Source organism: Fulvivirga imtechensis AK7 (assembly GCF_000331535.1).
GTDB classification, from domain to species: Bacteria; Bacteroidota; Bacteroidia; order Cytophagales; family Cyclobacteriaceae; genus Fulvivirga; species Fulvivirga imtechensis.
This window is the reverse complement of record NZ_AMZN01000092.1, coordinates 1-54,636: the sequence shown is the minus strand read 5'-3', so window position 1 is coordinate 54,636 and position 54,636 is coordinate 1. Positions and strand designations below refer to the sequence as shown.

51 protein-coding genes are annotated in these 54,636 nt (G+C 41.2%); 23 read left to right on the top strand and 28 right to left on the bottom strand.

Annotated elements, in window-relative coordinates; genetic code table 11:
- The first annotated feature begins 245 nt into the window (after positions 1-245).
- From C900_RS23945 to C900_RS23935, 3 genes are all read left to right on the top strand, one after another.
- Positions 246-638, top strand: coding sequence for a hypothetical protein (locus tag C900_RS23945; protein WP_040497430.1), 393 nt, complete (start codon positions 246-248; stop codon positions 636-638).
- Positions 639-646: 8 nt separating this feature from the next.
- Positions 647-1,048 (top strand): GNAT family N-acetyltransferase, encoded by a 402-nt coding sequence (locus C900_RS23940; protein WP_009582907.1) that lies wholly within the window; start codon positions 647-649, stop codon positions 1,046-1,048.
- A 253-nt stretch (positions 1,049-1,301) separates the two neighbouring features.
- Entirely contained in the window at positions 1,302-1,940 is a 639-nt protein-coding gene (locus C900_RS23935) for a hypothetical protein (protein WP_009582905.1), read from the top strand.
- A 237-nt stretch (positions 1,941-2,177) separates the two neighbouring features.
- Here C900_RS23935 and rplT read toward each other — a convergent pair whose 3' ends face one another.
- The 13 genes from rplT to C900_RS23870 form a co-directional block, all read right to left on the bottom strand.
- Complete coding sequence (gene rplT / locus C900_RS23930; RefSeq protein ID WP_009582903.1) at positions 2,178-2,522, bottom strand: 50S ribosomal protein L20; 345 nt, start codon at positions 2,520-2,522, stop codon at positions 2,178-2,180.
- 138 nt (positions 2,523-2,660) lie between these two features.
- A complete protein-coding gene (rpmI, locus tag C900_RS23925; RefSeq protein ID WP_009582902.1) occupies positions 2,661-2,855 on the bottom strand; it encodes a 50S ribosomal protein L35 in 195 nt (64 codons plus the stop codon).
- Between the two features lie 28 nt (positions 2,856-2,883).
- Positions 2,884-3,384, bottom strand: coding sequence for a translation initiation factor IF-3 (gene infC, locus C900_RS23920; protein ID WP_009582901.1), 501 nt, complete (start codon positions 3,382-3,384; stop codon positions 2,884-2,886).
- Positions 3,385-3,550: 166 nt separating this feature from the next.
- Positions 3,551-5,485 (bottom strand): threonine--tRNA ligase, encoded by a 1,935-nt coding sequence (gene thrS / locus C900_RS23915; RefSeq protein ID WP_009582900.1) that lies wholly within the window; start codon positions 5,483-5,485, stop codon positions 3,551-3,553.
- A gap of 9 nt (positions 5,486-5,494) precedes the next feature.
- Positions 5,495-6,601 carry a tetratricopeptide repeat protein gene (locus C900_RS23910; protein ID WP_040497429.1) on the bottom strand — a complete coding sequence of 369 codons (1,107 nt, stop codon included), beginning with the start codon at positions 6,599-6,601 and terminating at the stop codon, positions 5,495-5,497.
- A gap of 92 nt (positions 6,602-6,693) precedes the next feature.
- Positions 6,694-9,222, bottom strand: a complete 2,529-nt coding sequence (locus C900_RS23905; RefSeq protein WP_009582898.1) for a DUF5686 and carboxypeptidase-like regulatory domain-containing protein — start codon at positions 9,220-9,222, stop codon at positions 6,694-6,696.
- A gap of 18 nt (positions 9,223-9,240) precedes the next feature.
- Positions 9,241-9,843: a SanA/YdcF family protein gene (locus C900_RS23900; protein WP_009582897.1), complete on the bottom strand. Its 603-nt coding sequence runs from the start codon at positions 9,841-9,843 to the stop codon at positions 9,241-9,243.
- A 63-nt stretch (positions 9,844-9,906) separates the two neighbouring features.
- Positions 9,907-10,590, bottom strand: a complete 684-nt coding sequence (locus tag C900_RS23895; RefSeq protein ID WP_009582896.1) for a TrmH family RNA methyltransferase — start codon at positions 10,588-10,590, stop codon at positions 9,907-9,909.
- Between the two features lie 9 nt (positions 10,591-10,599).
- On the bottom strand, positions 10,600-13,290 hold the full coding sequence (locus C900_RS23890; RefSeq protein ID WP_009582895.1) for a DNA gyrase/topoisomerase IV subunit A: 2,691 nt from the start codon (positions 13,288-13,290) through the stop codon (positions 10,600-10,602).
- Between the two features lie 45 nt (positions 13,291-13,335).
- Positions 13,336-13,662 carry a hypothetical protein gene (locus C900_RS23885; protein ID WP_157494170.1) on the bottom strand — a complete coding sequence of 109 codons (327 nt, stop codon included), beginning with the start codon at positions 13,660-13,662 and terminating at the stop codon, positions 13,336-13,338.
- The gene (locus C900_RS28885) at positions 13,655-14,278 is read right to left on the bottom strand and encodes a SatD family protein (RefSeq protein WP_051052995.1); all 624 of its coding nucleotides are present in this window, start codon (positions 14,276-14,278) and stop codon (positions 13,655-13,657) included. The genes C900_RS23885 and C900_RS28885 overlap by 8 nt, the downstream gene beginning before the upstream one ends.
- 75 nt (positions 14,279-14,353) lie before the next feature.
- Positions 14,354-16,279: a DNA topoisomerase IV subunit B gene (locus tag C900_RS23875; RefSeq protein ID WP_009582892.1), complete on the bottom strand. Its 1,926-nt coding sequence runs from the start codon at positions 16,277-16,279 to the stop codon at positions 14,354-14,356.
- Between the two features lie 168 nt (positions 16,280-16,447).
- The gene (locus C900_RS23870; protein ID WP_157494168.1) at positions 16,448-16,894 is read right to left on the bottom strand and encodes a hypothetical protein; all 447 of its coding nucleotides are present in this window, start codon (positions 16,892-16,894) and stop codon (positions 16,448-16,450) included.
- A gap of 191 nt (positions 16,895-17,085) precedes the next feature.
- Here C900_RS23870 and C900_RS23865 point away from each other — a divergent pair, with 191 nt between their 5' ends.
- The 3 genes from C900_RS23865 to C900_RS23855 all read left to right on the top strand — a co-directional run bounded on the left by C900_RS23865 (position 17,086) and on the right by C900_RS23855 (position 19,283).
- Complete coding sequence (locus C900_RS23865) at positions 17,086-18,333, top strand: sterol desaturase family protein (protein WP_009582890.1); 1,248 nt, start codon at positions 17,086-17,088, stop codon at positions 18,331-18,333.
- The gene (locus C900_RS23860; protein ID WP_051052993.1) at positions 18,330-18,707 is read left to right on the top strand and encodes a hypothetical protein; all 378 of its coding nucleotides are present in this window, start codon (positions 18,330-18,332) and stop codon (positions 18,705-18,707) included. Before C900_RS23865 ends, C900_RS23860 begins: the two co-directional genes overlap by 4 nt.
- A gap of 147 nt (positions 18,708-18,854) precedes the next feature.
- Positions 18,855-19,283, top strand: coding sequence for an arsenate reductase family protein (locus C900_RS23855; protein WP_245558482.1), 429 nt, complete (start codon positions 18,855-18,857; stop codon positions 19,281-19,283).
- Here C900_RS23855 and C900_RS23850 read toward each other — a convergent pair.
- From C900_RS23850 to mscL, 3 genes are read right to left on the bottom strand one after another with little or no spacing between them, the layout of a single operon-like run.
- Positions 19,273-19,665, bottom strand: coding sequence for a hypothetical protein (locus tag C900_RS23850; protein WP_009582886.1), 393 nt, complete (start codon positions 19,663-19,665; stop codon positions 19,273-19,275). The genes C900_RS23855 and C900_RS23850 overlap by 11 nt on opposite strands.
- Positions 19,662-20,489, bottom strand: a complete 828-nt coding sequence (locus tag C900_RS23845) for a CvfB family protein (RefSeq protein ID WP_009582885.1) — start codon at positions 20,487-20,489, stop codon at positions 19,662-19,664. The genes C900_RS23850 and C900_RS23845 overlap by 4 nt, the downstream gene beginning before the upstream one ends.
- Before the next feature lie 33 nt (positions 20,490-20,522).
- Complete coding sequence (gene mscL, locus C900_RS23840) at positions 20,523-20,942, bottom strand: large-conductance mechanosensitive channel protein MscL (protein WP_009582884.1); 420 nt, start codon at positions 20,940-20,942, stop codon at positions 20,523-20,525.
- A 158-nt stretch (positions 20,943-21,100) separates the two neighbouring features.
- Between mscL and C900_RS23835 the strand changes: the two genes are divergently transcribed.
- Positions 21,101-21,991: a 3-hydroxyacyl-CoA dehydrogenase family protein gene (locus C900_RS23835; RefSeq protein ID WP_009582883.1), complete on the top strand. Its 891-nt coding sequence runs from the start codon at positions 21,101-21,103 to the stop codon at positions 21,989-21,991.
- 98 nt (positions 21,992-22,089) lie between these two features.
- On the opposite strand, the gene C900_RS23830 is transcribed toward C900_RS23835, so the two are convergent.
- The 4 genes from C900_RS23830 to C900_RS23815 all read right to left on the bottom strand — a co-directional run bounded on the left by C900_RS23830 (position 22,090) and on the right by C900_RS23815 (position 25,566).
- On the bottom strand, positions 22,090-22,683 hold the full coding sequence (locus C900_RS23830) for a tetratricopeptide repeat protein (protein WP_185113995.1): 594 nt from the start codon (positions 22,681-22,683) through the stop codon (positions 22,090-22,092).
- Positions 22,684-22,811: 128 nt separating this feature from the next.
- Positions 22,812-23,549, bottom strand: a complete 738-nt coding sequence (locus tag C900_RS23825) for an alpha/beta hydrolase (protein ID WP_051052991.1) — start codon at positions 23,547-23,549, stop codon at positions 22,812-22,814.
- Between the two features lie 285 nt (positions 23,550-23,834).
- Positions 23,835-24,650, bottom strand: coding sequence for a DUF3108 domain-containing protein (locus tag C900_RS23820; protein WP_040497428.1), 816 nt, complete (start codon positions 24,648-24,650; stop codon positions 23,835-23,837).
- Between the two features lie 103 nt (positions 24,651-24,753).
- Positions 24,754-25,566, bottom strand: coding sequence for a 2,3,4,5-tetrahydropyridine-2,6-dicarboxylate N-succinyltransferase (locus tag C900_RS23815; protein WP_009582879.1), 813 nt, complete (start codon positions 25,564-25,566; stop codon positions 24,754-24,756).
- Positions 25,567-25,602: 36 nt separating this feature from the next.
- On the opposite strand from C900_RS23815, the gene C900_RS23810 reads away from it, so the two are divergent.
- The 8 genes from C900_RS23810 (at position 25,603) to C900_RS23775 (ending at position 33,680) form a co-directional block, all read left to right on the top strand.
- Positions 25,603-26,724 (top strand): glycosyltransferase, encoded by a 1,122-nt coding sequence (locus C900_RS23810; protein WP_040497427.1) that lies wholly within the window; start codon positions 25,603-25,605, stop codon positions 26,722-26,724.
- Between the two features lie 294 nt (positions 26,725-27,018).
- On the top strand, positions 27,019-27,675 hold the full coding sequence (locus C900_RS23805; protein ID WP_009582876.1) for a metal-dependent transcriptional regulator: 657 nt from the start codon (positions 27,019-27,021) through the stop codon (positions 27,673-27,675).
- A complete protein-coding gene (locus tag C900_RS23800; protein WP_009582875.1) occupies positions 27,660-28,583 on the top strand; it encodes a metal ABC transporter solute-binding protein, Zn/Mn family in 924 nt (307 codons plus the stop codon). Before C900_RS23805 ends, C900_RS23800 begins: the two co-directional genes overlap by 16 nt.
- 119 nt (positions 28,584-28,702) lie before the next feature.
- Entirely contained in the window at positions 28,703-29,539 is an 837-nt protein-coding gene (locus C900_RS23795) for a metal ABC transporter ATP-binding protein (RefSeq protein ID WP_009582874.1), read from the top strand.
- A 1-nt stretch (position 29,540) separates the two neighbouring features.
- A complete protein-coding gene (locus C900_RS23790; RefSeq protein WP_009582873.1) occupies positions 29,541-30,830 on the top strand; it encodes a metal ABC transporter permease in 1,290 nt (429 codons plus the stop codon).
- 110 nt (positions 30,831-30,940) lie between these two features.
- A complete protein-coding gene (locus tag C900_RS23785; RefSeq protein ID WP_040497439.1) occupies positions 30,941-31,303 on the top strand; it encodes a four helix bundle protein in 363 nt (120 codons plus the stop codon).
- Between the two features lie 49 nt (positions 31,304-31,352).
- On the top strand, positions 31,353-32,216 hold the full coding sequence (locus C900_RS23780) for a metal ABC transporter permease (RefSeq protein WP_040497438.1): 864 nt from the start codon (positions 31,353-31,355) through the stop codon (positions 32,214-32,216).
- Positions 32,217-32,516: 300 nt separating this feature from the next.
- Positions 32,517-33,680 (top strand): carboxylesterase family protein, encoded by a 1,164-nt coding sequence (locus C900_RS23775; protein ID WP_040497426.1) that lies wholly within the window; start codon positions 32,517-32,519, stop codon positions 33,678-33,680.
- Positions 33,681-33,694: 14 nt separating this feature from the next.
- On the opposite strand, the gene C900_RS23770 is transcribed toward C900_RS23775, so the two are convergent.
- Both C900_RS23770 and C900_RS23765 read right to left on the bottom strand, forming a co-directional pair.
- Positions 33,695-35,452, bottom strand: coding sequence for an OmpA family protein (locus C900_RS23770; protein WP_009582869.1), 1,758 nt, complete (start codon positions 35,450-35,452; stop codon positions 33,695-33,697).
- A 126-nt stretch (positions 35,453-35,578) separates the two neighbouring features.
- Positions 35,579-39,151, bottom strand: a complete 3,573-nt coding sequence (locus tag C900_RS23765; RefSeq protein WP_009582868.1) for an SBBP repeat-containing protein — start codon at positions 39,149-39,151, stop codon at positions 35,579-35,581.
- Between the two features lie 45 nt (positions 39,152-39,196).
- Here C900_RS23765 and C900_RS23760 point away from each other — a divergent pair, with 45 nt between their 5' ends.
- From C900_RS23760 to C900_RS23740, 7 genes are all read left to right on the top strand, one after another.
- A complete protein-coding gene (locus C900_RS23760) occupies positions 39,197-39,430 on the top strand; it encodes a hypothetical protein (RefSeq protein ID WP_009582867.1) in 234 nt (77 codons plus the stop codon).
- Between the two features lie 405 nt (positions 39,431-39,835).
- The gene (mnmE, locus tag C900_RS23755; RefSeq protein ID WP_009582866.1) at positions 39,836-41,218 is read left to right on the top strand and encodes a tRNA uridine-5-carboxymethylaminomethyl(34) synthesis GTPase MnmE; all 1,383 of its coding nucleotides are present in this window, start codon (positions 39,836-39,838) and stop codon (positions 41,216-41,218) included.
- Positions 41,219-41,330: 112 nt separating this feature from the next.
- Positions 41,331-42,494, top strand: coding sequence for a M28 family peptidase (locus C900_RS23750; RefSeq protein WP_157494166.1), 1,164 nt, complete (start codon positions 41,331-41,333; stop codon positions 42,492-42,494).
- A 120-nt stretch (positions 42,495-42,614) separates the two neighbouring features.
- A complete protein-coding gene (locus C900_RS30985) occupies positions 42,615-42,803 on the top strand; it encodes an aldo/keto reductase (RefSeq protein WP_009582864.1) in 189 nt (62 codons plus the stop codon).
- Positions 42,778-43,356, top strand: coding sequence for an aldo/keto reductase (locus C900_RS30980; protein ID WP_342662406.1), 579 nt, complete (start codon positions 42,778-42,780; stop codon positions 43,354-43,356). The genes C900_RS30985 and C900_RS30980 overlap by 26 nt, the downstream gene beginning before the upstream one ends.
- Before the next feature lie 29 nt (positions 43,357-43,385).
- Entirely contained in the window at positions 43,386-43,565 is a 180-nt protein-coding gene (locus C900_RS30975) for a hypothetical protein (protein ID WP_342662405.1), read from the top strand.
- A 326-nt stretch (positions 43,566-43,891) separates the two neighbouring features.
- A complete protein-coding gene (locus C900_RS23740) occupies positions 43,892-46,042 on the top strand; it encodes a discoidin domain-containing protein (RefSeq protein ID WP_009582861.1) in 2,151 nt (716 codons plus the stop codon).
- A 581-nt stretch (positions 46,043-46,623) separates the two neighbouring features.
- Here C900_RS23740 and C900_RS23735 read toward each other — a convergent pair.
- Positions 46,624-47,379, bottom strand: coding sequence for a thioesterase II family protein (locus C900_RS23735; protein ID WP_009582860.1), 756 nt, complete (start codon positions 47,377-47,379; stop codon positions 46,624-46,626).
- 135 nt (positions 47,380-47,514) lie between these two features.
- Between C900_RS23735 and C900_RS23730 the strand changes: the two genes are divergently transcribed.
- Entirely contained in the window at positions 47,515-47,898 is a 384-nt protein-coding gene (locus C900_RS23730; protein WP_051052987.1) for a hypothetical protein, read from the top strand.
- Positions 47,899-47,974: 76 nt separating this feature from the next.
- On the opposite strand, the gene C900_RS23725 is transcribed toward C900_RS23730, so the two are convergent.
- The 5 genes from C900_RS23725 to C900_RS23705 form a co-directional block, all read right to left on the bottom strand.
- Complete coding sequence (locus C900_RS23725) at positions 47,975-48,778, bottom strand: aspartate/glutamate racemase family protein (RefSeq protein ID WP_009582859.1); 804 nt, start codon at positions 48,776-48,778, stop codon at positions 47,975-47,977.
- A 107-nt stretch (positions 48,779-48,885) separates the two neighbouring features.
- Complete coding sequence (locus tag C900_RS23720; protein ID WP_009582858.1) at positions 48,886-51,957, bottom strand: cyclic peptide export ABC transporter; 3,072 nt, start codon at positions 51,955-51,957, stop codon at positions 48,886-48,888.
- Between the two features lie 146 nt (positions 51,958-52,103).
- Positions 52,104-53,066, bottom strand: a complete 963-nt coding sequence (locus C900_RS28880; RefSeq protein ID WP_009582857.1) for an alpha/beta fold hydrolase — start codon at positions 53,064-53,066, stop codon at positions 52,104-52,106.
- Between the two features lie 3 nt (positions 53,067-53,069).
- Positions 53,070-53,690, bottom strand: a complete 621-nt coding sequence (locus tag C900_RS28875) for a serine aminopeptidase domain-containing protein (RefSeq protein WP_157494165.1) — start codon at positions 53,688-53,690, stop codon at positions 53,070-53,072.
- A gap of 159 nt (positions 53,691-53,849) precedes the next feature.
- Positions 53,850-54,636, bottom strand: a 787-nt coding sequence (locus C900_RS23705; protein ID WP_040497425.1) for a non-ribosomal peptide synthetase, incomplete at its 5' end; no start/stop codon positions are given.

Sequence of the window (54,636 nt, the reverse complement as noted above, 5' to 3'; positions counted from 1 at the left end):
GCTATGGTAATGATGGTGTATTGTCATTACCCTCAAAATCAACTGAAAGTTGTTGGTTACCTCGGGATGACACCCTTAACTCAATAGCATTGACAAGGCCCCCTGGGAGGGGTATTTTAAACGACTAACAAAAGAGTTGCCTAACCTTATCATTATGCGATCATCCGGTTATTTCACCGTTAAAAATTTAGAAGTTTTGCAAAAGCAGGTTTAGTGCTATCATTTAGTAATAAACATATGTATATATGGTAAATACCAGATTATTAATGGTTTTCAGCGCGGTATTAATGGGGATAGTTGGTATATCCCTGTCTTTCCTGCCTCAAGAACTTGCTGAAGTTATTTTTAACCAATCTGAAGGATGGGCCGTACTCGTATTGCAAATATTGGGTGCGCAATATGTGGCTTTCGGAATGATCAACTGGATGGCAAAGGATAACCTTATTGGCGGCATATACAGCAAACCTGTTGCCATGGGCAATTTTCTACATTTCGCTATCAGCAGCCTAGCGCTTGTAAAAGCGGCTGCGGTGCAACACACTGGGTACTGGATAGTTACAGCGATCTATGTCATACTGGCTTGTATTTTTGGCTATGTCTTTTTTACCCACCCAACAAAAAATGCATCAAAATCGTAACTTGTGTAATGATCAAAGAAATCACTGCAGATGCCACCTGGCCGCTCAGACAAGAAGTAATGTGGCCTGACAAGGATATGGATTATATCCGGTTGCCTGACGACTCCAATGGAAGGCACTATGGATATTATGTAGATCACCAGCTCATTTCAGTCATCTCACTTTTTGAGCAATCCGACAGCATACAATTCCGAAAATTTGCTACAGCTAATCCTCATCAGGGAAAGGGGTACGGAACTCAACTATTGCAACACGTTCTGGATTCGCTGGTTGGCACGGGCCACTGTCGCATATGGTGCAATGCCAGGATCGATAAAGCCTTATTTTATGAAAAATTCGGCTTAAAAAAGACTGCTACCCGGTTTGAAAAAGATGGGGTAAGCTATGTCGTTATGGAAAAGCTCCTGTGATATTTCAGCTATGATATTAAGGATTTCTGTATTTACATGCTGTTAAAAGGCCGCAATAGCAGTCTTTTTTAAGAAAATTTTCACGATTTCCGCTACAAATCTACAAAAAAGACATCCGACTGATATGATCGGTATTTTAATTCAAGAAATTCTTTGATAACTTTATATGAAATGCATGCGCACTTAAAACTGTTATAGGTGGCTTACCGAAACCTTCGTAGAACATGTGCGATCGTTGAAACAAATAATGCTAATGGAACCAACTAATGAAATTATTTCGGCTAATGCCAAAGAATATCTCAGGATGCTGGGATTTAGCCAATCGGGGATTCACCACTATAAGCATGATCCTCCCAATATTATGGTTATTCATAAAAAAACGGTAAAGGGAGCATTTGAAGGTTTATATATTGCTTTGACTCATGATTTCCTGGAAAACACGAAACGAGAAAATGGCGATATTCGTATTCCCAGCTATCTTGAAGAATTTCCCGTATCGATTTCCATAGAATTGCTACCTGAACAATACAAAAGGCATAAGACGCCTGTTGATTTCAAATATGATCTTAATTTTCTTACCCGTGAAGTGCTGCCTACCCGTAGACATTCGAAAAACAACTTCCTTCAATTTCTGCGATTCTCACAAATGAGAGACGATTCACACGAAATGGAAGAATATATTCACTCATCAATGGAGGTCCTTAGTCACCACGGCATGCAACTGTTTGATGAGTTTACCCCGGAGATAAGCTATCATGCGGTGACAAGGTATGAAGCCGAGCATCCCGCTCTTGAACAGTTTAGAAAAGAACTTGAGCGTTATTTCCTGTACAATAGCAAGCCCATCCCAAAGAAAAAAATGGCGTGGTTTAAAAGGTTTTGGGCTAATTAATAGAAGCCTCTGGCTCTAAGCTGTAAGCAAACCTGGTAAAGACGGAAGTCCGAAGACCGAAGTCGGAAGTAATCGACCAACTTTCAAACTACAAACAGGGAAGCAAAACTATAATCCCCAACTTTTCTGCCTGACCCAATGGTATTGGTGATGGCCTCTGGTAGACAATTTAATTTAAAAGCACAAAAGCCCGGACATACTGCCCGGGCTCTCTAATACAGATCGTAGGTTTAAAACTTATTTTACTTTTTTAACGATAGCTTCGAAAGCTTCAGGGTGATTCATAGCCAGGTCCGCTAATACCTTTCTGTTCAGATCGATATTGGCTTTCTTAACACCACCCATAAACTGTGAATAAGACATGCCGTGAAGTCGTGCTCCGGCATTGATCCTTTGGATCCACAATTTTCTAAAGTCTCTCTTTTTGGCCTTTCTATCACGATAAGCATAAGTCCAACCTTTTTCGACAGCGTTTTTAGCTACTGTCCATACATTCTTTCTTCTGCCGAAGTATCCTTTGGCAGCTTTTAGTATTCTCTTTCTGCGTGCTTTTGACGCAACATGATTTACTGATCTTGGCATTTCTTTAATTGTTTTTGGTCAATGGCGCTTCCGATAATTATCGGAATACTTTAAAGCCTATTAACCTGGTTAAAATTTAAAACCTTGAGCTAACGCTCAATAATATTTGGCTACTGTGTAGAGTGTTAATTACTCAAACTAGATATTAAGCATAGCCTTAACGTTAGCTTCATCTGATTTATGAACCAACGTCATTTTTGTGAGATTACGCTTTTGCTTGGTCTCTTTCTTCGTCAGGATGTGGCTTTTGAAAGCGTGCTTTCTTTTTATCTTGCCAGTTCCCGTCAGCTTGAATCTCTTCTTCGCTCCTGATTTAGTTTTTACTTTTGGCATTTTATATTATTTATTGATCTGTATTATTCTACTTTTTTGAGTTTGGCTTAGGCGTTAAAAACATCGTCATCCTTTTTCCTTCCAGCTTCGGCATCTGCTCTACTTTTCCATAATCTTCCAAAGCCTGGGCAAAGCGTAACAAAAGGATCTCTCCTCTTTCTTTAAATACAATGGTCCTTCCCACGAAATGAACATAAGCCTTCACTTTTGCTCCTTCTTTCAGGAACTTTTGTGCATGGTTTAGCTTAAAGTTAAAGTCATGCTCCTCTGTGTTGGGGCCAAACCGAATCTCTTTAATGACCGTTTTTTGAGCTTTGGCCTTAATTTCTTTCTGTTTTTTCTTCTGCTCGTACTTAAACTTCGAGTAATCAATGATCTTACAAACCGGAGGATCAGCCGTAGGCGAGATCTCTACAAGATCTAAATTCTGCTCTCTGGCCATCTTTAAAGCTTGTTCGATGGGATATACATCCACTTTAACGTTTTCGCCAACAACCCGTACCTTACGAGCGTTGATTTTCTCGTTCACTTTATAGGGCTCCTCAACTCTCCCTCGAAAGCCCCTTTTCTGAAATTTTTGTTTACTAATGTTAACCTCCTTGGTTTAGTTGCGAAAAAACAGGTTGCAAATATCGTTATATAATTTCGATTTTTCAAAATGTACATAACAAATTAAAGATAAGTGCAATATATCTTTAATTCAAATTTAAAGCACTTTCTTGCTGAAAATGATCAACAAATTCAGCCCATGGCATACTCCCCAGGTCTCCCTGTCCATGCTTCCTCACAGATACTCTTTCTTCATTTTGTTCCTTCTCTCCCACTATAAGCATAAATGGTACCTTTTTTACCTCCGCATCGCGAATCTTTCTACCGATTTTTTCATCCCGGTTATCTACCGAGCCTCTGATGTCCCTTTCACTTAATATAGTATGCAATTTTTCAGCATACTCCTGATATTTTTCCGAAATAGGAAGTATAGCTATTTGCTCAGGCGCTAACCATAACGGGAAATTCCCTCCACAATGCTCTATCAATACCGCCACAAATCTTTCCATTGATCCAAAAGGTGCGCGATGGATCATTACCGGTCTGTGCTTCTGATTATCAGCACCGGTATACTCCAGTTCAAATCGCTTAGGAAGGTTATAATCCACCTGAATAGTACCCAACTGCCAGCTCCTTCCCAGTGCATCCTTTACCATAAAATCGAGTTTGGGACCATAAAAAGCTGCCTCGCCAAGTTCAGTCACCGTGGTCAGGCCACGTTCATCGGCCGCTTCCTGTATCTCTCTTTCGGCTTTGTCCCAGTGCGCATCCTCTCCTATATACTTGGTTTTATTTTCGGGGTCTCTGAGAGAAACCTGAGCGGTATAATCGTCAAAGCCCAACGCTTTAAACACATAAAGCACCAGATCGATCACTTTGATAAATTCTTCTTTTACCTGATCGGGCCTGCAGAAAATATGGGCATCGTCTTGCGTAAAGCCACGCACCCTGGTGAGGCCGTGGAGCTCGCCACTTTGCTCGTAACGGTACACGGTACCAAATTCTGCCAGTCGCACCGGCAGCTCTTTATAAGAGCGTGGTTTGGCCTTATATATCTCACAATGGTGAGGGCAGTTCATTGGCTTCAGCAGAAATTCTTCGTTCTCATTAGGCGTTTTGATAGGCTGAAATGAGTCCTCCCCATATTTTTCATAGTGACCGGAAGTTACATAAAGTTCTTTGCTACCAATATGCGGAGTTACCACCGGGTCATATCCCGCCTTGATCTGCGCTTTACGCATAAAATTTTCAAGTCTTTCGCGCAGCACAGTACCTTTTGGCAACCACAAAGGGAGGCCTAAGCCTACTTTCTCTGAAAAAGTGAACAGTTCAAGTTCCTTTCCCAACTTTCGGTGATCACGCTTTTTGGCTTCCTCTAATCTTTCGAGATACTCTTTTAACTCTTTTTGCTTGGGAAACGAAACACCATAGATCCTGGTGAGCTGTTTTCTTTTCTCGTCTCCTCTCCAATAAGCTCCTGCTACGTTCATCAGCTTCACGGCTTTGATGAAGCTAGTATTCGGAACATGAGGTCCTTTGCAGAGATCTACGAAATTACCCTGCTGATAGAAAGTGATCTTTCCATCTTCGAGGTCCCTGATCAATTCTATTTTATATTCATCACCCTTCTCTTCAAAATACTTCAGAGCATCGGCTTTACTTACTTCCGTCCTGGTGTATTCGCTCTTGTTTTTAGCAAGCTCCTGCATTTTTTGCTCCACCTTTTCCAGGTCATCCTCGCCAAACTCCTGATCGCCCAGGTCTACATCATAGTAAAAGCCATTGTCAATAGGAGGCCCAATGCCAAACTTCACCCCGGGGTAAAGCTCTTCCAGAGCCTCTGCCAGCAAGTGAGCCGATGAATGCCAGAATGTAGATTTTCCTTCAGTATCATTCCAGGTAAGCAATTGCACGGTAGCATCATCAGTAATAGGGCGTGTTGCGTCCCAAACTTCACCATTTACCTTTGCAGCTAATACGTTGCGAGCCAGCCCTTCGCTAATGCTCATAGCAATATCATAGCCTGTTGCACCTTTCTCATACTCCCTGACCGAACCATCAGGCAATGTAATTTTGATCATTTTAAAAATCTATTTCTGATTATCGATTATTTCCTTTTTCTGTACAGCCGGTGGCGGATTGTTCCTTGTGGAATCCATCTCTTTACGCTCTTGTTCCAAACGCCACAAATATGCAACTTTTCTTTGCAAATTGTCCAATTCAGTGATAGCTAAATTGTAGGTGGAATCCGTAGCCAGAATAGCCTGGTAAACCTCTATTGCCTCCTGGTATCTGCGCTTTTTATCCAGGGACCGGGCTACAAGTATTTGCGCTTCTAAAAAATCCTTGTTAAGCTCAAATGCCTTCTTAGCCATATATTGGGCAGAATCGTACGCCCGCTGAAGGTAATATACATTAGAAAGCTGATAATAGTCAAGGTAGTGCTGTCGCTCATCAGCTATTCTTGAAAAAATAGCCTTTGCGCTGTCCAGCTCACCTGATCTCATTAATAGTTCTCCTTTACGCTCCAGGAAACCCAAATTATCCGGCTCCAATTGTAAAAGCGTATTTACAAATTTATGAGCCTCCTGTTCATTCTTACGGCTAATATGAATATCAGCAAGAGCTATGTGCGCATCAGGGTATGTTTTGTCTAATTTCACGGCTCTTTGGTAATTCTCCATCGCCTGTACGGTATCCCCGAGCGAGATCATAATATTTCCTTTTAGCGTGTAGGCTTCAGCAGAGTTATCCATGTCGGTAAGCTGATCGATAGCCTTTCTTGCCTTTGCGGGTTCTTTTAGCCGCTGGTATTCTTCTGCTATGATGTAATAAAGCTCCTGGTTCTTCTTGCCCAGGTTTTCTGCTAACAACAGGGCTTTCACCGCCTCCTCCGGTTCCTCAAGTTTCTGATATATTTTCCCACTTAAAAAATAGTATTCTGCGTTGTCCTCCTGAAATTCTATGGCTTTGCTGATATTGATCTGCGCTTGCCTGTATTGCTCCTCGTCAAAATGAACATTGGCTAACTGATAGTGAACAACATGATTTCTCGGTTCTTTCTCCGATACCTCCCGCAGGTATTCCAATACACTGGCTGCCTTCACGTTGATGTCTGCATTGTGCAGGGCATCTTTAGAATGCTCAACACAGCCTGAAAAAGCCATCATGACCAAAAATGCTATCAGAATTCGCATGTGCTATAACTTGTTACTCACAAAAATAACGGAATGAATAAAGGATAAAAATTGCTCGTCCTTTATTTTAATATTAAATGCTGTAGCCTTGTCTATAAAATGAACTGGAAGCTTATTTTCACTCCAAATTTATCAACGTCTGGGCGATCGAGATAATTCAGCCTATGGAGGAAATCGACACGCAGCACTTTAAATATATTTTCGACTCCATAACCGACCTCAACATAGGGCTCATTCTTGCGGAATGAACCAATGGGCTCTATTGGTTCACCATCAACCGTTTGTAGTGGAATAATATCTCTGTTTTTCTGGTCTAACTGACCGTAAAGCACATTAGCCGTGGCTAATAACCTCCATTTCAGTTTCTTCATCAATGGTATCCGGTTAAGAATAAACCCCTCGAAGTGATGCCTGTATTTAACAGATGCATAGCTGTTGCTGGCAAATTCCGAGAAGTTCATCAAATTGAAAGCCGCTGAGGTATAGAACAGAGATTCGTTACCTATATGTGCTTTTAGCAACGGGTAAGGCAGTGTTTCAAATATATGCTCTCCGGTGATGGTGAAATTGGAGGTACCAAAAAATCCCATTTTCAGGTTTTTAGTAATATTGATACCCACTTTGTTGTAATCAAAGTCACTGTCCATCACACCTTTCAAACCGCGCACATATCGAAGCGTAACGATAGGCCATTTTACTGTTCCCAGACTGATCCTCTCATTATCATTTTGTACAAACAGCTCATCTCTGGCATATCTTGCTTCGAGAGCAACTTCTGCAGTTTGAAATTCTGTGGCAATGGGAGAATCTGCACGTTCAGGGTCTGTATAGTAACCAAAATTATATAGTGGATCAAAAGTGCGGTATTGAAATGTGGCCTTTTGGGTAAAGCCTTTTACCAGCTCACGCTGCATACTGAACTTGGCCTGATGATACCGGTATGGGCGGATCAGGTTGCCATACTTGGTAGCAGCCAGAAATATATAATTATCCAAAAGGTCATCAGCGGATAGTCCTACCTGGTCGATATCCTTGGTATATTCAGCCCTGATCACCGTCCACCTGTCCCGGTCTAGGATCATTTCTGCGAAGCCCTGGTATTTGAAAGATTCATCTTCGGTGCCATAAGCTATACGCCCTCCTAAAACCCACTTATTACTGAAACTGATATTGGTGCGTGTACCTATCTGAAACCGGTGCCCTTCAACGGTATTATTAGCATAAAGCGACAGGTATGGCCCTACATCGAATTTACCCACCTTTTTATAACCATTAATAGCCACTTTTAATAATTCGGTATAGGTTTTCACCACAGGTATGTTTTTCAGGGTATCTATCATGCGGTACACACTCTGCTCTGTAGCTGACAATGGTTCATGACGGTGCTTATCCCAGAATATATTATCATTTCCGATCTTATAATCTTCCGCTACTTCTATGGGTCGGGCATAGAATTTCAACTCCTGCGGCATATTCACCTGCACATTTTTATTCGAAGTATAAAATTTGGCCAATACACCGGCCATATCCTTTGTTACCTCCCCAATGTCCAGCAACACCCTGTTTTTTACGGGTATCCATGGTCCGGCTGAGGTCGGCTCCAGCTCTTGCTGTATTTTTATCTTCTCTATATAGTTGAGGTTTACTGCGGAGGAAACTGTAGCATCTATCTGCTTTAGAGCATAACCGTCTTTGGTGATCCACATAGTACCCACAAAAGCCAGGTCCTGCTCACTTTTTGGAAAAAAATCAAGCCTGTAACAATAATGATCACCCACATAAGCGCTGTCGGAAAGATCGTATTCGTAATAAAATTTCCATCCATCAGCTATGGGGGAAACGAAATCCTTTTCAACAATATTGAGCCAGTTTTGGTAGAAATTATACTCCTGGAATGATGAGCCGATGAACTGGGATACAACGGAGCCGTCTTCTACTCCAACCCCTGTTATCTTCGTTTTTAGTATCTTTTCGTGCTGTAGCTTCGGACTGCTTCGATAGTAATATTCTGAAAGGGTCTCAGAAATAAAAACAGGTAGGATCGGCTTTCCATCTTCACCTGCAATACGATCAACACTATCCATCACCGATGTAATCTTCTGCATCACCTTTCTCTTCCTGAATTTTTCGGAAATATTATCTACATCGATTTCTATTTTTGTATAGGTGTCGTACTGATAGGCGCTGAGGGAGCGTTTATTATTCTTATCCTTATTTTTCACAACATTTCTCAGCACTTCAAAAGCAGGATTTTCACCGGCAATGAACACCACTTCCTGAAGGCTTAGTACATTTTCCTCAAGCTGATAATTGATCGTCTGGGTAACACCAGGCCTAACAACTTTTGTTTTGGTAACATAACCCACATATGAGGCTATTAGTGAATCTACCCGTTCGGACGTTTCCAGTTTGTAATACCCTTCGAAGTTAGTGGTAGTACCAATGCTGGTTCCTTTAAAAACAATATTTGCAAAGGGCACAGGGTCTCCGGAATTGGCATCGATAATTTTCCCTGAAACTATTGTTTTTTGAGCGAGGCCGATTGTTGAGAAAAGGCATAATACAAGTACTCCACAAAAACGCATCACAAAACTACTTTCAAAAATAAGGTTAATAAGCATGATCTACTTGTACCGAATTTATACATCAAGGGTTTCCTTTTTTCCTAAAAATTTTGGTTCTTTTTTTATCACATAAAGGTCCCACACCGCTAACATCCGTGCAAAATATTCTCTTATTTGTACTTTTATTGATGACTCCACCTTTTCTGTAGTCATAGCAACCGCCTGCATATCATAGTAGTTGCTAATGAATAGTGCCCGGTAGCTGTGAAAAGGCTGGGTGATGATGATGATATTATCCTGCCCAAACACCTTTTTACAACGTATAATAGAATCCAGCGTTCTGAAGCCCGCATAATCCAGGGTGATCTTCTCCGATGGGATACCCAGCTTTATCAAGGCCTGCCGCATTTTATGGGGTTCATTGTAATAAATGGTGGCATTGTCACCACTTACCAGTATATGCTTCACCTTCCCTTGTTTGTAAAGCTCTGCCGCCGTTTTCATCCTTTCATGAAAGAAGGGGTTGGGCGAACCATCGACCAGCCGGTGACTGGTGCCCAGCACCAAAGCTACCTGACTTGAAGGCACTTTATCTAATTCCGTATACACATCAGCGGTTGTACTGAAGTAGATCCACAGGTTGGTGATCACAACAAATCCTACCAGTGCCACTGCCATATACCCTATTATTTTGAAAGCCATTCTCAACGGGCGCATATCAATCTATTGAACGCATAAAGTTCAATCTTCATCTAATGATTTCAAAAATTCTTTTTCTAGTATTTCAGACCTGTGGACTACTTTTCTGTACCACTCCAGTTTCAATTTCAGCTTTTCGTCATTAGACAGTTCCCACTTCACATCAGAGGTAAAAAGTTTTTGTGCTAAAATACTGGTACAGATTGCCGCACTTACCGATATATTATAACTTTCCGTAAATCCATACATGGGTATAGTCACCAATCCGTCAGCGTGTTGTTTGGCATAATCTGTAATACCATATTTTTCAGTTCCAAAAACCAAAGCTATCTTATCTTTCACGTCTACATCATAGATGGAAAGACCATTGCTTTCCGGAGAGGTTGCCAAAATGGTATAGTCTTTTTCCCTGAGGTGGTTGTAGCATGTTGCTGTGTTGTTGGGCCGGCCGGAATATTTGATAATGTCTATCCATTTTGAGGCGCCATGAACCACACGCGGATTAAGCTCGTAATGATGTCTCCCTTCTATCACATGCAGGTCCTGTAATCCGAACCCCTCGCAGGTCCTCACAACTGCGCTGGCATTCTGAGGTTGATAAATATCCTCCAGCACCAGGGTGAGGTGGCGGGTACGTTGCGACAAAACCTTTTCCACCAGTACTTTTTTATGATCTGTAACATACTCCGCAAAGAAGTTGAGCAACCTGACTGAGGTTCTATCCATAGCCAGGCCTTAAAAATCCAGCTCTATAGTATCACCGATACCATATCCACTGTCACCCTTTCCCTTATCTTTTCTTTTTTCTACCTTCTCTTCTGCCTTGGGCTCGTTTTCTCCTTCTACAACCTCGATATCTTCATCTCCATTTTCCTGCTCATCATCATCTATGTCAGCATTTTTATCTTCGAGATCTTCTCCGCCAAGGTATTTTACCTTTTTTACATTTTCAGACGACAGCCTGTTCCCAATGGCTTTCCAGCCCTTCACCTCTATAAGGTCGTCTAATGACAGTTGTTCGGTTTGTTTTTCATTGCCTTTACCCCTGGTATACTCTATTTCCACCAGCGGCTTATCAAAGGTCGACACCACCAGCAGCTTAGAGCCTCCTGCCTCACTGATAAACCCAAACTTCTTCCCTATTGATGTTGTCTCTATCCTGAAGCGTTTGACATAGTAGTTTTTACTTTGTCCATCATAATGCACAGCAGATATCACCTTACCAGGGTCAAATCTTTCGATCAGCATTACCTTTTCGGGCTCATAACGATTGGTGAGTTCATACGAAGTGAGTTCATAAGTACCGTCTTTGTAAACTACCAGTATGTTATCGTCACCGTTAAATTTGCCGATATGCTTCCCGCGCTGATCCTTGTTCAATCGCCCTATTACCTCATCGTACCAAATATCAAGACCACTTAATGTAGATACACCTTCCGACTTCAATTCAATCTTGCGCACGGGATACCTGGTAAGGATATTACCTCCTGCCCCACGACCTTTTATGTCTATCTCGGCAAAGTCAAAGTCAAATACCTTCTTTCTGGCTTTGGCCCCTGAGGTAAGCTTTACATTGATCACCTCTGCTTCACCGTTAGGGTTGGCGCTCAGGTAAAGTACTTTTGAACCCTTATTCCCTTTGGTAAGATCATATTCTTTGTCTCGAGTAACTGCCGTCACATTAAATCGCTTGATCATGGAGCGACCCGATTTGCCATCAACATACACCAGGTTGTAGGTCATCCGGTCATCGCCTTTCTTCCACACCCCGACATGCAGGATGTCTTTACCCATGAACAGCTTTTCGGATATCCTCGAAACCACGCATTTACCATCTCTTCTGATAACTATAATATCGTCAAGGTCAGAACATTCTGTTATGAATTCATCCTTTTTGATGCCATAGCCTACAAAACCATCTTCCCTGTTGACATAAAGCTTCTGGTTATTGGCAGCCACAATGGTGGTGTCTATTGAGTCAAATGACTTGATCTCTGTCTTCCTTTCCCTCCCTTTTCCATACTTTTCAAGCAGGTTGGAATAGTAGCTTATGGCATAGTCAACGATATGCGCCAGGTGATGCTCCGTCTCCTTTAGGTCATGTTCCAGCTTTCTCAATAGCTCATCGGCTTTAAAGGCATCAAATTTCGATATCCTTTTGATCCTGATCTCTGTCAGCCTGACAATATCGTCTTCGGTAATATCACGGTAAAACTGTGGTTTATACGGATCTAAGCCCTTATCGATAGTAGCGATTACTGCCTCCCAGGTCTCACATTCTTCAATGTCGCGGTAGATCCTGTTCTCAATAAATATTTTTTCCAATGAAGAAAAGAGGATCTTCTCCATTAATTCATGTTTTTTGATCTCCAGCTCCTGGGTTAGCAGGTCCACTGTTTGATCCGTGTTGATCTTTAATATTTCATCAACACCCATGAAGTGAGGCTTGTCACCAATGATCACACACGCATTGGGGGATATGGAAACTTCACAATCGGTAAACGCATACAAGGCGTCAATTGTAATATCCGGTGATTGTCCCGGGGCCAATGAAACCAGTATTTCCACATCTTTGGCGGTGTTATCCACTACCTGTTTGATCTTGATCTTACCCTTATCGTTGGCTTTGATGATGGATTCAATCAAGTTGGTAGTTGTTGTTCCGTAAGGAATATCCTTTATGATCAGCGTCTTTTTATCATACTCTTCTATCTTAGCCCGGACCTTGATCCTGCCACCCCTAAGCCCTTGGTTATACTCAGAAAAATCGGCCTGTCCTCCCGTAGGAAAATCAGGGTAGATCTTTACCTTCTTACCTTTCAGAATATCGATAGAAGCCTTAATTAGCTCACAAAAGTTGTGAGGCAATACTTTTGTAGAAAGGCCTACTGCTATACCTTCCACACCCTGTGCAAGCAGAAGTGGGAATTTTACCGGCAGCGTTACCGGCTCCTTTTTTCTACCGTCATAAGAAAGCTGCCACTCTGTAGTTTGAGGATTATAAACTACGTCCAGAGCAAATTTGGAAAGCCTGGCTTCTATATATCTTGGCGCTGCTGCGCTGTCACCTGTCCTGATGTCTCCCCAGTTACCCTGAGTGTCGATGAGCAGGTCCTTCTGACCTATATTTACAATAGCATCACCAATAGAAGCATCTCCGTGAGGATGGTATTGCATGGTGCTACCGATCACATTGGCCACTTTATTGAACCGGCCGTCATCCATTTCCTTCAATGCATGCATGATCCTACGCTGCACAGGCTTAAATCCATCCTGTATTGCAGGCACCGCCCTTTCTAAAATTACGTAGGACGCATAGTCCAGAAACCAGTTTTCATACATTCCGGATACGGGCGTAATATCATGGATGGTATCCTCATCGTCATGTTCGCCTAGTCCGTGGTTGTTTACATTATCCTCTGCCATATCTTTTTATAAAGGTTTCAGGCTCCGGGCCAGCTCCCGGATCTTCTATTCTAATTTTAATATTAACTGACTATAAACAATGGCCAGCGTTATTGAAAGCAAATTGCCTAACAGATAAAAATCATTTGATATTTTATCCTCGTCTTTTATACGTGTAGCTATTTTCAGTGCCGCAAAAACGGTAAGCGAATGCGGTAATGCGTTGACAAGGCTAAAAGTGACGAATGCCCTTTCAGCGATGCCTTTTAAAATGCTAGTCCAGGTAATGGTACGCTTGTTTTTAGGGTTGAGCTTTGATAGTAACCAAAACCAAAGCACCGCCAATGCTTCACTGACCACCATGATCAATATGTAAATAATGAGATTACTCATGCGCCAGCCTCCTGATCAGATCTCTTGACGTTCTGAACTCGTCTATCTTCAAACTCTTTTCCCTGCGCCACATGGTTGATATATCCTTTTTGTAAATCCTGGCTACTTCTTTATAGTCTTCTATTTTCAAAAATGTGGAAGCTACCGGTCTGTCTTTTTCAAGCCAGTCGTTGTAAAATGATCTGTAGAGCTTGAAAGCCATATTTAAAATATCATCCTTATCGTCAATGCCATTGATAAGGATCTCGGTATCTTCTGACTTCATTGCTCCCAGAAGGTGACGCGCACGGGTAAGCCCCTCTCCCAGCATTTCATAAGCAACCTCTTCATTAATGGCCGTATCGATAGCGCCATAATTGACAACAAATCTTAATTTATAAGCAGGATCAGCACTCAACATTAATTCGTCAATCCAAAAGATCACTTCTACGGCTGCATCCAGGTCCTTTACCACTCCCTGGAATTCATCCCCCAGGGTAATAGTCAAAGGGGATCTAATTTTATCTTTTAGCGCTGTATTTACACCGTTGACGACAGACTTAAAATGGGTCATCAGCAGCTTACCCTGTTGTTGGGAACTGCCTATAATATCCGCCATGATGATGCAGTGCTTCATTTTTGCATTAAAAATACAATATTATTAATTTTGTATTAAATTTACAATAATTTAATTTTTGTATTAAAAATACAATCATACAGACAACTCTCCCGGCACCTCTTCTTTCTCAGTCACTTCTTCATCAGGCAATTCTTTTATTGGAAGCTCCTCTACCAGGTCTTTTTCCACCCGCAGATTTTCAACAATAAATTCTTGTCTTTCAGGGCTGTTTTTCCCCATAAAGAAGGTAAGGAGGCTATTGATCTTGGTTTCTTTATTTAAAATAATAGGATCAAGTCTGATATCATCCCCTATAAATTTCCCAAATTCTTCAGGGGATATCTCTCCCAAACCTTTAAATCTGGTAATCTCAGGCTTATTACCTAACTTTTCGATAGCTGCTCTTTTTTCTTCTTCAGAGTAGCAATAAATAGTTTCTTTCTTATTCCGCACCCTGAACAAAGGTGTATCGAGAATATATACATGCCCCTGCTTGATCAGCTCAGGGAAAAACTGCAGAAAAAATGTCAGCAAAAGCAGTCTGATATGCATACCATCCACATCGGCATCGGTAGCAATGATTATCTTTCTATATCTGAGGCCCTCAATGCCGTCTTCAATATTAAGCGCATGCTGTAGCAGGTTGAATTCTTCATTTTCATACACCACTTTCTTGGTGAGGTTGAAGCAGTTCAGTGGCTTACCGCGCAAGCTAAACACCGCTTGTGTCTGTACATCTCTCGATTTAGTGATGGACCCGCTGGCAGAATCCCCCTCAGTGATGAAGATCATTGTCTCATCCGTTCGCTCTCCCTTCTTATCGTTATAGTGGAGTCTGCAGTCCCGGAGTTTCTTATTATGCAGGTTAGCTTTTTTAGCCCTGTCGTTGGCTAATTTTTTTATACCGGCTATTTCTTTTCTCTCCCGCTCCGATTGAAGTATTCTTTTAAGGAGTGCGTCCGCCACTTCAGAGTTTCTGTGCAGGTAGTTGTCAAGTTCTGTTTTCAGGAAATCGTTTATAAATGTTCTCATGGTTGGGCCATCAGGTCCAACGTTCTGAGAGCCGAGCTTTGTCTTGGTTTGAGATTCAAAAACAGGCTCCTGTACCCTTACGGCTATAGCACCTACTATGGAAGCACGTACATCTGTGGCATCAAAATCTTTTTTATAAAAATCCCGCACTGTTCTTACTACAGCCTCCCTAAAGGCAGCCAGATGGGTACCGCCCTGCGTGGTATACTGACCGTTAACGAAGCTGTAATATTCCTCTCCGTATTGATTGCAGTGTGTCAACGCCACCTCAATGTCGTTACCCTTCAGGTGAATGATCGGGTACCGCAGGCTTTCCACATCAGTTTTTCTCTCCAGCAGGTCTTTCAAACCATTCTCAGAGTGGAATCGCTGTCCATTAAAATTAATGGTAAGACCTGCATTCAGAAATACATAGTTCCAGATCAGGTCATTGAGGTATTCGGGGATAAAATGAAAGTTTTTAAAAACGGTCTCATCGGGCTCAAACACGATAAGTGTACCATTTCGACCGCTGGAACTGATGACCTGGTTATCATTAACAATGTTACCTTGTTTAAACTCAGCTACTTTAGTCTGACCCTCACGAAATGATTGCACTTTGAAGTAATTGGACAAAGCGTTCACCGCTTTTGTTCCCACCCCATTCAGACCTACGGACTTTTGAAAAGCCCCGGAATCATATTTACCACCGGTATTGATCTTGGAAACACAGTCTACTACCTTCCCTAAAGGGATACCACGGCCATAATCCCTCACCTCTACCCTATGGTCAGTTATCTTCACATCAATGGTTTTACCATAACCCATCATGTGTTCATCAATACAGTTGTCGATGACCTCTTTTACCAAGACATAAATACCATCATCCTGTGCAGAACCATCCCCCAGCTTACCAATATACATACCGGGCCTGAGCCTGATATGTTCCTTCCAGTCAAGGGATTTAATACTATCTTCTGTATATTCAAAATTATTCTCTACTGCCATTTTTTCAACGTTATGTCTTTATCCCAACAAGCGAATAAACACAATTTTAACATTATTTCAAGGAATTGAAAAGAAATGAATTTCACCAATATCTCTAGTAAAAATTCATATGGAAGCCGTTAAGCATCAGATAATTAACCTTTTAGCAAAGCTAAACTCATCCGCACCTTAGGATGAAATTTGATTCTTCATCAGCAGAATAGGGAGTGCCAACACCCAGACAACGATCAATCCCAGGGAAATGTATATCAGGTAGCCAAAGTTGTCGTAATTGAAAGTCTCACCGCTATTGACGACCATGATAAAATTCCAGACAATGATAAAGAAAAAATTGAGTACCGTTGCCAGACTAAGCTGCCAATTGGTCATCAGATTGTTGATGGATTCACGCTTATAGCGTAACGACCTGGAAACAGTATACAGTGAAAAATTAGCGATCACCAGCACCGCCAATGAAACGTAGAAAAAAGCTTCCTTCCCTACCGTGGCCGTAACATCACCAAAGTTATCCAGCTCATACCCTACCTTTTGTGGTAATCCTGCATAGGTGTAAAGTAAAACGCTAAGACCTGCCAGTAATGACAACCCCCAGGCCGCCTTGATCATTCGTGTCATAAAACTGATTTTTGCGCGAAGTTATATTTTTATTTCAAATCTGACCAAACTTAGGTACTCATTGTAACGACAATCGACCTTTGAAGTTTCACCTCCTAAAACCTGTCCGAAACATCACCCCCTTACTTTTTTAAATCACAGAGAATTAAACTAAATTTATTGGAGATTAGTTTCATAAAATAAAAGGCCCGATGGACATCAACCCCATAGTATTATCCATACCTATTTACTTTTTGCTAATAGGTATTGAATTGATTGTGCAGCAGTTTTCAAAGCGTAAGCTATATCGGCTCAACGATGCAGTGACCAATATCAGTTGTGGCATTACCCAGCAACTAACCGGTGTATTTCTAAAAGTAGTAGGGGTCGGGGTCTATGTGGTTCTATATGAAAATTTCGCTCTGTTGCGGATACCTGCTAACTGGTTGACATTTATTATACTTTTTATGGCCGTTGATTTTTTATACTATTGGGCGCACCGGATGAGTCATGAGATCAACCTCTTCTGGGGCGGGCATGTTGTACATCACCAAAGTGAAGACTATAATCTTTCGGTAGCCCTTAGACAGGGCAGTTTTCAGATCTTATGGACATTTATGTTTAACCTTCCGTTAGCCATCATAGGTTTCGATCCGGTCAACTTTGTTTTTGTGTCTGCATTGGTTACTGTTTACCAGTTCTGGATCCATACCGAAACTATTGGAAAGCTTGGCTTCCTCGAATTGTTCATGAATACACCATCGCATCACCGGGTACACCATGGCCGTGATCCTAAATATATAGACAAGAATCACGCAGGTGTATTCATTATATGGGACAGAATGTTCGGCACGTTCCAGGAAGAGGAAGAAAAACCTACCTATGGCATTACCAAACCTGTTAACAGTTGGAACCCAGTATGGGTGAATCTGGACCATTATATATGGATGTGGGGGTATCTTAGGAAAATATCAGGTTTAAAAAACAAGCTTAAGTTCCTCTTTTATAAACCAGGTTGGTTTCCCAAAGAAATGGGTGGCTATCAGGCGGCTCCGGAGGTAGACAAGGACGCCTACAAAAAATTTGATACCCTGTCTCCCACTCCTCTAAACCTGTATGTCCTATTTCAGTATGCACTGGCGCTGGGTGCAACAGCCTTTTTCCTCTTCCAGCAAGAGGGATTCAGTACCTGGGAAAAAGTAGCCTTCGTAAGCGCATTGATCTTTACGGTATCTAACTGCGGGGCTTTATTTGAAATGAAAAACTGGGTGTGGATTCTGGAAAAGGTACGGATCACCGTCATTTCAGCTTTTATTATTGCCTTTTGTTATTATTTCGGTCTAAACTTCTGGTTTATCATTGGCGCTATCGCTTACTTTGCTACTTCTATGGGTTGGATGATCCTACTCAATCTTTCAGTAAATAAGAGTCAGTCCTTAATAGCGGTAAAAGAATCTTGAGTCGTAAAAATAGCTTTTTCCTGTTACTTGCAGTGCTAGTCACAGCATGCAGCAAAAATATCGATCTTCCCGGTTTTGACGAGTCGCAGTGGCAAAGCGACAGAAACGGATGTGAAGGCAGTCGCATACAGATGCTTGACCAGATGGAACGGGTAAAAGATCAGTTGAAAGGTTTAAATCAGGATGAAATGGTTAAAGTGCTGGGGAAACCGGACAAAAACGAGCTATACAAAAGGAATCAGAAGTTTTTTATCTATGAAATAGCCGGCGCGAAAGCATGTACCCCTCCTGATGAAGCCTCATCATATATTTATCTCAGCATCCGGTTTAACGCTACCGGTCTTGCAAAGGAGGCTATGATCTATCGAGAGTAACGACACATTATAGTATGTTTCGATAGCTTACCTGATATACTGCCTGAGGGAAGATTTATTCTCCGGTTTGTTATGTTGTTAGAGTAGGCGCAGATTTTCATTTCTGCGGTTTTTTTTGTATATTTTAACAAACTTAACCCAAAATCCATGAGAAGCATCCAATTCCACCCTAATGAGCTGTTGCTCATCTATCATGATCCGAGTTCAAGTACAGGCAAACAAACAAGGGCTTATGCCCGATCCGTCTCTAACAATGTTAACGAAGTAAACCTGCACAGTGTACGATTCACCACTACCTTATGGAAAGAGATCATTAACATGCTGGGACTCAAGCCAAAGGATTTGCTGGATAAGTCAAATCCTGAATATCAGGCTAAGGTGAGGGGAAATACTTTTACGATGTCAGGCTGGCTAGAGGTGTTATGCAATAATCCGCATCTGCTAAAAGCCCCTATTGCTGTTTATCATAATAAAGCAGTGCTATGTCAAAAGCCTACTGATATTCTTAAGCTGGATGTGAATAGCAGAAGCTCATTTAAAGTGCCTCCACACCTGCGACCCAGAACTATAGATTAGCATCAGGACCATATATTTTAAGGTTGGTGTAAATCGAGTCTCCCTCCTGCCAAAGGTGGAATGTATAGGTATGGGGTGCTGTCACTGATTGCTTAAATTGTTCGAATTGGGCCACCTGCTGGTTTTGATAATAGAGCAAAAAGATATTAAAACCACCTGCCTCAAATATGGCATCGGTTTGACGCGCGCCAGAAAAAATTGTTAGTGTATCATCAGCAGTCTCCGCAGTCCAGTATATCTTAACTTGTTCGGCATCAACATTCCCTTGTGCCTGGACTATCACCCTATTGGGAAGAATCCATCTGCGGATATTATCTCTGAGCAACCAAACCGATAGAAAAAACAGCAGGCATGTAGAGAATATCAATAAAACAGCTCTCATAACAGCTTTATTCCTTCATCTTCAATTGAGATTTGTTTGTCTTTATACAAACCCCCGATCGCCTTCTTAAAGGCCTTCTTACTCATATTCAATTGATGTAAAATATCTGCAGGATCAGATTTGTCGTGTAACGCCAGAAAACCATCACTGCTTTTCAGTTTATCCAAAATAATATCTCTGTTGATATCAATAGCCTCTGTGCCTGCAGGAGAAAGCGAAAGGTCTATCTTATTATCTTCTCTGATCTTCTTAATATAGCCCTTTTTCGTATCACCGATGGCTATTGGTTCAAAAATCTCGCTTTTATATACCAGACCCCCATACTTCTGATTCACCACAGCCAGAAAGCCCCTGTCAGTTTCATCATAAATGAGCAGCGTTACTTCATCGCCCTCAGACACAGCCTCTATTTTGCTGTTGGAAAGAAAAGCATTGAGCTTACTGACGCCAATAAGGCGATCCGTTTTATAGTCCAGACAGATCCTGACTACATAAGACTGGCCCACTTCAAATTTTGTGTGTTGCTCCCGGTTTGGCACAAACAGGTCTTTCTCCAGGCCCCAATCCATAAATGCACCGTGCGGAGTTACATCTTTAGTGGTCAGGCTTACAAAATCCCCAAGCTTTCCTTTAGGCTCAAGCGTAGTAGCCAGTAGGCGGTCTTCAGAATCTTTATGAAGAAAAACAGTTAACCGATCTCCCACCTGAGTACCCTCCGGAACATACTTTAGTGGCAAAAGTATTTCTCCGAGCTCCGAATTGAGATAAACCCCGAAATCAACCTCCTTGGCCACCTCCAGCTCATAGTATTTTCCTATTTCCATTACGCAAAGCTATCAAAATAATCAGAGCCTGCGTTATACCTTCGAATTCTTCTCTTTTATTGCATCACGGATCTCCATAAGCAGTTGCTCCTGGCTGGTAGGCGCTTTTTCTGCTGTGGGGGGTTCTTCTTTTTTCTTTTTCAGAAAGTTATTATAAGCTTTAACTACCATAAACACAGCCAGCGAAACTATGAGAAAGGTAATGACATGGTTGAGAAAAGCGCCATATTTAATAGTTATGGCTTCCACGGTACCATCCTCTAATGTTTTGGTCCCAATCTGATATTGCAGTTTGTTGAAATCTATACCTGCAATCATCTTTCCAATGGGAGGCATGATGATATCATCCACCAGTGACTTAACAATGGCCCCGAAGTAGGTAGCCATGATCAAACCCACGGCAAGTTCTACCACATTGCCCCGGGAAACAAACTCCTTAAAATCTTTTAGCATCACTTTAGAAGTTAAAAAGGTTTAACACTTGTGTATGACATTAATTTAGTTAGAAATGTTTATTCATACGATTGAAATCTCCATATTCATTCCATCCCTGCCAAAACTTTCTATCTTTGCACACCCTTTTATAAACCTTTAAAAACTTTCAACTACCAATGAAAAATATAGCTGTAATAGGATCTGGCACCATGGGAAATGGCATTGCGCATGTATTCGCCCAGACCGGATACCAGGTTGCTCTTATCGACATTTCAGAAGATGCTTTAAAAAAAGCACTGGGTACTATTGAAAAAAACCTTGACCGGCAGATCAATAAAGAGATAATCACCGAAGAAGGAAAAAAAAATACCCTTAATAATATCACCACTTTCACAAGCACCGAAGAAGGTGTGAAAAATGCTGACCTGGTTGTAGAGGCTGCCACAGAGAATATAGACCTCAAATTGAAGATCTTCCAGGACCTTGATAAGTGGTGCGATGCCAAGACTATTTTGGCTACCAATACCTCCTCTATATCGATCACCAAAATAGCTGCTGTAACGCAACGTTCAGAAAAGGTGATAGGTATGCATTTTATGAATCCTGTGCCCGTAATGAAGCTGGTTGAGGTGATCAGGGGCTACAATACTACTGATGAGGTAACAGCTCAAATAATGGACCTTTCAAAAAATCTTGGTAAGGTGCCTGTTGAGGTAAATGACTATCCGGGCTTTGTGGCTAACAGAATATTGATGCCTATGATCAACGAAGCCATCTATTCTTTATATGAAGGAGTGGCCGGAGTGGAAGAAATTGATACGGTAATGAAGTTGGGCATGGCCCACCCTATGGGACCTCTGCAGTTGGCAGACTTTATTGGCCTGGATGTGTGCCTTTCTATTTTGAATGTACTCTATGATGGATTTGGCAATCCCAAATATGCACCATGCCCTCTGTTGGTGAATATGGTAGAAGCCGGACATAAAGGGGTAAAATCAGGTAGCGGCTTCTATAGCTGGGGGCATGGAACAAAAGACCTGATAGTAGCAGACCGATTTAAGAAGTAGTTTTCAGTTCTCAGTTCTCAGTTCTCAGTTCTTAGTTCTTAGTTTACAGTAGCTCCATGAACGGTGAACTAAGAACTGTGAACCGAGAACTGAAGCAATCAACAATATTTTTTACTGACTGCTTTGGCCTTGTCTGATCCAAGAGAAGCTGCCATTTGAAAATCAGCACATGCCCGGCTGATTTGATTGAGGTGTACTCGTAACAACCCTCTTGACAAGTAAGCATCCGCATATTCCTTATCTACGCTAATAGCGGCATTATATGCAGCCATAGCCTCTTGTAATTTTCCAAGCTTTTGGTATGCCTTTCCTTTTAGTGTATGAGCTATAACACTATTCTCGTTCTGGGCCAACACCTTCTCCGCATAGAATATGGTATTTTCATAATCCTGCTGGCGATAATAGTAGTCGCTGGTAATACTCAAATAGGCATTTGTATTGAGGGGGTCTTCTTTTACTACTTTGTTAAAATCTGCGAGCGCTTTTTCATATTCCCCAAGCTCTTCATAGGCCCTTCCTCTGTTATACAGCGATTTAACATGTGTAGGCTCTAATCGTAAATATTCAGTATAGGCCTTAACTGCCTCTTTATATTCTCCGTTTTTAAAATGTTTGTCGCCAAGATCGGATCGTTCATCCTTACAACCAGTTATAACTGCGAAACACAGCAACGCTATAAAAATATTCTTCATGCTTTTGTTCATGGTTAAAAAATAGTGGCTAACTGTCGGACGCCACTGAGGCTGCAAAGGTAGAACTTTTTTGGAAACAGTTCTCCGTTCTCCGTTCTCAGTTTTTCCGTTCTCAGTTTGTTTTTTATTCAGAATGAACTGAGAAATTGTGTGACTGCTTCCCAGTAACCCTTTGAGTCCGGGTACCTTGACCACAGCGCCCTTGAGCCATGGTTTCCGGCAGTTTCAGGCAGGTAGTACTGCTTCTTGTCGGATGGAATAGTCACATAGATACCCCACCAGTTATTCTTTTCATCTCTGGATGAAGTAATAAAAGCGGGCTGTGATACGTTTATAGCACTCGAAGTGATGTAATCTCTGGACCTGCCTTGTGAGGCAAAGTATTCTCCCGGTGAAAAGGCCAGTACCGCATCCACCTTGTCTGGCATGTCACCGGTCAGCTTCAGCGCCAGGGCAGCAGAATATGAACTCCCCCATACAATAAGTTTTCCCTCCGCAAAATTTTGATCGGCATAGTTAATTGCAGCGGTCATGTCTGGCAAGGCATCCACATATTGAGTCTCCTTCATTGCCTTTAGTGCATTCTGCCTCGTGATGTTCTGTACGTCATTTATTGCGCCACCGGATCGCAAGTCTACTGCGAGACAATTAAAACCCATGCTATTTAGCCGTGGAGCAATCTCGAGGTATTCTCCCCTACTCCAATTTGCCTGATGGAACAATACTATAAAAGGCGCTGTTGTGGGGTGTTTCATGTAAAGATCCCCAACTATTTCGAGGCCATCCTGAGATTTAAAACGGATAGTTTCCTTGCCTGAGGGGATGAAGCCAACACAGATCAAAAAGATCAATAGTGAGTATTTCATGTTTTCAGTATTGAGATATTAGTATTGAGACTGGAGCACCCATTTCCTTTGTCAATTTTCACTCAAGACTCACCACTAAATACTAAAGACTCAAGATTCGGTTGTAGTATGTCCGTGCAAGATATGAAAGTGAATCTACAACTGCAGCGTTTTGTAAGAAATATTGTAATATGGAGATAATAGTATTGAGACCAGAGTGTGAAGTCCCAAAAAGCGGAGCGTACCGGGGTACGTGAGCATTTTTGGCACGAGCATAACGCAGACATTGGCGTTTTCTTACAAACACTATTTAATGATACTCACTTCATTCTTTACGTTGTGATAACCTGAAAGCTCAACTGAAGTGCTGCCGATGAACATTTTTGCCTCTACCTTCAAAGGGATTTTGTTCTTATCATCGGATATCCAGGCTATTATTGAATCTTCTCCGTCAAAAAGTTCATTGTTGGGCATAATGGGGGCAAGCTTGATGGCATGAAACTTACCTGCTTTTGTTTTGATCTTGTCTTTGCCTCTATATTTCACATCCAGTTCATAAAAGGTGTCTTCAAAGAAACCCTTAACCGTGAACACCTCTCCTTTTTTCATTTTGGAAAAGTCAATGGTTCGTAGATACAGGTAACCGGCCAGCATATCCCGGATGTTTTCAGGTGCAGCATAATAATTTGGCTCTTTAAAATCACCGGTCTTCTTGTCTATCACCTTAGCTTCTATAAGATTGGTTCTGTGATCAAACCGGATGATCTCATTCTTTCGGTAATTACCTTCTTTTATATTCCGGTAAGAAATATGTGGTACTAACGCAGCCGAATCAACATATGCTCCCCAATGATCATCCACTTTTGCAATCCAATCCACCATACCGGTGGTTTTGCCATATACATCAATCTTGTAGCAATCACGATGGTTGATCCTGTAAAAATTGTCTCTAATGATCATCTCAGCGCTGCCGATGGCAAATATGCCAAAGCTTACTTTATACTCAAGTCTTTCTCCCCGCACAAAGCTATCGTGCGGCACCACAGGATAAACGTCACTGTCACCTGAGGTGAAGCTACTGAGTAGAATCAAAATAATAAAGAGAGGCAAAAGCTTTTTCATAGGTATAAATAATTTCAAATAGCCCGACAATCTTTTCTTTAATTTCCGCTACACTAAGCTATATTACTATATACACCAAGCCACCACAAAGTAAATGCCAAAATCAGACGGCTACATCATTTTCGCGCAGGGCCTGGTTAAGTGAAGTCTTTTTATCTGTACTTTCCTTACGCTTTCCAATGATCAAAGCGCAGGGAACCTGGTATTCTCCTGCAGGGAATTTTTTAGTATATGAACCCGGAATAACAACAGATCGTTCAGGTACATAGCCTTTTGTTTCTACTGGTTTATCACCAGTTACGTCAATGATCTTCGAGCTGGCAGTAAGCACAACATTGGCTCCCAGCACTGCTTCTTTGCCCACACGTACTCCCTCCACGATGATACACCTTGAGCCGATGAAGGCATTGTCTTCAATAATAACCGGGGCTGCCTGCACAGGCTCCAGCACCCCTCCTATACCAACGCCTCCACTGAGGTGAACGTTCTTTCCTATCTGAGCACAGCTACCCACCGTTGCCCAGGTATCCACCATGGTGCCCTCATCAACATAAGCTCCGATATTCACATATGAAGGCATCATTACCACTCCTCTGTTGACAAAAGAACCATAACGGGCAATGGCGTGGGGCACAACCCTTACACCCAGTTTTTCATAGTTATTTTTGAGCTTGATCTTATCATGAAACTCAAACGGGCCCACCTCGATGGTCTGCATTTTCATCAATGGGAAATAAAGTATCACTGCCTTCTTCACCCACTCATTGACTAACCAATTTTCACCGTTCGGTTCTGCCACGCGCCTTACGCCCTGGTCCAGATCTCCGACTATTGTTTTTACCGCTATTTGAACATCTTTTTCCTTGAGCAGGGCTCGGTTATCCCAGGCATTTTCTACAATTTCTCTTAAATCCATCAGCTATTATTGATTAATCTTTTATTATTACTGTATATGAAGAAACGCAAACTCGTCATCGCCTCTGTGCTCAAGCCTGTTGATGACACCAGGATGTATGAAAAATTTGGTCTTTCGTTGGGCCAAACAAGTAAATATGAAATAAATATCATAGGGTTTTGTGTAAAAAATATTCCGCAAACGGTAAACATCACTTTTCATCCGCTCTTTAATTTCAAAAGACTTAATATTTCCAGACTTGCTGCGCCATTCCAATGCTTAAAAAAATACCATCAACTAAGACCTGAACTGATCATCATCAATACGCATGAATTACTGATAGTTACATTTCTATACAGAATATTATTTGGCTGCAAAGTGGCGTATGACATCCAGGAAAATTACTACCGGAATATACTTTACACCAACACCTTCCCGCTGCTGATCAAACCATTCATAGCGGCCTACATCCGGGGCAAAGAATACCTCAGCCGGCTGTTTGTTGATCATTACTTTCTGGCAGAAAAACAGTATCAAAATGAATTTACTTTTGCCCGTGGAAAATGCACAGTGATTGAAAATAAATACCTACCCTCCGTAACGATTCCGGACGTTCAAAAACAGATAAAAAACAGTGAACAAATCACCCTCCTTTTTTCCGGTACTATAGGTGAAAGCACAGGGGTTTTCGAGTGCATTGCCCTGACAAAAAAACTGCATGAAATAAATCCCGAAATCAGGTTAAATATCATCGGCTATTGTGCCCAGAAAAGCACGTTGATCAAGCTGAAGGAAACAATAAAAAATTCGGACTTTATAACCCTCTTTGGAGGCTCGGAGCTGGTATCCCATCAGGAGGTTTTGGCCGCCATTCAAAAGGCTGATTTCGGAGTGGTTTATTACCCCACCAATAAGAGTACCATGAACACCATGCCCACTAAACTTTTCGAGTACCTGGGCAATGGACTGCCCATGCTTCTTCAGGACCATGAACCCTGGGTAGAACTGGCAGAAAAATATGAAGCCTGCATTCCGATCAACATCCACACCATCAACCCGGGGCAACTACTCAACAAAATGAAAAAACGAAAATTCTACACCACTATACCAAAAGATGAAATTTTATGGAGATCAGAGGAGAAAAAACTCATTGAAATAGTCAATAATTTACTGATATAGAATACTGCAAATCAATTGTTTAACATATTAAATATCAACTATCAATTAAACTCTATTTTATTATCATTTCACCCTCAATTCAGGTTATTTCAGGCATTGGCTCGTATTTTCATGGTTATTTTTACCAGTAACCAGTCCTTACATGTGTTTTAGACAAGCCTAAAAAACACAAGAATGAGTAACATTTCTTCCGTAATCGCATGAAAAACGCTGCTCTTTGTAATTTTTAATTATAATGTAAAAAATTTTTTAGATAAATCTAAAATACTATATTTGCTAAAAATTGGAAGCCCTATGTTAAGTTTTGCAGAGGAAAATTATTTGAAGACTATTTACCATCTAAGTGAAGGTACAAGCAATCCTGTATCCACCAATGCTATCGCTGATACCCTCAATACCCGGGCGGCTTCTGTTACAGATATGATTAAAAAATTGTCTAACAAAGGTGTTGTCACCTATCAAAAATACCGGGGGGTAAGGGTCTCTGAAGAAGGGCAAAAAGCTGCTCTTCAGGTTATCAGAAAGCACCGGCTTTGGGAGGTATTTTTGGTCCAGAAACTGAAGTTCAATTGGGACGAGGTTCATGATGTAGCAGAGCAACTGGAGCACATCAAATCTCCCCTACTCATCAGGCGTCTGGACGAGTTTCTAGGGTACCCAAAATACGACCCCCATGGAGACCCCATTCCAGACGAATCAGGAGAGTTTAAAGCCAAGCCCCAGGTGGCTCTAAGCGACTGCAAAATCGGACATGACGGAGTAGTGGTGGCAGTCAAAGATGCGAGTGCTGCTTTCCTCCAATATGTCGATAAAATTGGGGCTTACATTGGGGCTAAAATCAGGGTGATCGACAGGCTGGAATTTGATGGCTCGCTGGAGATCCTGATCGACAACAAAAAGACAGTTTTTATCTCAAAAGAAGTTTCGGAAAATATATGGATAGAAGAATAATCAAGCTGCTCATATTGTGTGTGGTATTAATCGCTGCATGTGGTAAGCCCCAAGAGCAGGGGTTGGAAAAAAGTCGGCTGAATATCGTTACTACCACAGGAATGATAGAAGATGCAGTGATGAACATTGTTGGCGACTCTGCCGATGTTATTTCATTGATGGGACCGGGCGTAGATCCTCACCTGTACAAAGCTACTCAGGGAGATCTGCAGCGGCTGACTTCGGCTGACGTGATCTTTTACAACGGCTTACACCTGGAAGGTAAAATGGGTGAAGTGTTGGAGAAGCTCTCGAGAATAAAGCCGGTGATTGCCGTGGCGGAAGATATTAACCCTGAGAAGTTGCGGAAGGTACCTGAGTTCAACAACAACTATGACCCTCACATATGGTTTGATGTAGCACTCTGGACTGAAGCTGTACGTAAAACGGGTGAAGCCTTACAGGACCTTGACAGCGCTCGTGCAGACTTTTACAGGACAAATACTCAGGCTTATGTAGGGCAACTGGATTCACTCCACAAATGGGTAAAAGATGAAATATCCACCATTCCTAAAGCGCAGCGGACACTGATTACCGCCCATGATGCTTTTGGCTATTTTGGTGATGCTTATGATATTGAAGTACGGGGATTACAAGGCATCTCTACTCTATCCGAATATGGTCTCAGAGATGTCTCCCACCTGGTGACATTTATCGTAGACCGTAAGATCAAGGCCGTATTTGTTGAAACATCCGTATCAGAAAAAGCTATTAACGCAGTGGTTGAAGGCGCCCGTAAGCGTGGCTTTGATGTAAAGATTGGCGGTAACCTGTACTCCGATGCCATGGGAAAAAAAGGAACAAAAGAAGGAACGTATATAGGAATGGTAACAGCAAACGTAAACACAATTGTTGAGGCGCTGAAATAGTTCTCAGTTCTCAGTTCTCAGTTCTCAGTTCTCAGTTCTCAGTTCTCAGTTTACAGTTTACAGTTTTTTCAGTTTTCAGTTTATACTTTAAGCACTTTAAGCGATTTAACTATTGACTAATGACCAACGATAAGACTATCATCAATCAAGTTCATCATGTTGAGAACCCTGTGCTGGAGGTTCATGACCTGACTGTGTCTTATGATAAGAAGCCTGTGCTATGGGATGTGGACCTAACGCTACCCTATGGTAAGCTGATCGGTATAGTGGGTCCCAACGGTGCCGGCAAATCCACGCTGATAAAATCGGTCATGGGCCTTACACCCAATAGCAGCGGCTATGTAAAACTTTTCGATCAGAGCCTAAGGGAAGCGCGTGGGAAGATCAGCTATGTACCACAACGTGAGTCTGTAGATTGGGATTTCCCGGCTTCCGTACTCGATGTGGTACTCATGGGTAGGTACGGCAAATTGGGGCTCTTCAGGCGCCCCAGAAAGGCCGACAAAGATATAGCAATGGACAGTCTGCGGAAGGTAGGTATGGAAGCATATGAAAAAAGACAGATATCACAGTTATCAGGTGGCCAGCAGCAGCGCGTGTTCCTGGCAAGGGCATTGGCTCAGCAGGCGGATCTGTACTTTATGGACGAGCCGTTTGCCGGTGTAGACGCTGCTACGGAAAAAGCGATCATTAGCCTGCTTCGCGAAATGTCTGCCAAAGGCAAGACGGTGATCGTTGTACATCACGACCTCCAATCTGTTACCCAGTATTTCGATTGGGTGATCCTGCTTAATATGCGACTGGTAGCCTCAGGGCCCGTGGAAAAGGTATTCACTACAGAACTACTACAGGAGACCTATGGAGGTAAGCTCACGCTGTTGAGTGATGTTGGAGACCTGATCCGCCAGCAGCAGTTTCCTAACAGAGAAAAGACCCCTGACTCAAAATCCGGTTGATATGGATAGTTTCTTTGAATTCTTTTCCTTCTCAGACCCTAACATCAGGTACGTGGTGATAGGCTCCCTCCTGCTCACCAGCAGTTCGGCTATCGTAGGTACGTTCACTTTTCTGAAGAAAAAGGCACTTGTAGGTGATGCCGTGGCCCATGCTGTGCTTCCCGGCGTATGTCTGTCATTCATCTTGTCAGGCGAGAAAAGTCCCATAATACTTATTATCGGAGCATTTTTAACAGGTTGGCTGTCGTTAGTATTGATCGATATTATTACTGCCAAATCGAAGCTAAAGGAAGACACAGCCATAGGCCTGATACTGTCTGTATTTTTTGGAATAGGTATTTTTATGTTGACGATAATCCAAAAATCCGGGAATGCCTCTCAAACCGGTCTTGATCAGTTCCTTTTTGGGAAAGCAGCTTCTCTGGTGGGTTTTGACCTTATTGTTTTTGCCGTAATTGCTGTTATCCTTATTGTAAGTGTATGGCTCTTTTTTAAGGAACTCACCCTTCTGGCCTTTGATGAAGAATTTGCAGTTACACTAGGCCTGCCTGTCAGGGCCATCGAACTTTTACTTACCACGCTTACGGTATTGGCGGTTGTGGTGGGCATTCAGGCTGTTGGTGTAGTACTTATGGCTGCTATGCTGATCACCCCGGCTGCCGCAGCTCGCTTCTGGACACACAACATCACTACTATGATATGGCTTGCAGCAATTTTCGGTTCGCTAAGCGGACTGGCAGGCGCCTATATCTCATACATTGCCCCGTCTATGCCAACCGGGCCTTGGATCGTTGTGGTCATTTCAACCATTGCCTTCATTTCATTTTTTCTGGCACCGGGACGAGGCATCCTGTACAGAGTAAAGACACAACGCAGGATCAAAAAACAGATCAATGACGAAAATATCCTGAAAGCACTGTATCATTTGGGAGAAGAAGGAAAGAAATTTTATGAAAAGCGCACTCTACAAGAAATTCTTTCCAAAAGAAAATTTGAGCCTCAGGCTCTAAAAAGCGGGCTAAAAAGATTGAGAAGTGATGGATATCTAAAGAATGAAAACGGTTATTGGTCGTTCACACGGGCAGGCAAGCGCAAAGGACAACGTACGGTGAAGCTTCACCGGCTATGGGAGTTATATCTCACCCAGTACCTCCGCATAGCCCCTGATCACGTGCATGACGATGCAGATACTATTGAGCACATACTAACACCGGAGCTGGAAGCCAGACTTGAAAAATTGTTGAATTACCCAAAAGTAGATCCGCATCAGTCGGAAATACCGTATGGATGACTGGTTGCTGGCTACTGGTCTCTGGTAGCTGGTTCTTCGCACACGTAGCCTGGTTGAATTTTGTGTTAAGTATTGAACAAAAACGAATCAAATTAAAAAACAAAAAGATTATGAGTTATAGAAAACTCGAAGTTTGGCAATTAGCGCGAGAAGTATCTGTTAAAATACATAAGATGACCCTCACCCTTCCAAGTTTTGAGCTTTACGAAACAGGAAGTCAGATTAGAAGATCAAGTAAATCGGTAAGAGCAAATATTGTAGAGGGATATGGAAGAAGAAAATACAAGAATGAGTATTTGAGGTTCCTGATATATAGTTTAGCCTCTAATGATGAAACCAGAGATCATTTAGAGGTGCTCTATGAGACCTGTTCTTTAAAAGATAAAAAAGAGTATGAAGAGTTAGCCTCAGAAATTGAACTACTTGGAAGAAAATTGAACAGATTCATAAGTGCTATTGAAAACACACAATAAAAAACCGGACCAGAGACCAGAAACCAGAAACCAGAAACCAGAAACAAGTATGCATGCACTACAAATCATATTAACCGGTTCGATAGTGGCCATCTCGTGTGGACTGCTGGGGTGTTATCTCATTCTCAGGAGGATGGCTATGGTGGGTGATGCCATTTCACATGCGGTACTTCCCGGGATCGTTATCGCTTTTCTGCTTACAGGTGCCAGAGATTCTGCAACTATGGTAATTGGGGCTGGTATTTTAGGGGTTTTAACAACTTTCCTCATTGAATTTTTTCACAAAAAGGGCAGATTGCAAACGGATGCTTCTATTGGTGTTACTTTCACCTGGCTTTTTGCTATCGGTGTGATCCTGATATCTGCTTTTGCAGGAAAAGTAGACCTGGACCAGGATTGTGTCCTCTATGGAGAGATCGCTTACGTACCGCTAGATCTTTGGATCACCGAATCAGGACTCATTATGGGGCCCAGGGTGCTGTATACTACTGGTGCTGTGCTGGTTGTTATCCTGATCTTTATCCTTTTTGGCTATAAAGAACTTTTCCTAACTACCTTTGACCCTGCTTATGCCTCAGCCATCGGTATTTCAACAGCCTTATGGCACTATCTGCTCATGGGAGCGGTATCCATCACAACCGTAGCTTCCTTTGAAGCTGTCGGAGCCATTTTGGTGGTTGCGCTGCTAATAGCTCCACCTGCAACGGCTTATCTGCTTACCGAAAATTTCAAATTCATGCTGGTCACCACAGTGGCCCTGGGTATTTTAGTTTCTTTTTCCGGGTACTACATTGCCGTGTGGCTGGATGGCTCTATTGCTGGCGCTATGGCTTCTGTGGCCGGCATTTTATTCGGCATGGCATTCTTGTTTGCCCCGGGCAGCGGGATAATAATTAAGGTGATAAGGAGATAAAACTAATCTCCACGACTATCAGGATGGTAATAAAAACTTATCATTGGTACCAGAGGGAGAGATCCATGCATCTTTGGAGCAGTTACTTGTCTCTAGACCCCTCTCCATGAAATACATGAAATCGGGATGGGATGACATCCTTAATGACGCGTTAAAAGCTTGTCTCCCGCACTAAAAGACGCGACTCAACGGCATCATTTTCAGTTAGCAGGAGCAGAAGGCAATTCGACCGAAGCAGCCTAACTAATACTGACTTCATCTGTTAATAGTTTCGATGCGAATTGAAACTATTTTACTGAAATGAAGAAGCTCAGTTATCTCTCTTTTGCAATCATATATATGTCTCTTTTCTTCGCTTGCAGTAGTGATGAAGAACTTCCATTGGAGGAACCTGATAAGGACCCATGCGAGACGGCAGGACCTCCTGAATTCCTGACCGCACCCGAAATCTTCTACGGAAGGAACAGTGCGAACATACACGTGCAAACTAATATGCCCGCTACGGTTTATTATGTGATATCGGACACAGAGATCACAGATAAGACTGCTACTAATGTAAAAGAAGCCGCTTTATCAGATACAGGATTTATCAGTGCAAGCTTTATTACCGTAAGCTGTCAAAATATTGACAGTACGAATATCGTTACCATAGAGGGTCTGCCTGAAGAAACAGAACTGTTTACTTACCTGGTCGCTGAAAGCTATGCTACAGATACTGTTCTTCAAAATGAGGTGACTGCTTTTCAGTTTAAGACAAAAAAGCGATTGGATATAGAAACTTACCAATCGCCTATGAAGGCCCGTGCCGTGCTCTATGTTCGCTATGTACCCGATGAAGTAGGTTTTATACATCCTGAAAAGAAGCTGCTCCCTTTGATCATATTCCTGGGGGGCAATGGGGAGGTTGCACCTCCCGGGGAGATCAAATTAATTCAAAATGGATCTATTCCCAAGTATCTTAACGATGGGCATGACATTCCCTTTATTGTAATTGCTCCCGAACACACCGAGGAAGAGTGGGACGTGGATTTCATACACGAGGTAGTGGAATATTCCCTGGAAACCTATGCTGTGGACCCCAACCGAATTATCATCACCGGAATGAGTGGCGGAGGCATTGGCACGCTCAGTTATGCGATGGCTTACCCGGAGATACCAGCCGCCATAGTGCCTATTTCAGGAGAAGGAGAAACCGAACAGGCATGTAAACTAACCGACTTGGCCGTTTGGGCATTTCACAACCAGGAGGACCCTAAGGTACCATCTGCCGGATCTGTGGAAATGATCAACGCTATAAAAGCATGTGATCCCGGACCATTAAAAGAGGTCAACCTGACGATCTTCCTGGATGAGGGACACAACTGCTGGATAAGGGTATACAACCCTGACAGCAACATGTGGGAATTGGACCCAAGCGTGGAACCAGTTAATATCTATGACTGGATGCTGGGGCAGTCAAAGTGACAGGCTACAAAAAGCTAATCTTTTTTCCCCGCGAATACAACCCGAACGTCAGCCCTCCTTTGCTGCTCGGGTGGGGAATCTTCATCAATAGCACCAAAACCCCTTGCTACAATACGCTCCTCACTGATGCCTTTACCTATAAAATAATTCAGAACTATCAGTGCCCGCTTATGGGAAAGATCCAGGTTATATCGTGGGTTTCCATCAGAGCTGGCAAAACCGGCTATGTCTATATTTAAAACATCATGCTTGTTAACAAGGTGAACAATACTGTCTAATTCTAACCGATGCTCCTCATTTATGGCGCTTTGATCGGTATTGAAAAATATCTTATGACTGTGATTCATGAGTTCCAGCTCATGTTTTTCGAATTGATTGGTTTTGGTTAATTGCTCCACCTCTACTTCCTTCAACATTTCCTCCTGCTCCTGGGTCAGAATAACAATGGGTTTATGCTCCTTATCTCCATGATATTTCACCATGAATATGTCGGTAAATCCGAGCCCCCCGGCTCTTACGGAAGCAAAATATCCTCTACGCCCATCCACTGACATCTGAAAAAATATTTCATCATCAGGAGTATTCACCGGATAGCCCAGGTTTTCCGGCTGCGACCACTCCCCTGAGGCGCTATCATATACGGACCTGAAGATATCATATCCACCATAGCCTTTGTGACCTGAGCTACTGAAGTATAGTGTTTTACCATCTGCCGCCAGGTAAGGGCTATCGTCATCAAACTTTGTGTTGATTACCGGCCCAAGGCTTTTTGATTTATACCAATTGCCCTTTTCATCTTTGGTACAATAATAAATATCGATACCTCCCTCCCCACCCGGGCGATTGCTGGTATACAAGATAACATCGGGCGATGATGTTTCGGAAACTGCATTCTCCGAATACATGGAAGAGTTGATCTTGTCGGTGAGGAATTTTGGTTCAGACCAATTGGTACCATCAAAATCCGAATAATAGATGTCTCCCATACCGGTGTCTTTATATAAGTATAGCCTGGTGCCATCTACGGAAAGCGCAATATTTGAGTCGTGAAATTCAGTATTTATCGGAGGACCTATATTTTTTGCCGGTGTCCACTCCCCATTTACTTTGCGGGAGTAAAAGACATCTTCAAAGTAAAAATTATCCCGGTCCACATCTGGAGTGGTATTATCTTCCTGCCTTCTGGATGTGAATATCAATAAAGTTTCGTCTCTATTGATAACAGGAGCATAGTCCGGCCATACGGAGTTGATGGCCTCGCCCATTGGTATAACAGTATATTGAGCCGGACGACCGATAATATCTTTTGCGTTGGTACATTCCAAGATCCGTCTATTCACCTTATCCAGCGGCACCCTGTCGGTACCCCTATAGCTTTTATTCCCCAGTAGCTTTCTTTTATATCGTTCGTAATAATCGAGCGCCTTATCGAAATCAAGACCATAGTGGTAGGCCCTGCCAATGTAATAAGACAGATCAAACCGATAATTGGGTTTCTGCTGCTCAATTCTCAGCAGGTATTTAACAGCTTCGTCTTTATTGATAGTTTCAAGATATAGACTTCCCGCCATCCAGTTGGCTTTAAGGTTGGCAGGGTCCAGGTCAGCGGCCTGTACATAAAGCTCTTTGGCAATTTCAATAGCCTCCTTTTGCTGACTGTATATCTGATCAGCCTGCTCCAGGTACAATTGAGCTTGTTGTACCGGATCTTCCTGAGAAAATGCTATTCCATAAGCTGCAAAAAATATAAACAGAGTAAATGAAAATCTCATGATCAAAAATAAACCTGAACTCTTAATATATAGAAAATATCGATCTTCTTCTATATAACGTGCCTGCTTTTCACAAAATTTACAGCAAGTCCACTGCCAGTTTTATTTTCGATCATGAGAATGGGCCTATTGAAATACTACTATAGCATGCACAGGCTTTCCTGAGTTTTTACGAAGTATAACATTATACAGGCCAGGAGGAAGCTGCTCCCTTTGCAATACAGCTCCATTTGTGACACTATCTATTTTCCTAACAACCCGTCCATGGGAGTCAACCATCATTAATTCATATTCTTCTCCATCCGGCGTAAATTCCAAATTGATCTTATCTGTTCCCGGATTGGGATAAAAAACCATGTTCAGCGCTCCGTTATTACGTTCCGCAATATTTGACAGTACCTTCACTTTACTTTCACCATTGGCTGATCGCTGGTCGTGCGACACCTCTTTCCGAAGGCATGCGGGTTGGCCTTCAACGGCCAGTCGATAGTGCTTGAGCGCTGGTGCAGGAGCCGGTATGGTATAGGAGGTGACCTGCTCCGAAGCACGATCCAGAAGCCCCATTTTTTCAGGGGAAGTGCCTGCATATATAAGGATGTCCTTGTATTCGAAACCATCATATTTATTCCACTGAAGTGTAATTGCATCTCCCAGTTCCTCTATCACCTCCAAATGCAGTGCACTAAGGCTTCCATCAGGCTCAGATTCAATACCACATTGATCTATTGCACTTACCCTGTACCTTAAATCGCCCTTACCTCCGGCCGGCTGCTCGTCAAAAAATTCATTAACAGTTCCTGCAACAGTACCAATTAATTTGTACTCACCAACATGATCCTCTGATCTGTAGATATTAAACCCATTGGCAGAGGTCCCTGAAACCGTGTTCCACACCACCTGATTGCTACCTTCGGAAGTTGCTGTCACATAACATATTGCAGGCTGCTCTGCCTCGGACTCCGGTGAAAGATCATCGATAGTATAGGTACAATAGTTAGCATCTCTCACTATTATCTCCTGGTCGAGGGCCGGGTCAATCGCAATGGTACTGCTCATGGCCGGTCCACGCTTCACTATAGACAAGCCATAGGTATGGTCAACATAGATCAGGTGATTGTCATAGGTAGCAGCTAGTGGTACAAAGTTTTGACCGTAGGAATAGTCTCCGGTAGCCCGTCTGTTGAGTACAGCTCCGGTATCATCGAATGTGAGCAGGTAACTTCCTATATAAAGATCAAATCCGCCTTCACCCCTCAGCCAGCTCCAGGCCATTTCCCCGGATACATATATTTTTCCATCAATATCAGCAGCTATATCATAGGCCATATCGAACGTGGGCATACCCGTGATCTGTACGTATTCCGTAGCCCACTCAATGGCTCCGTTAACACCATTAAGACGTGCGAGTATCATTACCGCCCCGGCAAACTGCGCATCCCCAAATGAAGATAAATTGCTGCGGAAATGAGCCATTACATATACATTCCCGGCTTTATCCAAGGTTATAGCCCTTCCGTAATCATGGTTCTTTGCTCCGCCTCCCTGATTGGCCCATTGAGCCACTCCCTGAGAATTATATTTGGCTATATAGGCATCTCTGAGTCCTGAGCTTTTCAAATATATTCCACCAAAGGAAATATCTGTAGCAAAGCCACCAGTGAGAAAAATATCCCCATTGGCGGCAACATGCATATCATGGTTTTCCTCGGTGTTCTTTCCCTTTATGGGTTTCACCCATTGAAAAATGCCATTGCTGTTATACTTTGCCAGATAGAGATCTGTAGGCCCAAGGATATTGCCGAATGAAGTACCCTCAAAGGTATTACTGGAGGTTGTGCCTGCAACATAGATATTCTCCTGGGCATCAACACCTACATTGTAGACCCCTTTGACAATTTTATGTATCCAAAGCAAATTCCCTTTTTTATCAAATCGTGCGATATAACCGTTTTCCTTCAACACCAGACTTCCGTCCGGAGTAATTAACTCACCCTGGCCACTTACGTTAAAGGCCAGCACACTATTTCCATTGGCATCCACAGCCAGGTCAGCGAACCTACCCCCAATGAAATTTACTTTCCATTTGAATTCACCATTGGCATAAGCGCTAGCCAGATAAATACCTTCCTTCCCCTCCTCTCCTACACTACCATCTTCAAACCTGATCACCTGATCATATTCTCCGGCAAAATATACATTATCTTCAGCGTCTACCTCCACACCTCCTACAGGCACCACCCAGCCATTGTAATTAGCAAACATTCTCCATACTTCTGCAGACGCAACTCCTAATGTCTGAAAGGGAGCATTATCAATACTGTAACTATACGGAGCAGTACCTCCTTTTACTTGCAATTGCGCCTCCTTATAGTTGCACTCTGTATAATCCAGGGTGGCTGACAATGCCTGCGGTTCGTCCACCAGCACAGTTAAAGAGGCTGTTTTTTGGAACGCATCTTTTATTTCTACAGTGTAAACACCAGCCGAAAGTCCTGCAATATCCTCACTGTTACTGCCATTATTCCATGTAAACGCATACGGAGGGGTTCCCCCTTCTACTATCAGATCAATGCTACCATCACTTCCTCCCTTGCAACTCACATGGGTCACCTGATATCTCGGGCCTTTGGAAATTGAGTAATTTAATGGATCTGAATAATAAGAAGTACCCTCTCTATCAATCAACGAACCTACAATAACACTTTCGCCGGGTGTTAAATTTAGATGGAATGGATGCCAGGGCATAGATATCTGTGAATAGTCAACATTTTGGCCATTCCGTGACACGTCCAATTGAATTGCCTCGGGATGTACTCCAATAGAATTAAAAACCAAGCTGCTTTGTCCGGCTATGTTTTCTTTTCTGGAGTTGTCATACTTTTCAGCGCCAAACCATTGGAAATGTGAATCATCACCCGCAAAGGATATTTCTTTCACTCCAAAATTGACGTGATTAGCATGAGGAAATGAAATAAACTGAACTTGTTCCTTTTCTGCAAAGTCAGCCAGGGGAATACTCACCTCCAGCCAGCCATCCTCAAGTTCTGCGGCATCGTCCAGGTAATTACCAACAATTACACCTGCCTTTCCGTTGAGCCGGAAGTGAACTTTGCTCCAATTGGTGTTACTGAAATCTTTCAGGGTCAACTCAAGAAATTGGTATCCGGATTTGTTCAGTTTTAACGGATTTTGGGTGTAAACAGCATCTTCATCATACCCAAGCTCTATGGATGCAAATTTGCTTGTACTTTCCACTTGCAGGAAATCCATTTGAGGTACACCGGAAATTGTTAAATGTGCCGCCACTTGATCAGGAGCTAATTTATCCATATCGTCCATCTGCAGTTGTACAACCGGTGGCCCCTGGACCATCGTACTGTAGGTAGATTGTTCTGTCTCATTGTAGGCTTTCACCCTGTAGAAATAGCTTTTATTGCCGGAAATGTCTGTATCGGTATACTGAAATACACCCGGACCCAGATCTGCAACTACCTGAAAACCTCCCCCGGAGGATTCGCTGCGTTCTACTACAAAGCCATCCTGACCAACACCTAAATAGTTCCATGAAAAAGAGACATTGGAGGAATTAATATGATCAACAGAAATATCTGACGGTGGAACCAGTCCCTGTGCAACAACTATAGAACATAGCATGATCTTACATGCTGAAAAAGTAAATGCGGAAGCCAACGCTTTCATTTTTTTAAGTATTTATTGGTTCATAAGTAAAAATTAAATTGTCAGATGATAACATTGATAATTGTAAGTAAAACAAGCCCTGAAGTAAAAATGGAGGTAGAAATTGCCTCACTTTTGACACCGAAAATCCACACCCTCAGCGGAGATCAAGAGGAAATAAAAAGCATTTCTGTCCCAAGTGCAGCCTTGTTATGGTTAAAACAACCAAAAGCACTATTTCATCCGTCCTTACGCTTGTTTCGTAGCTTTGAGAAGGCAAAAGATGTGCCTCTTGATTGACTAAGGAGATATTATATTTATAAAAGGTTAGATTCCGCAAATTCGGAGATCTGTACGCAACAAAAAAACCAATGCCGTAGAATACAGATTAGGTAACAAGCATCGAATGCCAGAAGCTGTAGTCGAATTTGATTTCATATCAAGAAAAGTTCGGGTAACTAATAAAGCCTCGATATGACACCCTGTTCCGTGTAAGCTATATAAAATTAGCTAATTGGAATTTAAAATACCAAAACCTATAATTTTTATTAATTTAATATATAATAACAAATATTTAATAAAAACATAAAGAATAATATTCACTCATAAAGTAGTTTAACTATCAAGTTACAAGGTGTTAAATTCCGCTCAAGCATATTCACAATTTATGTACCTTTGTGCCTCAAATTAACAGGAGAAAGAATTTTGAGTACTGTACAATTAGGATCCACAGAAGACACCATAGTAGCACTGGCAACAGCCCCGGGGGTGGGTGCCATTGCGGTAATCAGGGTATCAGGAACTGATGCGATCAAAATTTGTAACAAGGTCTTCAAAGGTAAGGACCTTGAAAAACAGCCTTCCCATACCCTGCACTACGGCACTATAAGAGATAACGACAAAATTGTTGATGAAGTGGTGGTGTCCCTTTTTGTAGCTCCAAAATCTTTCACAAAGGAAAATGTAGTAGAAATTTCCTGCCACGGTTCTCCTTATATAGTAAAGCAAATTATTAAAGTGCTATTGGCTCAGGGTGCGCGTTTGGCCCTGCCGGGAGAGTTTACCAAAAGAGCGTTCATCAACGGCCAGTTTGACCTGGCGCAGGCTGAAGCGGTGGCAGACCTGATCAACTCCGACTCCGCTGCCTCTCATGAAGCGGCGCTCAACCAGATGCGAGGCGGTTTCTCCGAGCAGATCCGTCAACTGAGGGAAGAGCTGATCCATTTTGCTTCAATGATCGAACTTGAATTGGATTTTGGGGAGGAAGATGTGGAGTTTGCTAATCGTGATGACCTCAAGCAGCTCATCAACAACCTGTTGAAAGTGATCAATGCTCTAATTGATAGCTTTGATCTGGGGAATGTCATTAAAAACGGAGTGCCCACGGTAATAGCCGGCAAGCCCAACGCGGGTAAATCTACGCTGCTAAACGCCCTTCTGAATGAAGAAAAAGCCATTGTTTCGGATATTGCCGGAACAACCCGTGATTTTATAGAAGACGAGATCAATCTGGGAGGTATTACCTTTAGGTTTATCGATACTGCAGGTCTTCGTGAAACCACCGATACAATAGAAAAAATCGGTGTAGAGCGCACCCAACAACAGATGAAGAAGGCCTCTTTGATCATTTATATGATCGACATGGCCAATGACAACCTCGTAGACGTAAACCGGGATATCAATAAGCTGGAAAACCTCGGCATACCTTTTATAGTAGTGGGCAATAAAGAAGACAAAGCCCAGCCTGACTTAAAAGCCGCTATTGAGAAAATCAAAGGCTCCGTACTGATATCTGCTGCTACCAAAGAGAACCTGGATGCACTCAAAGACCGCATCCTGGAAGTGGTAAACCTCGACAACTTCAAAACCGGTGATACCATTGTGACCAACATCCGCCATTATGACAACCTGCTCAAAACCCGCAATGCACTAATGGATGTGCTAAACGGCCTTGACAATAACATTACCGGTGACTTTCTCGCGATGGATATCCGTCAGTCCTTGCACTACCTCGGGGAAATTACCGGGGAGATTACTACGGATGATCTACTGGCGAATATATTTTCGAAGTTTTGTATCGGGAAGTAATAGAACTCTCTGTCATTCGTTAGCTGAAAATATATGTGTTATGAGTCTCCCTGGAAGCCTTATAAAAGCTGTATATTCAGCTCATCACTATACCATTGTAAAAGTTTGGCTTATGAAAAATTCAATCTACCTGGTTCTTTTATTGCTTTTCCCATTTTTATTGAATGCACAAAGCAACCCTAAAAAGCTGGATACAGAAAACAAAGTTTCAATCCGGCAAATATTAAATGAATCCATCACCGCAGAAGAATTAAGCGCCCAACTCCATTTTATTGCGTCAGATTTTTTCCAGGGGAGAAAAGCAGGCACCAGCGCAGAGCGCGCAGTAGCACATTACCTGGCTTCATATTACAAAGGCCATGGCATTCCACCTTTAAACGGAAGTGTAACCAGCAATTTAGATGCTTACTTTCAACCTTTTGAAATAAGCATTCCGAACAACAATGGTAAATCACAAAATGTGCTGGCTTTTATTGAAGGAACACAGTTAAAAGATGAAGTTGTTATTCTGGTGGCACATTATGATCATCTGGGAGCGGATGCGAGTCTTGCAGGTGACTCTGTTTTTAACGGAGCGGCCGATGATGCGTCTGGCACAGTTGCTCTCATGGAGTTGGCCGAAGCATTTTTAGATGCAAAAGAGCAAGGTTTAAGTACTAACAGAAGCATTCTGTTTCTGCATGCCGGAGCAGAGGAGATTGGGGTTTTAGGATCAAATTTCTTTGTAAGAAATTCTCCTGTTCCTTTAGAAAAGATTGTAGCAGTTGTAAATCTTGACGGTGTCGGAGGCTCCGACAAACCGGGTGCAGACAATGCTTCAAATTATGTGTACCTGCTGCACAATGATTCTACATCTCAACCATTGGCAGAACTGACAAAGCACCTCAATTCTTCATACGAGATAGGCCTTGACATATTAAATCCACATAACCCGGAGCGATACAATTCGGACCACAAACCTTTCGAATATGAGTTGATCCCTTTCATCTATTTTTCAAGTGGCTTAACTGAGTATTACCACAAAGTATCCGATGAAGCTGAGACCATTGACTACGATCATATGACTAAAATTGTAAAATTAATCTTTGCCTCAAGCTGGCATCTAAGCAACGACCAAATTGAACAAGGACGAATCCTCAGAAGCCAATTTAAGAAAACCGGGGCCTATTATTGCGTACCCTGCGGATGTGCATCTGACAGTAAAGAGTTCACTTCTGACGGATCTTGCCCTGATTGTCATATGGTCCTTCAACCCAAATGGGTAAAATCGGATTAGTGAGATTTCTATCCATTTCACATCAACTCCAAGTGTTTTTTTAACCAAAAGTATTAGTTTAGGTTAAACAATCCAACACAGGATAACATTAACACATCAGACATTATACAAACTGACATTATGAAAACCTACCATTTCCGTAACAATGATCAAATGCCGGCTATCGGCCTCGGCACCTGGAAGTCAGCACCGGGCGAAGTGTACAACGCAGTAAAAGAAGCCATCAGAGTCGGTTACAGACATATTGATTGTGCGCCTATTTATGGCAATAAAAAGGAAGTAGGTGAGGCGCTTATCGGAAGTTCTTAGCACAGGGGTTGTAACACGCGAGGAGTTATGGATCACCTCGAAATTATGGAATGATGCTCACCACCCTGGCGATGTGGAACCTGCTTTGAAAAAGACCCTGAATGACCTGCAAATTGATTATCTGGACTTGTACCTGATCCACTGGCCGGTAGCCCTGAAAAAGGGGACCCAACTGGCCCGTTCGGCTGAAGACTTTATTCCTCTGAATGACATTCCAACGGAAGAGACCTGGAAAGCTATGGAAGATATGTTAAATCGCAAACTGACAAGACATATTGGTGTGTGCAACTTTGGAATTGGACGATTAGACGGCTTAATGAAGTCAGCTACTATAAAGCCTGAGGTCAACCAAATAGAGCTTCACCCCTACCTACAGCAGAATAATATGCTGGAATTTTCCAGAAAAAATAATGTTCATGTCACGGCCTATTCACCTCTCGGCTCTGCCGACCGACCCGACTCATTAAAAGTCAAAGACGAGCCAAGCTTGCTGGATGATCAGACAATTGCCGAAATTGCCACTAAACACAAGGCTACTCTGCGGAGGTGCTGATCGCCTGGGCGGTGAAAAGGGACACCTCTGTGATCCCGAAGTCCGTCAATCCCGCGCGCATCGCACAAAACCTGCAGTCTACTCATGTTGCTCTCAGCGATGATGATATGCAGGCTATTGCCCGACTGGATAAAAAATTCAGATACGTGACCGGTGAATTCTGGACCCTCGAAGGCAACTCTTATACACTTGAAGAATTGTGGGCTTAGTTTTTTTCTTTGCTGCTTATTTCCAGTCTCCTGGCAGGTGACTCTGACTGTGTATAAATAATTTTTTATATAGGAAAGCAGATCAACGGCATGCCAAAAAATCGAATTCTAAGAATGAGGTAATTGATAATCTCTAATATTCTATTTTTTACGTTTGATTTTATACCTTTATACTTAAATATAAAAGCCAACCAAATAAAGCACTGGTTAAGGATAATGCATCTTTGAATTTACTTTAAAGTCAAAAAAGCCATTATTTAAGTACTTTCCCGTTAAAATTAAATTCAAGCCCTCCAACAATAGATTGAAAATTTTATTTGACAATTATGATGAAAAAGGTATTGAGAATTGGTCTATCAGCAGCAATTGTATTTCTATTATTGGAAATTTTACTTCGTATCTCTTATTCAAATAAGCTGCAAACACAAATATTTCCCTTGATCTACAAATCTGATCCCGTACTTGGCTATTCATACATAGCTGATATCTCAGGAGAAATAAGAAGGCCAGGGTTTAATAAAAATTTTAAAATCAACAGACATGGGTTCCCAGGTAGAGACTTTTCCATAAAAAAGCCGATAGATACCTACCGCATTCTCTTCGTAGGTGCTTCTGAGGTAACTGGGCTGTTCACAGATGGTGCTGATGGTTATGTATCTCTTTTACAGAAAAAATTTGATAACTACCCTGAAAAAGTAGAAGTAATTAACTGCGCAGTAGATGGAGCAGCCAGACATTACATGAACCATCAAAATATAAAGCAAAATTTAGTGCATTATGATCCGAATTTAATCTTAATCGAGCGACTTCCATTCCCTTTCATGTCATTTGGACACAGAACCATATACAAAGATTATGTAATAGACTATACTGATGAAGGTGACCTGGAAAAAATAAAGGAACATATAGACAAAGAGTTTTATGGTTTCAATCTTTTCAAACTAACGTACGACTTACTCTACTCATATCGGTACTTTTGTAAACTTTATGTTCAGGCCGATATGCCCCTAATAGAAAAAATAGGGCCATGGCTGGCCCCTGATAAACTCAAGGTAGATCAGTACATTACAAAAAGAATCTTTTACAAAGATAAACGACCCACTACCTCGGTTAATACGTCCATAGATTCTTTAATGTCATTAAAAAATTTTTTAGACGAAAGAAAGATTGAATTTGCGTTTTATAGTACCTATAACTCTAGCAATGACTTGCTGCTCAGCGAACTCTTTAAAGAATTAGATATAAAAAATATCAATTTAGACATTACTAGAAAAGAACAACACCACTGCCAAGAAGATGCTCATTCCAGTGCATACGGACACCAAGCAATAGCCAGTAAGTTTTATCCTATACTATCAGAATTTATCGATTCTGCGCAAAGAAAAAATTGGGTGAAGCTAAAAAGTACCACAAAAAAATCGCCAGGATGGTTTACCACTCTAAAAGACACTCTAACTTTTAACCTATATCAGCAGCCTCGTGCGGATAGACACAAAGTATTGATCCTCTCTGGTAGCATGGATCTTTTTGAAGAAGGAAGGCAATTTGAATTGGATTTTTCTTCGAATCTTAAAAAACTGTCAAGGGAAAGAAATTCTAAACTAGATATTTCCTTTTCTTTTTCTTTAAATAGAAATAATTCATTTGAATATATTAGGCATATTCTTAAACAAATATATCATCATCAACCAAACACAGTGCTTTTCGAGGAACCTGCCAGTGAAATTATAATTGCCGACAGCGGTTTTTATGAAGCAATGCAATTAATAAAGGAGCATTGCCAGTCTTTGAATATCAATTCATATTTTTTTAATTATGAGAGTACCAGGGAGAGCAAAATTATTTACCACCTACTAAAAAATACAACAATAGACCATTTGAGTTCAGGAATAGAAATCAACGCTAAGGAATACTCACAAGTACCTGATGATCCAAACGAAATTTTGAAAGTAACCAGTTCTTTGGTAGCCGAAAGGATTTACACTAGTTTACAAGATAGGATTGTTGATGAGAGCTTTTTTTCACCAATAAAAAATGTAGCTCTACACAAACCTACTTATACTTCAAGTAGTATCGACCAGCCTGGATGGGGTAGTAATAAAGTAGTTGACGGCTTGAGAACGTCTTACTGGCAATCTCGGGGTTATATGAGCAGTGGTCCAGCCAATTTCGAAAACAGCCAATGGCTACTGGTAGATTTACTCGATAAATATGAACTCGAACAACTCATAATTTTTCCTGCAAAAGAAAGATCATTTTTGACTTCACAGCCTAATTTTACAGTAACTACATCTTTAGATAGTTTGACCTTCACGCCAACGAAGCGTGGTTGGCTAGAACAAAATAACGCTCTTTTTATAGATATGGAAAAACGATTAGTAAGATATGTGAAAGTAGAAGCAAATGAACTAGAACCCACTCCATTGGCTTTTTCTGAAATTGAGATTTTGGGTATCGAAGTGCCAATAGCCGATTAATCGATTAATCGGTGGTGTTCATGGATTTTTAGTATGGGTAGTTCCTTCACTTATGATATCTGAGGCTATATCTGGTCAAAAAGGTGAGCATATTTATTGTAATGCGGTTCCCTTATAGCTAAATCTCTAAATCTGAATCGTTTCATTTTGAAATCTTCAAGAAAAGCACTTTCTAAGTAATAATTTTCGTATTATTGGTTTTCACCCGATCAGGAATTTCCCGTATGTTCACAAATTATGAATTACTATATGCTTCAAATCGAGTCCACTATTAAGAATATCATCCATGGATAGGGTACTCTGAAGCCCTTCACATTAGAATGTCCAACTACTGTCAAAACTTCAACTCCTTTCCAGGAAAATAGTCTCGACATGAATTTACCCTATATTATTAATTATAAATTTGCCAGTTTTCGTATATTTTTATCATGCAAGCCCCTGGCTTCTCCAGATACGTGTGTAGGTTATCAGAATCAAAATACGACTCATTAACAGGATTTAAACATAAAACAAATCCACCTGCGAAAAGACAAGAAAAGCAAATAAAGTGACATACATTATTATAGTAAAGTAAGTAGGTTTTAACGCAAGCCATTACCTTTCGTATATAACTTACGAAGGTTTTCTTTCATAATATCTTCTAAAGTTTTATTAACTACCCTGATTATACCTTCCTTTTCATCATGAATAAAGAAATGACCACCATTATAGTAGTGAAGTGTTACATTCTTTTTAGAGTGATTTTTCCATCCATCAGCCTGTCTGGATGTAACATCATCTTCTTTGCCTAATAGCACGGTGATATCACAATCAAATGGCTCATTATTATGAGCTACTATATTGCTTTCTGCCAATTTAAAATCATTTCTTAGTAATGGAAAAAACAGATCCAATAACTCCGGATGTGTGAAAAAATCTGGTGGCGTTCCTCCTAATTCCATTATTTCCTCTTTAAACTCATCGTCCTCCATCATATGAAATGTCTTATCAGTATCCTCCTTTATATCAGGCGAAGATTTACCAGAAAAGAATAAATGTGTGGGCCGTGGCAATTCAAGATTTTGTATCTTCCGTGCCAACTCAAAACTGAGTAAAGCACCCATGCTATGGCCAAATAGCGCATAATTATTGTACAATATTTCCTCTTCAATGATTTCAAGCAAATTATCCACCGCTGCTTCCAGCGAATCATACAGGGGTTCTCCAAAACGACTTCCCCTCCCTGCAAGTTCAATCGGTCTTAGCTCTATAGACTGGTGCAGATAAGGTTTCCATTCATTATAAATTCTAGCTGATCCTCCGGCATACGGAAAGCAAAATAACTTGATTTTTTTCATTTGTATGTGTTTTAATTTCAACTCCATTTGAGATTTACAAACTGTCTCTTTTGGTGGCTGAATAAATTGATGTAACTAATTTTCTATATTTTTTCTATATTTGGTAAAAGATCTTTAACTACAAAACTCCTCACTATGAACAAGAATCAAATGCACCATCATGTAAGAACATTAGGAAACCTTCATATTATTTTAGGCATACTAGGAATAGTAGCCGGCATGATACTATATGGCATTATTAGTGTTGGAGGTATAATATCAGGTGACGCAGAAGCCATATCCATAACCCAGATAGTTGGTATCTCTATTGGAGGCCTTTTATTTTTGCTATCAATACCCAGCATCATTGGTGGATGGGGCATACTAAGATATAAATATTGGGCTAAAGTACTTTTAATCGTCATTGGATGTCTAGATCTTTTAAATTTTCCTCTGGGTACTCTGTTAGGAGCGTATACCATCTGGGTTTTACTAAGCAATGAGACATCAAATTTATTTGAAACAAGCAGTACATCCTAAAAGTTATCAACTTTATCGATAGTTCATTTTGATCTTTTGGTTTATATAATTTTTTAACATCTCTGAAAGATTGTTCTTACCAAGACTCATTCAAATCTTTTACCTTGGTATCCAGCTTTGTCGCCTCACATGGTCGCATTTCTCTAAGCAAACCTTTGGCAAGACAATCGGTGGAATCAATAATGCACATATCATCTACTCCATAATCCTTCAAGAGCAGTGACAACTCTGTACAACCCAAGATAATCGTATCACAGTTTCTTGCTCTAAAAAAACACATGGCTTCGTTCCACAATTGGCCCACCTCTTTAGTAATAGTATTCGGTTTGGCTTTAATACCAAACTGAGCATCATAGATCATTCTATGAATCACTTCATTTTGAAAAATTGGATCAGGAACGATCACTTCATACCCTCCATCATGCAGTATCTCCTGGTATAGTCTGGTTTTATAGGTACCGTTAGTGGCCATAATACCGATGCGAGAAACATTGGAATTAGTAGATATATACTTATAAACTTCCAATGGCATATGAAGCAGCTTCGGTTTAGCGTCCAATTTTTCCATTTCTGATTTTATTACATTAAAGATGGCTGGTGAATGAGACGTATTACACGCAATGCCAATAATCTCAGCTCCTGAAATCGTGAGTTTTTTAATGACCTGAGCGATACTATAGCCTGGGTTTGTAGAAATTTTTCCCTCCAAAAATGAGGTTCTATCTCCTATTTCCCAAGGGAAAGCCATTAATATGACTGATGGATGCTCCTGATCAATGTTTGCTGGAGTAAGGCTAATCAAACGATCATAGAGATTCACACCAGCCCTGGGTCCCATCCCACCCACGATGCCTATTACCTTAGAGTTTTCTAATACCATAGTTTACAACAAATCCGTTTCTATTAATATGATGTCCTACCTATCGCTTCAACGGCACTAGTGTATAAGAGGCCAATTATTCAATCTGATAATTTCATGACTTTAATTTAACTGAGTCCAACTTCTGCAACGTTCTGATCTTCAACGGTATATTTTTCCATTTTGCCTTGATCCATTTTCACTACATGATCTGCTACATCGAAATAATGATCATCGTGTGTAATAGCAATTATAAGTTTACCTTCCTCCTTCATGCGGGGAAGTAAGGTTCTATAGAAAAATTTACGATATTCCGGATCCTGATCCGCAGCCCATTCATCAAATAGGTATATTGGTGAGTCTTCCAGGTAGCATAGCAGCAATGCCAGTCTTTTCCTTTGTCCCCCTGACAAATTGATAGTACTAAATGTGCCATCTTCCCTAACTTTTACCTTCTCACTCAAATCTAATAAATCGAGGTATTTTTGTATTTCATTTCCCTTTTGGCTTACATCAATAGCATATAATTTTTCAAATAGATAAAAAGGATTAAAAACTGTAGAAAATAATTCTCCTAGTTCGGCTGACGATGCCTCCTTTTCATCTATATATATCATTCCTTCATCAGGTTCGTAAAGCCCTGTCAAGAGTTTAGATAAAGTAGTTTTCCCGCTTCCATTACCACCAATAATAAACAATATCTCTCCTTTGGTCACTTCAAGATTTATAGGTCCCACTTCAAACTGGTGCTCACCTTCATTATCATACCTGAACCTGATATTTTTTACTTTAATACTGTTCAATCTAGTGAGGTTGCGAGGTTTTTGTTCATGTGGCAACTCACAATTAGCAGGGATTTCTTTCAACAAATCCTGCACACGATTCCATGCGATTCTCAACCTCATAATAGCTGGAACAGAAGCCAAAATGGCATTTACCGGACCTATAAGATAAAGCAAAACGATAATAAAGCCTGTAATGGTGTATACTTCTATCTCGGGAAAAAATAAAGGGAATGCGAAAGCAGCAGTACCAAGTATAAGGACAAGAACTGTTTCGCCTATAAGTGAGGCATTTACATATCGAATAGAAGCAAGTGTGACCTTTTGTCGGTAAGCATTGGCACTTCCGGCTACATCATCTTTATACAACAGCTTCTTGTTCACATGCAAGCTTATTTCCTTAAATCCATCCACCATGCCGTTTAGAAGGCGCATAAAGACAGTTCGGGTATCTCTTGCCTCCTCAAATAAATGCGCGGTACTTCGACTTACTATATAATAAAGAGAAGTTAGGGATAGTATAAGGAAAACCATGAGTGCTGTAGCCCAAAAAGCCATAGTGGCTAAATAAATAAATGCTGCAATAGCCGTAAATATATTGGTTACTAGCATTACAAACATGTTGACTGAGTCTCCGATTGTACCCAGATCATCATTATAAGCTGTGTAAACCCTCCCACGATCAATTTTTTCAAATCTTTGATACGAAGTTTTAAAAATCTTCTCGGTCAGTTGCACCCTAAGATCATAAATAAGACCACGGGTAAGTTTGATGAGGCTCACCTGAACAAAGCGCCTCCCAACCAGATAAAGGGCTAGTGTGAGCACAAAATAGAAGACTAGAAACTTAAGCTCTATGCTTGAATTAAGTGCCTGGGTAATTAGTAAAATAAGCACCATATTTGCTATACCAGATAATGCACTCAGCAAAAGTACCTTGGGTAGTACTCTCTTATGTTTATTAGTATCCGGAAAAACCAGGGTAATCAGATATACAACATAAGTGATAGCTACAGATGCTAAGATCAAAAGGATAAGTACAAAAAAGCTGAATGGGCTCCATACAAGGGCAGCCTCCCAAGTGAATCCTGCCATTGCATTTGGAAGTTTGTAGAGACCATATAAAAATAACGCTATCAATGTAAGAGAAATCAAAATTTCCTTTCCTTTGGAAGGGTTTAACGGTTCGAATACTCTTTTCCCCTTGAATATCTGGATCAAAGCATAAGCAAGAAAAACTAAAACGGATAGGATGAAGAACCCAAGGAACAAAGATACCAATGAATAGGAGTTGTCATTGTGATCATCTGGCATAATGTCTCTAAAGGCTTCCCTCCCATCAAGTATTCGTAAAATATTATGACCTAAATGACTAGTGAAATTGCTATTGGAATTAGCTAAAAGTACTACACCATATTTTTTTTTCGCGTTAAATCCCACAAATGAAGTAAAATTAGGATTCATTCCTTCATGATATACCACCCCATCTCCGCTAATGGATACCTGCCAACCACCGGCATACCACGACATTCCCATTGGAGCGACTGATTCATCTCTCTGGTGTGTCATCTTAATGAGATCATCATACATTTGTACCTCTCTCATTTGCATCTGCATTTTTAGCCATTCGGACATGTCATTAGCATTGGAGACGATGTATCCAGCAGCATTATTGCCTTTATATATAGGTGCATGATATTCTCTGGGTCTAAAAAAACCTAATTTATATCCTTTTGCCATAAAACTGGAATCCGAAGGAATTCCCACCGATGTCGAATTGAGACCAAGAGGGTTAAAAATTTCTTCCTGCATATAAGTTTCAAACGTTTCGCCTGTGACCTTTTCTATTATGAGCGCCAGGATGTCGTAGTTGATGGTAGCATATTCATACTGTTTTCCAGGGTATCTATGCAGCTTAATTCCAATTAAGGTTTTAACGGTTCTTTCCAGAGCATCCTGTGCATTTGATTCCGGTATTTTAGCAATGGTATTCCAGGGAATCCCACTAGTGTGATGCAGCAATTGAGAGATAGTAATATCTACTTTTTTTCCTTTGTAATATACCACAAACCACGGGAGGAATTCAGATACTTTAGATTCCGGATTCAAGTATCCATCTTTTTGCAGTTTAGCTACGGCAAGTGCTGTAAAGGCTTTGCTACAAGAAGCCAACTGAAACAATGTCTCCTCTGTTAACTTCTTGCGTGATTCCAGATCAGCATATCCATAACTTTTTATGACTACCTCCCCTCCATATATCACCACTAGAGACATTCCAGGGATCTCGCCTTCCTTCAGGATAAACTGTACTTCCTTTTCTATATCTCCCTTCCATTGCTCTGTGGAGCCAAGCAATAGCCCTTGGTGAAGAAGGAATATCACCATAAAGAAAATCTCAATTGCAATTTTTTTCATCATTTTAAAAGTTTAATTCAACGGTTCTGCTATATCAGCTCAATCCACCTTTCTATAGAAAAGGATTAAAAATTAATTATATTAAGACACATGAAATATTCGTGGTGATCTGAAAATGGCCAACGGAGCAAATGTAATAACATGAGCTCTTAAGCAACAGCACCAGCTTTTTTTTCTATTAAATCTTCTTCTTTAAATTCTTCCTTCAACCAGATTGATATCAAATGAATAAGGCGATGTTGCGACCATACGGGTGTAAAAGTATGATCTACATCTTTCACAAAGATTCTATGTAGCATGGTATTTGCCTCATACCTTTTCAAATGGTCAGCTAGGGTCAACTTATATACATCAATTGCGTTACCTCCCTCACAAAAAATAAGTTGAACTTTTACTCCTCTGTTGAATATATGGTTCCATAGGTTGATATCAGAAGCCATATTGTCATTAATCACAACCTCTTCGTTTAACTCAGAGTTATGCTGTTTGTCTCGTCTTGATAACACTATCTTCCTAACTGCACGAGAAAAGAATTGCCAAACCATAACAAGATTTCGTATATTGAACAAACCACTCTTTCCGGAAAGTAGCTTTGTCCATCTTGTCAAGCTAAACATGTGTTTTTTATAGTATCTTATTTTTAAATTACGGTTAGCAATCGCCCAAATATTGTTCAAAATTACATCATTCGAATAAATACCATCTATCAGACAAAGACCCCTCACACGCTCATCTTCCAATGATGTTCTCCATGCAATATCAGCACCTGAACATATGCCAGATAATATGAATTGATTAAGGCCTTTGTTTTCCTGTAGCCAGTTCATCGCCATCACCACTTCGCATATTTGCCTGGATGTACTGCCAATTTCACTGTTAGAGAAACCACTATCACCAATACCTGAAAAATCAAAGCGAAAACATGAGTAACCCATCTTTGAAAGGGCCTCTGCCTGTTTTTTGTATATTCTGTTGGGTCCAATTTTATGGATCATTCCAGCATTTAGCAAAATAATGCACTGCCTTTGACAGGAAGCATTTTTTTCCATCGGTGTAAATACTCCTGCCAGTATTCCACCTTCACCAAAGTTTACTATTTCTTCCTGAATCATTTCTTAAGACGTTAAATTTGTTATCCAGGCCAATGTTTTATTTGTCTCATATACCGGCACCATCACCTTATTAAATTCATTTTCTCTTTTTATCCAATATTCCGCGCTTACAGGTTTCTCATATGTAAAAAGGTGTCTTTGATCAATACCTAAATCCTGTTCTGTAAAGATCAATGATGGTATACTACCATCCAGTTCTTTTCCTATATTTCGTACTCCTCGAATTTCGTTTAAAAAAGTTTCGGAAAACTGAAAACCAAAATTTTCCATATAGTTTATATTCCGGCCTTTGCTTTGTTTGGTGAAAGATCCATTTAACCATCTTCTGTAGCTTTCATTAATTTCTTTTATATAAGAGCTCCCGTCCAAAATAGGATTCCATAAAATTAACGCATCGACAGGGGCTAATTTAGAGTACATTATTGCCAGAGTTGCTCCAAATCGTACTCCAAATAAGACGATTCGGGAAATATCAAATGATTGCCGAAACTGCTCAATAACTAAATGAATATCTTCAAGGCTTTGATTAATTGTAAGTTCGCAGAAATCACCTGAAGAGTCACCTGTACCTTTGTAGTCAAACCTCAATGCATGAAATCCTCTTTTAGCTAACTGATTAGCCATATTTAGATATAGTTTGTGACACCGGATGTATTCCTGACCACACGGGTAACAAAATACCACCCCTGTATCACAGTGGTCCATCACTTCAGGTTCATGGTACACGCTAAACAGGCTTTTTCTTTTATCTCTAATGAATTGTTGAAACATTTTGTTGGATTTTCATCGTTCTACTTCCAATTGATACTGATCTTCCTTCTTCGATTTGACCTGTGTTTTTTCAATTAGCTGTGCTATTTGATGTAAAGTATGATTGAAGTACAAATTAAAGGGTAGCTCTACAGAATATTTTTCCTTTATTATAGCATTAACTTTTAGGAGGATTAAAGAATGTCCTCCCAATTCAAAGAAGTTATTGTCAATACTTATATTTTTATTCATCAGCAGTTCACTCCAAATATTGGCCAATTCTATCTCGATTTCAGTCTTTGGTTGTCGCCCTGCAGATGCTTCTATAGAAGTTTGGGCAACTGATTTTAACAAAGTCTTTCTATCGACCTTTCCGGTAGGCGTCAATGGAATATGATCTGTTTTCCTGATCAAAGGTGGTGTCATGTAGTCTGGAAGCCTCGTCCGAAGGAAAGTTTTGAACTCGAATAAATTGAATGTAGCATTATCTCTTAGCACTAAAAAAGCAACTAGCTTTTTATCTATAGGTTCCTCTAAACATGCTACCACTGCCTCCCTGACCGCCTCATGTGAAGTGAGATGGCTCTCTATCTCTCCTAACTCTATCCTAAAACCACGAATCTTTACCTGGTGGTCTATCCTGCCAAGGTATTCGATATTACCATCCGGTAGCCAACGTGCCAGGTCACCAGTCTTATATACCTTTTCCCCAGGCTTGAATGGGTTCGGTATGAACTTCTCTGAGGTTAGCTCCTCATTATGCAGATAGCCTCTGCCCAGCCCGGCTCCGGATATCCACAACTCACCGGCTACACCTCCC

Bases quoted from the DNA above. Each gene is read 5' to 3' on its own strand.
- C900_RS23945 (WP_040497430.1), top strand. From the start codon at position 246: ATGGTAAATACCAGATTATTAATGGTTTTCAGCGCGGTATTAATGGGG.
- C900_RS23940 (WP_009582907.1), top strand. From the start codon at position 647: ATGATCAAAGAAATCACTGCAGATGCCACCTGGCCGCTCAGACAAGAA.
- C900_RS23935 (WP_009582905.1), top strand. From the start codon at position 1,302: ATGGAACCAACTAATGAAATTATTTCGGCTAATGCCAAAGAATATCTC.
- rplT (WP_009582903.1), bottom strand. From the start codon at position 2,522: ATGCCAAGATCAGTAAATCATGTTGCGTCAAAAGCACGCAGAAAGAGA.
- rpmI (WP_009582902.1), bottom strand. From the start codon at position 2,855: ATGCCAAAAGTAAAAACTAAATCAGGAGCGAAGAAGAGATTCAAGCTG.
- thrS (WP_009582900.1), bottom strand. From the start codon at position 5,485: ATGATCAAAATTACATTGCCTGATGGTTCGGTCAGGGAGTATGAGAAA.
- C900_RS23910 (WP_040497429.1), bottom strand. From the start codon at position 6,601: ATGCGAATTCTGATAGCATTTTTGGTCATGATGGCTTTTTCAGGCTGT.
- C900_RS23905 (WP_009582898.1), bottom strand. From the start codon at position 9,222: ATGCTTATTAACCTTATTTTTGAAAGTAGTTTTGTGATGCGTTTTTGT.
- C900_RS23900 (WP_009582897.1), bottom strand. From the start codon at position 9,843: ATGGCAGTGGCACTGGTAGGATTTGTTGTGATCACCAACCTGTGGATC.
- C900_RS23895 (WP_009582896.1), bottom strand. From the start codon at position 10,590: ATGGATAGAACCTCAGTCAGGTTGCTCAACTTCTTTGCGGAGTATGTT.
- C900_RS23890 (WP_009582895.1), bottom strand. From the start codon at position 13,290: ATGGCAGAGGATAATGTAAACAACCACGGACTAGGCGAACATGACGAT.
- C900_RS23885 (WP_157494170.1), bottom strand. From the start codon at position 13,662: ATGAGTAATCTCATTATTTACATATTGATCATGGTGGTCAGTGAAGCA.
- C900_RS28885 (WP_051052995.1), bottom strand. From the start codon at position 14,278: ATGAAGCACTGCATCATCATGGCGGATATTATAGGCAGTTCCCAACAA.
- C900_RS23875 (WP_009582892.1), bottom strand. From the start codon at position 16,279: ATGGCAGTAGAGAATAATTTTGAATATACAGAAGATAGTATTAAATCC.
- C900_RS23870 (WP_157494168.1), bottom strand. From the start codon at position 16,894: ATGACACGAATGATCAAGGCGGCCTGGGGGTTGTCATTACTGGCAGGT.
- C900_RS23865 (WP_009582890.1), top strand. From the start codon at position 17,086: ATGGACATCAACCCCATAGTATTATCCATACCTATTTACTTTTTGCTA.
- C900_RS23855 (WP_245558482.1), top strand. From the start codon at position 18,855: ATGAGAAGCATCCAATTCCACCCTAATGAGCTGTTGCTCATCTATCAT.
- C900_RS23850 (WP_009582886.1), bottom strand. From the start codon at position 19,665: ATGAGAGCTGTTTTATTGATATTCTCTACATGCCTGCTGTTTTTTCTA.
- C900_RS23845 (WP_009582885.1), bottom strand. From the start codon at position 20,489: ATGGAAATAGGAAAATACTATGAGCTGGAGGTGGCCAAGGAGGTTGAT.
- mscL (WP_009582884.1), bottom strand. From the start codon at position 20,942: ATGCTAAAAGATTTTAAGGAGTTTGTTTCCCGGGGCAATGTGGTAGAA.
- C900_RS23835 (WP_009582883.1), top strand. From the start codon at position 21,101: ATGAAAAATATAGCTGTAATAGGATCTGGCACCATGGGAAATGGCATT.
- C900_RS23830 (WP_185113995.1), bottom strand. From the start codon at position 22,683: ATGAAGAATATTTTTATAGCGTTGCTGTGTTTCGCAGTTATAACTGGT.
- C900_RS23825 (WP_051052991.1), bottom strand. From the start codon at position 23,549: ATGAAATACTCACTATTGATCTTTTTGATCTGTGTTGGCTTCATCCCC.
- C900_RS23820 (WP_040497428.1), bottom strand. From the start codon at position 24,650: ATGAAAAAGCTTTTGCCTCTCTTTATTATTTTGATTCTACTCAGTAGC.
- C900_RS23815 (WP_009582879.1), bottom strand. From the start codon at position 25,566: ATGGATTTAAGAGAAATTGTAGAAAATGCCTGGGATAACCGAGCCCTG.
- C900_RS23810 (WP_040497427.1), top strand. From the start codon at position 25,603: ATGAAGAAACGCAAACTCGTCATCGCCTCTGTGCTCAAGCCTGTTGAT.
- C900_RS23805 (WP_009582876.1), top strand. From the start codon at position 27,019: ATGTTAAGTTTTGCAGAGGAAAATTATTTGAAGACTATTTACCATCTA.
- C900_RS23800 (WP_009582875.1), top strand. From the start codon at position 27,660: ATGGATAGAAGAATAATCAAGCTGCTCATATTGTGTGTGGTATTAATC.
- C900_RS23795 (WP_009582874.1), top strand. From the start codon at position 28,703: ATGACCAACGATAAGACTATCATCAATCAAGTTCATCATGTTGAGAAC.
- C900_RS23790 (WP_009582873.1), top strand. From the start codon at position 29,541: ATGGATAGTTTCTTTGAATTCTTTTCCTTCTCAGACCCTAACATCAGG.
- C900_RS23785 (WP_040497439.1), top strand. From the start codon at position 30,941: ATGAGTTATAGAAAACTCGAAGTTTGGCAATTAGCGCGAGAAGTATCT.
- C900_RS23780 (WP_040497438.1), top strand. From the start codon at position 31,353: ATGCATGCACTACAAATCATATTAACCGGTTCGATAGTGGCCATCTCG.
- C900_RS23775 (WP_040497426.1), top strand. From the start codon at position 32,517: ATGAAGAAGCTCAGTTATCTCTCTTTTGCAATCATATATATGTCTCTT.
- C900_RS23770 (WP_009582869.1), bottom strand. From the start codon at position 35,452: ATGAGATTTTCATTTACTCTGTTTATATTTTTTGCAGCTTATGGAATA.
- C900_RS23765 (WP_009582868.1), bottom strand. From the start codon at position 39,151: ATGAAAGCGTTGGCTTCCGCATTTACTTTTTCAGCATGTAAGATCATG.
- C900_RS23760 (WP_009582867.1), top strand. From the start codon at position 39,197: ATGATAACATTGATAATTGTAAGTAAAACAAGCCCTGAAGTAAAAATG.
- C900_RS23750 (WP_157494166.1), top strand. From the start codon at position 41,331: ATGAAAAATTCAATCTACCTGGTTCTTTTATTGCTTTTCCCATTTTTA.
- C900_RS30985 (WP_009582864.1), top strand. From the start codon at position 42,615: ATGAAAACCTACCATTTCCGTAACAATGATCAAATGCCGGCTATCGGC.
- C900_RS23740 (WP_009582861.1), top strand. From the start codon at position 43,892: ATGATGAAAAAGGTATTGAGAATTGGTCTATCAGCAGCAATTGTATTT.
- C900_RS23735 (WP_009582860.1), bottom strand. From the start codon at position 47,379: ATGAAAAAAATCAAGTTATTTTGCTTTCCGTATGCCGGAGGATCAGCT.
- C900_RS23730 (WP_051052987.1), top strand. From the start codon at position 47,515: ATGAACAAGAATCAAATGCACCATCATGTAAGAACATTAGGAAACCTT.
- C900_RS23725 (WP_009582859.1), bottom strand. From the start codon at position 48,778: ATGGTATTAGAAAACTCTAAGGTAATAGGCATCGTGGGTGGGATGGGA.
- C900_RS23720 (WP_009582858.1), bottom strand. From the start codon at position 51,957: ATGATGAAAAAAATTGCAATTGAGATTTTCTTTATGGTGATATTCCTT.
- C900_RS28880 (WP_009582857.1), bottom strand. From the start codon at position 53,066: ATGATTCAGGAAGAAATAGTAAACTTTGGTGAAGGTGGAATACTGGCA.
- C900_RS28875 (WP_157494165.1), bottom strand. From the start codon at position 53,690: ATGGCTAATCAGTTAGCTAAAAGAGGATTTCATGCATTGAGGTTTGAC.